Origin of the sequence: Rhizobium sp. Root1334, from assembly GCF_001426665.1 — a bacterium.
Classification (GTDB): Bacteria; Pseudomonadota; Alphaproteobacteria; order Rhizobiales; family Rhizobiaceae; genus Pararhizobium.
In genome coordinates, this window is record NZ_LMEY01000001.1 from 227,400 (window position 1) to 284,377 (window position 56,978).

Below are 56,978 nucleotides of genomic sequence, written 5' to 3' on the forward strand. Positions count from 1 at the left end.
CTCGTCAACGACGGAAGCACCGACGGCACGCTTGTCAGCGCCCGCAAGGAGCTCGAAAGCGGCCTACGCTTGAGAATCGTCGAATTGCAGCGCAATTTCGGCCAGACCGCCGCCATGCAAGCGGGTATCGATCTCGCATCCGGCAGATTGATCGCTACGCTCGACGGCGACCTGCAAAACGATCCGCGCGATATTCCGCCGATGGTCAAGGCGATCGAGGAGCGCGAACTCGATCTTCTGGTCGGCTGGCGCAAGAACCGCCAGGACGGCCTTTTCCTGCGCAAGATCCCGTCCTGGTGCGCCAACTACCTGATCGGCAAGATCACCGGCGTGAAACTGCACGACTACGGTTGCAGCCTGAAAATCTATCAGGCGTCTATCATCAAGCAGGTCCGGCTGATGGGCGAGATGCACCGGTTCATTCCGGCCTGGGTTGCCGGCGTCGTGCCGAGCAGCCGCATCGGTGAGATGCCAGTCACCCACCACGCCCGCCAGCATGGCACGTCGAAATACGGAATTTCCCGAACCTTCAGGGTGATCCTCGACCTGCTGTCAGTGTTGTTCTTCATGCGCTACAAGGCGCGGCCGGGGCATTTCTTCGGGTCAATCGGACTTGCTGCCGGCGGCCTCAGCGCCCTGATCCTGTTCTACCTGTTCATCGACAAGTTCCTGCTCGGCAACGATATCGGCACGAGACCGATGCTGATCGTTGGCGTCATGCTGTTCCTGTCCTCGGTTCAGCTGATCACCACCGGCATCCTCGCCGAAATGATGGCGCGGCTCTATTCCGGCGAGAACGACACGCCGCCCTATATCGTGCGCAAAGTTTTCGAGCAGGATAAAGCTGATGCCTCACGCTGATTCCCGCCGCGCCGATGCAATGATTTTTGCCGTCGCCGCGTATTTTGTGCTGTGTGTGGCCCTGCGCGTGTTCATCTCTCCGGCGCTCGAAATCGACGAAGGCGAACAGGCCTTCGTTTCGCAGTTTCTGGCGCTCGGCTATGGTCCGCAGCCTCCCTTCTACAATTGGCTGCAATATGCCGTGGTGGAGGCATTCGGCGTCTCCCTGACGGCGCTGACCATCCTCAAGCATCTGCTGCTTTTTCTCTGTTGTCTGTTTTATGGTCTCGCCGCCCGGACCGTCATCAAGGATCGAACGCTGGCGGCCATGGCCATGCTGGGCGTGCTGACCCTGCCGCCGGTTTTTCTGCTGGCTCAGCGGGACCTTTCGCACACCGTCTCCGCACTCTTTGCGGTGTCGCTGTTTCTCTACGGATTTTTCAGGACGCTACGCAATCCAAGCCTGTTTTCCTATCTCCTGACAGGGGTCGCCGTCGGTATCGGGCTGATTTCGAAGTACAATTTTGCGCTGGTGCCGGCTGCTGCCGTTCTTGCCGTTCTGCCGGAGCGGGATTTGCGTCAACGCATTTTCGATTGGAGGCTGATTGCCTCCCTCGCCGTCGCCTTTGCGATCGTCCTGCCACACGCTTACTGGATTCTTCACAACCTCACATCGGCCTCGGCCGGCACCATCAACGAGATGAAGGAAGGACTGGAAGGCGGGCGGCTGGCTCAAGCGTTCAAGGGAACCATTTCGCTGATCTCGGCGATCTTCGGGGCGACCATTCTACCGATCGCCTTCTTTCTTGCGGTCTTTCCCTTCGACATCAAACGCATCTGTCTCGCGGAAAGCCAATGGACCCGGATAACGGGGCGGATCATCTGCCTCTGCCTGATTGCCGTCCTGCTGATCGTTCTCGGCCTTGGCGCCACCCATATCCGGGAAAAATGGCTCGCCCTGTTCGTGGTTATTCTACCACTGTATCTCTGCCTCAAGATTGATGCGGCCGGGATCGAAACAACCGGAAAACTCAAGCGTTTTGCCATTCCCCTTTTCATCATGATCTTCGCGGTGCTCATCGGCGTTTCGGCGCGGGTCGTGACCTCGCCAATGCTGGGCTCCTACAACAAACTCAACGTTCCCTATGAGGCATTCATCCGCGAGATTACGCAAAATTACACCATCCAGCCTGCCCTGGTCATTGCCGACGATACCAATCTTGCCGGTAGCGTGCGTTTGCAGTTGCCGCTGTCAACCGCCATCACGACCTACAATCCGCCAGTTCCTCTTGCGGCCGGGTGGCGATCGGCTGGACCGGTTCTGGTGATGTGGCGCGGCAAGGGAGAAGCACAACCGGCTCTTCCCGAGAACCTCCGGCAAAAGCTTATCGAAGGCGGCGTGGCGCCCGGCGATATCGTGCCGCTCTTTAGTGCGCCGCTCTATCATCTCGCCAAAGGAGATGATCGCTACGGCTTCGGCTATCTCTGGCTGGCACAGCAAAAGCCATAGCGCCGCAGCGCGTCCCGGTCACTGGCCGACGAGCAATTTCAATTCGCCCGGATGAATGCGCAGAGCGACATCCCGGCCGATCGGCAGCAACTCACCGTCGATGACGCAATTGATGTTGCGGCGCTCGCGAGGAAAATGCAGGTCGACGGCGGTGGCGCTCATCTCGGTGATCAGCGGGCTGTCACGGAATTTCCCACGCAGGATATCGACAGTCAGCTTTGCGACGCCATGTGGCTTCAATGGAGGCGCTGTATAGAAGCCCAGATGCCCCCCTGTAAGATCGTCCGCATACATCAGCGCATTCGGCCCGAAATGATTGTTGGACACGGAGATGGCGGAAACCTTGCGCGTTTCGCGAACCCCATCGACCTCGAACTCGATCTCGAATTCCGGCGGGTTGAACATCACACCGAGGGCTGCGCGTGTGCTGGCCCGGATTTTTCCGAGCCTTGAGGCAAAACTGTAGGATTCGCGGTAGCGCACCATGCGGGCATGCAGCCCCATGGAAAACTGATGCACGAAGGCACGGCCATCGGCACTGCCGATATCGGCTTCAATGATCCTGCCTTCGGCAAGCACATCCAGCACTTTCCAGATATCCAGCGGCAGTTTCAGCGCCCGGGCAAACAGGTTCATCGTTCCAGCGGGTACCACGCCGAGCGGCATGCCGTTCTTCCACGCAACGCCTGCCGCCGCGGAAATGGTTCCATCACCACCACCGGCCAGCATCGCATCCAGATCATCGCGACGCGCCGTTTTTTCGAGGATATCTGCCATGCCATCGCCGGAAGCCACGGTGATTTCGATGTCATGCCCGGCTGCACGGAAGACTTCCGCAGCCTTTTTGCTATAGGCGTCCATATCGGTTGTGCGGAATGTTCCGCCGTCGCGATTGAAGATGGCCTTGATTTTCATTCGTGCTCCTTGCAGCTCGTTGGGCTACATATGGAGCGGCACTAACCTTTTTTCAGCCGGCGTCGGCAAAATGACGAATCTTTAATATCGCCCGCCCCAAACTTGCCGTGATGCGCCAGCTATTCGGCAGCCTGCAGCAGGATATGTTCGTCGCCCCAGAGCTTCATCGCCATGATGACAGGCTCGAGGCTACGGCCACGCGGGGTCAGACAGTAATCCACCCTCGGCGGGACGACGGCAAAAACGGTGCGCTCGACAAGGCCGTCGGCTTCCAGTTCACGCAGTTGCTTGGTCAGCATGCGCTGGGTGACGCTTGTCAGGCGGCGGCGGATTTCGTTGAAGCGCATCGTGCCATCCAGCAGATGATAAAGGATGACACCCTTCCACTTCCCATCGATCAGATGCAGTACGCCCTCGACCGGGCAGCCGGGAGAGCAAGTCAGGAGCTTGTGGCGAACACGCGGCATTCACGGTATCCTTTTGGGTACTATATACACTTATTGTGCATTCTTGCGCTCCTGCATCATAATGCGCATCTAGCTTCTGTTCAAACATCAAGGAGCCACCCATGCGCGCCATTGCCTACAAGATTCCCCAGCCCATTTCGGCCGAGACCTCGCTGATCGATGTTGACCTGCCTGTGCCGACGCCGGAAGGGCGAGATATTCTGGTCGAGGTGAAGGCGATCTCGGTCAATCCGGTCGATGTCAAAATTCGTGCCAACGCCAAGCCGGAGCCGGATCAGCTGAAGGTGCTTGGCTGGGATGCGGCAGGGATCATCAAGGCGGTTGGCCCGGGTGTGAAACTGTTCCAGCCGGGGGATGCTGTCTTCTATGCCGGTGCCATCGACCGGCCAGGAGCCAATTCCGAATTCCATCTGGTTGACGAGCGCATCGTCGGCAGGAAACCGGAAACACTGGATTTTCCGGCCGCGGCCGCCCTGCCACTGACCTCTCTGACCGCCTGGGAGGCCCTGTTCGACCGGCTGAAGGTCAACGATCCGGTTCCCGGCGCTGCCAACGCGATCCTGATCATCGGCGGTGCCGGTGGCGTCGGCTCGATTGCCATCCAGCTTGCCCGGGCGCTGACCAATCTCACCGTGATCGCCACCGCTTCGCGGCCCGAAACCCAGAAGTGGGCCTATGATCTCGGTGCTCATCATGTGCTCGATCATTCCAAGCCGCTGGCACACCAGATCGACCAGCTGGCGCTCGGCGCGCCGGCCTTTGTCTTTTCAACGACCAATACCACCGATCATCTGGAAGAGATCATCCAGCTGATCGCCCCGCAGGGCCGCTTCGGGCTGATCGATGATCCGAAAGTGCTCGATGTCGTGCCGTTCAAGCGCAAGGCCGTGTCCATCCACTGGGAGCTGATGTTCACCCGGTCGCTATTCAAGACCAAGGACATGGAGGAGCAGAACAGGATACTCACCGAGATCGCCCGGCTGGTCGATACCGGCAAAATCCGTTCGACGCTGACAGAGACGCTGGGGCTGATCAACGCCGAAAACCTGAAAAAGGCGCATGCCCTGATCGAAACCGGCCGGACCAAGGGCAAGCTAGTGCTGGCGGGATTCTGACGCGACCGGCACCCCGAGAAACCGGCTTTTCCGCAGTTCCTGCGGGAACGCTTCATTGGCCGCGCTCGCCATAAACAGGAGGTAGCGCGGTACACCCGATAGTCTCTGAAAGAGAGGATGCCGCGTTACCCGGAATTGTTCTCCGCACCCCAGCGGGCCGGTTCCGGGGTTCGTTTCATAACCTGTTTCTGGAGAGAGAAATGCCTTCCCTTATTGATTTTCTCATCGGTTCCCGTACCTTCGGCTATCTGGCGCGCACTGTCCTGACCTCCATGTTCTGGGCAAGTGGGCTGGCCAAACTCTTCGATTTCAATGCCGGCGTCGCCGAAATGTCGTTCTTCGGCCTAGAGCCTGCGCCGCTCGTCACCATTGCCGTCATTGTCACCCAGCTTGGCGGATCAGCCCTGATCATCGCCAATCCCTGGACCTGGCTTGGTGCCGGGGCGCTGGCAGTCTTCACCGCACTGACCATTCCGATCGCCCATACGTTCTGGACCATGCAGGAGCCGATGAAGACGCTCGAATTCTATGTCGTCATGGAACATATCACGGTCATCGGCGCACTGATGGTCGTTGCCTGGAAGTCTGCGCCGGTGCGCGAAGCCCCTACCCTTCCCGGCTCTGGTTTTGCTGAACTCAACGCATAGAGTTGTCTCGCCACCGTCGCGAAAACGCCTGCGGATCGCATCCAGCAGGCGTTTTCATTGCGGTATCCTCGGGAGCCCGCGCGCTACCCGAACCATCACGTCAACTTACTGCGGTGATAGTAGCGCGAAACGCGGACGCGGTTGCCGCAGCGGGCAGCCGAACACCAGCGGCGGCGGGCATTGCTGCCGACGAACAACATGACGCAATCCTCTGCCGCGCATTTGCGGATCAGCGTCACGTCGCCGGAGGTGAGCAGTGCGGCCGCATCCTCGGCTAGAAACCCGGCAAGCCTAACCGCCGGTGCGCCTGCCCGTTCGCTGGCCAAAACCGGCGGGTCACCCCATGCAAGCTGGCGCATGACGGGCGACGCACGCATGGCGGCGTTCAAGCCATCAATTTCCGCGCGCGGCACCGGCCTACCGTCGCGGGCATGGGCGATTGCCGAAGCGGTGTGATCGCGCACGGCCATCACCGGCGCCAAGTCACCAGCCGTCAAGGCGTCAAACTCCATAACCACGCCCTCTGGCAAACGATCGGATTCCGCCTCCAGCCAAAGCTGCAGACCCGCTGCCGTTTCGAGCAGATCCACTTGGCCATCAGCCGTCAGGGGCCGGGTATTGACGAGATCGAGGGCCAACGGTTCGCCAGTGAAAGGGATCAGATCCATGCTCAGCCTTTCGTCTATCTTTCGTCTATAATGTATATTTTTACGATTGACACATTAGTTACTCGAATGCAAACCTAACGCATAAATTCAAACCATACGGGTGTTAAAATGGCATTGCACAGCATTCCCTCCATCCGTCACCGGTTTATCGAGGCCGGCGGCGTTCACGTTTTCTATCGAGAAAGCCTGCCGGAAACGGGCAAGGACGCACCAACCATCCTGCTGCTGCACGGCTTTCCCGCCTCGTCGCACCAGTTCCGGCGCGTGATGGACGCCCTCGGCAGCCACTACCGGCTGATTGCCCCCGACTATCCGGGCTTTGGCCACAGCGAAGCGCCCACTTCCACCAACGAGAACGGCACATTTACCTATAGCTTCGACAATCTGGCGACTGTGATGGAGGCCTTTGTCGATGCGCTGTCACTCAAGCGTTTCATGCTCTACGCCTTCGATTTCGGCGCACCGGTCGGGTTTCGGCTGGCAACCCGCCGGCCAGAGCTGATCGCCGGGTTGATCGTCCAGAACGGCAATGCCTATCTGGAGGGACTTTCGGACATCGCCCGCGACTTTATCGCCCTTGCCCCATCCAACGACGGCGCTGTGGAGCAGGTTCGCAATCTTCTGACACTGGACATGACCCGCGGGCAATATGAGGGCGGCACGGCGCAGCCGGAACTCGTCCCTCCCGATGGCTGGACGATGGACCAGCACTTCCTCGACCGGCCCGATCGCCGCCAGCCGCAACTCGATCTCGCCTTTGACTACAAGAGCAACCTTGTCCGCTATCCGGAATGGCAGCAGTGGCTGCGCCAAAGCCAGCCGCCGACGCTGATCACCTGGGGCCGCAATGATCCCTTCTTCACCGAGGCAGGCGCCCGTGCCTTTTTGGCCGACGTACCGGAGGCGGAGCTGCACCTGTTCGACACCGGTCACTTCGCCCTTGAAGAAAGGCTGCCCGAGATCGCACCACTGATCGCCGATTTCGTCGAGCGCAAATGGTCCCTTGGATGAGACAGCAAAGGCGCCGGAGCATTGAGCTCACGGCGCCTTTGTCGAGTTGAATATACTTGCGCCCAGTTCTCTGAATTTGGCTTACGCCTGCAGGACGACGACGCGGCCGCCGACGATTGCGCGCTCGTAGAGATCAACAACATCGTGGTTGAGCATGCGCACGCAGCCGCTCGACATCGCCTGGCCAATCGACCAGGGTTGTGTCGTACCGTGGATGCGGAACATCGTGTCGTTGCCATCCTGATACAGATAGATCGCCCGGGCGCCGAGCGGGTTGTTCGGGCCGCCAGGAACACCACCAGCATATTTGCGATTTTTGCCCGGATCGCGGCGGATCATGTTGTCGGTCGGCGTCCACGATGGCCATTCGGCCTTGCGGCCGATATAGGCAGACCCTGCCAGCGCATAACCGTTGCGGCCGACGCCGATGCCGTAGCGCATCGCCTGCCCGTCGCCGAGAATATAGTAGAGCCGCCTCGCCGGCGTATCGACGACAATGGTGCCGGCATCATGTTTCGTCGAATAGGCGACCTGCTGGCGGCGCAGTTCCGGCTTGACCTTTTCCAGCGGCATGGCCGGCATTGGAAACTTTTCGTCCGGTTTTGCAGCATAGTTGGCTGCATGGTTCGGTCCGTTGGTGGCGCAACCGGCAAGGAGAGCAGAAAAGCCGAGCAGCAGGCCACGGCGGGAGATCGACATCGTGTGTTTCCTTAAGATCCGGTTGATGCAACCGAAAATAGGGAAAACATGGTTAATGGCTGGTTAAGCGCGTTGAAATTGTGCGCAATAGAAAAGGGCGGCAGGTTTTCGCCTGCCGCCCTTTTCATGCCATCGAGGCACCCACCTCACATATTCGGATAGACCGGTCCCTCGCCGCCCTGCGGCGGCACCCAGTTGATGTTCTGGTTGGGGTCCTTGATGTCGCAGGTCTTGCAGTGGACGCAGTTCTGGGCGTTGATGACGAAGACGTCTTGCCCATCCTTTTCCACCCATTCATAGACCCCGGCCGGACAGTAGCGAGTCGATGGGCCGGCATAGATGTCGTGCTCGGACGACTTCTGCAGGGCCATGTCCTTGACCTTCAGGTGCACCGGCTCGTTTTCCTCGTGATTGGTGTTCGACAGGAACACCGAGGACAGACGGTCGAAGGTCAAGACGCCATCCGGGCGCGGATAGGCGATTGGCTTGTGCATCGACGCCGGTTCGAGCGCCTGCGCATCGGTCTTGCCGTGTTTCAGCGTGCCGAAGAAGGAAAAGCCGAACAGCGTGTTGGTCCACATATCGAGACCGCCGAGCGCCACGCCGGCTACCGTGCCGAGCTTCGACCACAGCGGCTTGACGTTGCGGACTTTCTTGAGGTCGGAGCCGATGGCGCTGTCGCGCCAGCCGTTCTCGATCTCGATCACCTCGTCATTGGCGCGGCCTGCGGCGATCGCATCCGACAGTTTTTCGGCCGCGAGCATGCCCGACAGCACGGCATTGTGGCTGCCCTTGATGCGCGGCACGTTGACGAAACCGGCCGAACAGCCGATCAGCGCGCCACCGGGGAATGTCAGCTTCGGCACCGACTGGTAGCCGCCTTCAGTGATGGCGCGTGCGCCATAGGTCAGCCGCTTGCCACCCTCAAAGGTGCCACGGATGGCCGGATGCGTCTTGAAGCGCTGGAATTCCTCGAATGGATAGAGGTAAGGGTTCTTGTAGTTGAGGTGCACGACAAAGCCGACGGCGACCAGATTGTCTTCGAGATGATAGAGGAACGAACCGCCGCCGGTCTTCATGCCGAGCGGCCAGCCGAACGAGTGCTGCACCAGGCCCTGCTTGTGGTTCTCCGGCTTGACCTGCCAGAGCTCCTTGATGCCGAGGCCGAATTTTTGCGGCTCGCGATCCTTCGACAGGTCGAATTTCGAAATCAGTTGCTTGGCGAGCGAACCGCGCACGCCCTCGCCGATCAGCGTGTATTTGCCGATCAGCTCCATGCCGCGGGCAAAGTTCGGACCCGGCTCGCCATTCTTCTCGACGCCCATGTCGCCGGTGGCCACACCGATGACAGCACCCTGATCATTGTAGAGCACTTCGGTTGCGGCAAAGCCCGGATAGATCTCGACGCCCAGTGCCTCGGCCTTCTCGGCCAGCCACCGACAGACCAGACCGAGCGAGACGATGTAATTGCCGTGATTGTTCATCAAGGGCGGCATCAAAAAATTCGGCAGGCGGATCGAGCCGGCAGGACCAAGCAGCAGGAACTGGTCGTCTTTCACTTCGGTCTTGAAGGGATGCCCCTCCTCGTCGCGCCAGCCCGGCAACAGACGGTCGATGCCGATCGGATCGACCACGGCACCCGACAGGATATGCGCGCCGACTTCGGCGCCCTTTTCCAGAACGACGACCGACAGATCCGGATTGACCTGCTTCAGACGGATAGCCGCCGCCAAACCGGCAGGCCCAGCGCCGACGATAACAACGTCGAATTCCATGCTTTCGCGCTCGGGCAGCTCATGTTTGTCGGTCATCTCTTCGTCTCCAGTCGCACCCGGCTATTTTGCACGGTTTTGTTCCCAATTCTTGACCTCCGTCATGGCAAATACGGCCGGACTTGTCGAGCCGGTCTGCGACGGCAGCCCAGCGCATTTGCGCATGAGGTCATGCCGCAGGATACAAACATATGACGTGAACGTAAACGTCAAAATACAAAAAGACTTCTTCCACTACCGGCCTTTCATCTTGCCTTGCTTTGGCCTTCGACCCATGCGAATACGCGCCCTCCAAATAACCAAGCCCTCCGCCACAAACCGCATACCGGCTGCCGTAAGGCATTCCGAGGCCGTGCGTGTAGGCGAGACGACTTCTGCCGCCAGCTGGCGGACACCCAAGACGGAGACTTTCATGGCCAAGGCACTCGGCTTCGATTTCGGCACGACCAATTCGGTGCTTGCCGCCTCAAAGGGCGACTCGACGCAGTCGCTCAGCTTTTCAAGCAAAGCCGGCACCACAGATTCGATGCGCACCGCGCTATCGTTCATGAAGCATGCACAGATGGGGGCCGCCGCAGTGAGCATCGAAGCGGGACAGGCGGCGATCCAGCAGTTCATCGACAATCCCGGCGAGGCGCGCTTCCTGCAGTCGATCAAGACCTTTGCCGCCAGCCCGCTGTTTCAAGGCACGCTGATCTTTGCCCGTCGCAACAGCTTTGAAGACCTGATGCGCGCCTTCCTTTCCCGTATCGCCGACTATGCCGGCGATGGCTGGCAGCAGGAGTACAAGCGCATCGTCGTCGGCCGGCCGGTTCGTTTTGCCGGAACCAGCCCGGACGAAAACCTGGCGCTCGAACGCTATGACCGCGCGCTATCTTCGTTCGATTTTCCCGAAGTCCACTATGTCTACGAGCCGGTGGCGGCGGCGTTTTACTTCGCCCAGAACCTGAAGAAGGATGCGACCGTGCTGGTGGCCGATTTCGGCGGCGGCACCACCGACTATTCGATCATCCGTTTCGAAAGCCATGCCGGCAAAATGACGGCGGTTCCGGTTGGCCATTCCGGCGTCGGCGTCGCCGGTGATCATTTCGACTTCCGCATCATCGACACGGTGGTTTCGCCGTTGATCGGCAAGGGCAGCCAGTTTAAGAGCTTCGACAAGCTGCTCGACGTGCCTTCCAGCTACTATGCCAATTTCGGCCGCTGGAACCAATTGTCGATCTTCAAGACGCTGAAGGATTTTACCGACCTGAAGCAGCTGGTACGCTCGGCCGTCGAGCCGGAAAAGCTTGAGGCCTTCGTTGATCTCGTCGATCACGACGAAGGTTATCCGCTCTACCAAGCGATTTCGGCCACCAAAATGAGGCTGTCACATGAGGAAGAGACCGAATTCTTCTTCAAGCCGCTCGGCGAAAAGAGCCGCCAGACCGTACGCCGCAGCGATTTCGAAAGCTGGATCGCACCGGACCTTGCCCGCATCGAGGAAGCACTGGACGAGGTGCTGGTCACCACCAACACGCCGGCTGATGGCATCGACAAGGTGTTTTTGACCGGGGGTACTTCGTTCGTACCGGCCATCCGGCGCATCTTTGAAGACCGCTTTGCCAGTGACCGGATCGAAAGCGGTGGCGAGCTTCTCTCCATTGCCCACGGGCTAGCGCTGATCGGCGAGCGCGACGATATCGAACGCTGGACGGCGATGGCGGCGTGATTGGTACCTCATCGTCTCCCCAGCGGGGAGAAGGTGGCCCGCAGGGCCGGATGAGGGGGAGCCAAACACGCGAGAACCGGCCGAACCGCCCCCTCATCGTCTCGCTTTGCTCGACACTTCTCCCCGCTGGGGAGAAGTGGGAGACTGCCGCTCTTTCGCCGGCATAAATCCATATTGCGTCCGCGATGGCCTTCCCTGCCCGCCCCCCCTTCTGTACAAGCAGACCATGATCTCCTGCGACACCATGAGTCCGGCCGAACTTGCCGCCCTTCTGCATTTTCATGCAGAATCCGGGGTCGAATGGATGCTGGAAGACGATCCGGTCGACCGGTTCGCCGAATTTGCTGAAGCGAAGGCGGCGCGCGGCAATGGCGCCTCGCAAGCCATGCAGCGAACGCAGACCTTGGAGCGCAGCGATGCGCCCGCCACACCGGTTGCCCGTGAGAACGGCAATCGCGCGACCGGCAAGGCTCCGGCCGCTCCTACCGCCACGCCACAAATGGCCATTCCCGACGAGCAGGCCATCGCCGAAGCCCGGTTTGCGGCTGAATCTGCCCGCTCCCTTGATGAACTCAAGAGCGCCATGGAAGCCTTTTCCGGCTGCAATCTGCGCAACAGCGCTCGCAACATGGTGTTTGCCGACGGCAACCCCGCGTCCGGCATTCTGGTGATCGGCCCGGTGCCAAACGGCGACGACGACCGCGAGGGCGTTCCATTTTCGGGCAAGCAGGGCCAGATGCTCGAACGCATGCTGGCCGCCATCGGGCTCGATCGGACATCCGTGCTTTTGACCAATGTCATTCCGTGGCGGCCGCCGGGAAACCGCCCGCCCTCGCCGCGCGAAACCGATATCTGCCGCCCCTTCATCGAACGGCAGATCGCGCTCAGCGAACCGCGCCACCTGTTGATCCTCGGCAATTTTGCCGCCCGTTTCTTCTTCGGCGGCAACGAGATGATCCATCACATGCGGGGCGAATGGCGCGACATTCAAATTGGCAATGCCACGGTCCCGGCCCTGGCCACCCTGCATCCGCAGGACCTGACCTCGGCCCCGGCCAGCAAGCGGCTCGCCTGGCAGGATCTGCTGGCCTTTCGCGCCCGGATTCGTGGTTAAGAGCGCCTGAACCCGACGCCTGCCCGAAACATGAACAAACGATGAAAAAAGCCATGCGGATTGCGCATACCAGCAACGCGAACGCGTCCGTTGCGGAATTGATGTTGCAGTGCAATATAGAACGACGGGAGGACTGGAATAAGGAATTGAACCATGACGACCCGTTTTCGCCCTTTGCATTCGAGCTTTGAAACGCTCCGCCATGCCGGCTCGGCGCTGCGCACGCCGTTCAACAGCTTCGGCTCGGCAGCCAACGAACAGATGACCGCTGCAGGCTACGGCCACAAGACACGCCCGGCCCAGATCTTCGCGGAATTCATCCAGCGTTGATTTTTAACGGTCTGCGCAGCCGCGCTCGCCTCTGCCTGGATTAACAGACCAAAGATGAAAGGAATCCGATCATGACAGCATCCATCCGCTCGCTCCGGGTTCTGATCGCCGATATCGGCACCGCCGTGCGCGCCTCCGGCGAATATAGCCGTTTGAGCCGTGAAGCCCCGGCTGCCAATGCCGACCGTCATGCGGTCAGCGCCTTCCTGCCGAAGTAAATCGCTGGCTTCCGGCCGCCCTGCGGCCACATCTCCTCTTCTGCGCCAAGCCTTGTCGCAATCGACAGCGTCAGCAAAACTGGATAGAGCGACACTCGTTCTTTGATTCCAACAGCGGCGTGTCGGGCACCGGTTTTCAAGCGCGCAATCCGCTCCAACATTTTCAGCGTTTCTCCTGAGGCTTGTGCGTCACAGGCACCCCGGCAGATCCGTACCCGGAGCCTTCATGCTGGCAAGCCTCAGATCCGTGTTCAGCCTGATGCTTTCGACGCTGCTGATGATGGTCGGCTTCGGGCTGGCGAGCTATGTCTTGCCAGTACGGTCGGTGACCGAGGGCTGGTCGACGCTGACCATTTCGCTGATCGCAACCGGCTATACGCTGGGCTTTACAATCTCCTGCATCATCACCCCGAAATTCGTTCTGCGCGTCGGCCATGTACGGGTATTTGCAGCGCTGATCACGCTGCTGAGCATCGCCATTCTGATGTGCGGGCTGGTGGTCGACTGGCGGGCCTGGATCCTGTTTCGCGCCATTTCCGGCTTTGCGATTTCAGGCAGCTACCTGGTGATCGAAAGCTGGCTGAACGAACGGGTGACCAATGAAAACCGCGGCATGCTGTTTTCGCTGTACCTGATCACCACCATGGTCGGCACCATCGGCGGGCAATATCTGGTGCCGCTTGGCGATCCGACGAATTCGTCGCTGTTCATTCTGTGTGGCGTGCTGTTCTCGCTGGCGCTGTTGCCAACGGCGCTGTCCTCGTCCGCGATGCCTGCCCCGCCGTCACAGGCCAAGTTCGATGTGCCGGGACTCTATCGCCGCTCGCCGGTTGCCGTCGTCGGCGCATTTCTTGCCGGTGCCATGTCCGGCGCCTGGCTCAATCTCGGCGGCGTCTTTACCCAGAAGATCGGCCTTTCCACCGCCGAAGGCGCAACGCTGCTGGCTGCCCTTCTTGCTGGCAGCGCCGTCTCGCAAATCCCGATCGGGCGAACGTCCGACCGGATCGACCGGCGCATTGTCATGGTCGGCTGCGGTATCGTCGGCGTTATCTCCTGCCTTGCGATGGTCGCCTTCGTCGGTTCCAGCCCGCTGGTACTCTATGTCATCGCGGCTTTTGTCGGTTCAGTTCTGTTTCCGATCTATGCGCTGAATGTCGCCCATGCCAACGACCTTGCCCGGCCGAACGAATATGTCGAGGTCTCCTCCGGCATGATGATCACCTATGGCATCGGTACCATTTCCGGCCCGCTGATGGTGGGGCCGGTGATGGACCGTTTCGGCCCGCCATCGCTGTTCATGGTTCTGGCCGTCTATTTCGCACTCTACGCCGCCTATGCCGCTTGGCGCATTGCCCAGCGCGGCCATACGGACGGGCTCGTTTCCAAGACGGACTTCCAGGCCAATACCGTGCCGACGCCGGGGACTGAGGCCGTCAACGCAATGAACCAGGCTGTGCGGCCGGCCGACCTGATCGAGGACGACACCGCCCCGACGGCCGCGCCCTGATCATTCGGGCAATGTGTCACCCCTGCGGGGTGATATGCTTGCGCGCGCCCCGGCGCTCGAGACCGAGCTGGTGTTCACGGAAAATGATGAAGATGCCGGCACCGACGACGATCGCCGTGCCGACCAGCATGACGCCTGTCGGCACCTCGTCGAACAGGAAATAGCCGATCAGCAGCCCGAGCAGGATCGAGGTATATTCGAACGGCGCAATCGTCGACATGTCGGCATAACGATAGCTCTGCGTCAGAAGAATTTGCGCAACGCCACCACAGAAACCCGCTCCCATCAAAAGCAGAAACGAACTCAGCGGCAACGGCTCCCAGCCGAACGGAAGCGTCAGCAGCGAGAAACAGGAGGCCGAGAGGGAGAAATACAACACGATCGTGTGGGTCTTTTCCTTGGCGATCAGCTTGCGCACCAGCACCATGGCGATTGCGCCGAGCGCGGCCGAGAGAAGCACGGCCAGCGCACCGAGCGCCTCCTGCGAGCCAAACCCGCCATCGCGCAGCAGCGTTACCCTCGGCCATGTGATGATCATCACCCCCACCAGCCCGATCAGGACGGCAGACCAGCGATAGACCCGTACGGTTTCCTTGAGAAACACCGCTGCGAAGACGACGGCCAGCAGCGGCATGGCATAGCCGATCGCAATCGCTTCGGGCAGTGGCAGGTGCACCAGACCGTAAAACCCAAAGCTCATCGCCAGGATGCCGATGAAGCCGCGTGCCAGATGGCCGAAAATATCCTTGGTGTGGAAAGCCGTGCGCAGATGTCCCTTGACGGCGAGATAGCCGAGGATCGGCACCATCGCGAAAGCCGAGCGGTAGAAGGTAATCTGGCCGGTGGCGATCTCCGTTCCCGCCGCCTTGATCAGCGTCGACATGCAGACGAAGACCAGCACGGACAGAACCTTGAGGGTAATGCCCTTCATCGGGTGGGGGAATTCGGAATCCATGCGGGTCGCACTCATCGGACTGAGGGCAGCGGGCCGGAAATCAAGGGAAACGACAGGCTGCGGGAAAAATATGCGACCGGAGAATCCGTCGCTTGGGCCCCGTCACCTTAACCCGCGATATTCGAAAGAGGCATCAATTTTCGTGATGGGTAGCGGAAATATTTGATGCGTCGATGGCGATACCCTAGTCTCGAGCGGAATGGGCAAGCAGAAACGCCGCCAAGCAATCCGACAGCCGAAACTGCACTCCTGCACCAAGAAGACTGGTAGCGGGCTGTAAAAATCCGAAACCTGTGCCAAAAATACACGACTGGTTTAAATATTGTTAGGGCGAATTTCGTAAGTCTCTGAACAAGCAAGGAATGGGACAGATCACACTTGCCGGAAAACGGCATATGTCAGCGAAAAGAACCGCCTTGCGATCACACCGGAAGCTTCGCATCTTCTGCGCAGCCTCTTCATCGAGACAAGCCTCATCGCCAGCGTCTGGACGCAGCGGATGATGCAAGCGGGACAAACAATGCGGACAGATACGGGCGCGATCATTCATCTGGAAGACTACCGGCCGACGGATTTTGTCCTCGAGAGGGTGGACCTCACCTTCGAACTCGATCCTACCGAAACCAAGGTCGAAGCCCGGCTGATCTTCCACCGTCGTGAGGGGGTAAGCGCCGATGCGCCGCTGATCCTCGACGGCGACGAACTGAAGATGACGGGCCTGTTGCTTGACCAGGTGGAGATTCCGGCTGCGAACTACGATGCGGCGGACGATACGCTGACGATCCGCGGCCTTCCGGCAACGGTACCCTTCGAGGTAACGATCACCACCGAGATCAATCCGGAGGCCAACACCACGCTGATGGGTCTCTACCGCACAAGCAATGTCTATTGCACACAGTGCGAAGCCGAAGGCTTCCGGCGCATCACCTATTTCCCGGACCGCCCGGATGTGCTTGCCGTCTACACGGTCAACATCATCGCCGACAAGGCGACCGCGCCGCTGCTGCTCTCCAACGGCAACTATCTCGGTGGCGCCGGTATGGGCGACGGCCGCCATTTCGCTGCCTGGTTCGATCCGCACCCGAAGCCAAGCTATCTGTTCGCGTTGGTCGCCGGCGATCTGGGAGTGGTGGAAGACACTTTCACAACCATGTCCGGCCGCGAAGTCACGCTGAAAATCTATGTCGAACACGGAAAAGAGCCGCGTGCATCTTACGCAATGGATGCGCTGAAGCGCTCAATGAAGTGGGACGAGGAACGGTTCGGACGCGAATACGATCTCGATATCTTCATGATTGTCGCCGTGTCTGATTTCAACATGGGCGCCATGGAAAACAAGGGACTAAACGTCTTCAACGACAAGTATGTCCTTGCCGATCCGGAAACAGCGACCGATGCCGACTACGCCAATATCGAGGCGATTATCGCGCACGAATATTTCCACAACTGGACCGGCAACCGCATTACCTGCCGCGACTGGTTCCAGCTCTGCCTGAAGGAAGGTCTGACGGTCTATCGCGACCACGAATTCTCGGCCGACCAGCGTTCGCGCACCGTCAAACGCATCGCCGAAGTCCGGCATCTGAAAGCCGAGCAGTTTCCGGAAGATGCCGGTCCGCTTGCGCACCCGGTTCGCCCGACAAAATTCAGGGAAATCAACAACTTCTATACGACGACCGTCTACGAAAAGGGTTCCGAAGTCACCCGGATGATCGCCACCCTGCTCGGTGCTGATCTCTTCAAGCAGGGCATGGATCTCTATTTCGACCGCCACGACGGACAGGCCGTGACCATCGAGGATTTCGTTGCCTGCTTTGCGGAGGTGAGTAAGCGCGACCTCACCCAGTTTTCACTCTGGTACCATCAGGCGGGCACGCCGCTGGTCAGCGCCTCGACGGCCTATGACGCCGCCAAGCAGACATTGACGCTGTCGCTGGAACAGATGGTGCCGCCGACCCCCGGCCAAAGCGCCAAGGAGCCGATGTATATCCCCTTGCGTATCGGGCTCCTGCTGGAGGATGGCTCAGAAGCCAACGTCACCTCCGTCACCGGCGCCGAGATGACCGGTGACGTGCTGCATCTCATCGAGCGCAATCAGACGGTCGTGTTCGGTGGCATCACGTCACGCCCAGTCCTGTCGTTGAACCGTGGGTTTTCGACGCCGATCAACCTGCATTTCGAGCAGACGGCCTCTGATCGCGCCCACATCGCCAAACATGAGAGCGATCTGTTTGCCCGCTGGCAGGCCCTGAACGATCTTGCCTTGCCCAATCTCGTCGCTGCCACAGCCAGCGCCAAGGCAGATGAACCGGTTCAATGCGACGCCGCCCTGATCGATGCCCTGCTTGCGGCCGCCGCCGACGGTGATCTTGAACCTGCCTTCAGAGCGCAGGCGCTGGCACTGCCGAGCGAAGCCGATATCGCCCGCGAAATCGGCGGAAACAACGACCCGGACGCGATCCACGTCGGACGCCAGCAGATCATGGTGGCGATCGCCACGGCCGGTCAGGCCATTTTCGAAAAGCTCGCAGACGAGATGATCGTCTCCGGCCCGTTCAGCCCGGATGCGGCAAGCGCCGGACGCCGGGCACTGCGCAACACCGCCCTCTCCTACCTCGTTTATGCCGAAAACGAACCCACTCGGGCAGTCGCCGCGTTCAAGTCCGCCAACAACATGACGGATTTGAGCCAGGCCTTGACAATCCTTGCACACCGGTTCCCGGACGCTGCCGAAACGGCGGATGCCTTGGCTGCGTTCAAGGCCCGGTTCGCCGGAAATGCGCTGGTGATCGACAAGTGGTTCACCATCCAGGCAACCATTCCGGGCGAAGCCGCGCTTGCCCGCGTCAAGGTCTTGATGGCCGACCCGCTGTTCAACGGCTCCAACCCGAACCGGGTGCGTGCACTCGTCGGCACATTTGCCTTTTCGAACCCGACCGGCTTCAACCGCGCTGATGGCGAAGGTTACCGGTTCCTGGCGCGCCAGATTCTCGACATCGATCCGCGCAATCCGCAACTGGCAGCCCGCATCCTAACCTCGATGCGGTCGTGGCGCTCGCTGGAATCCGGCCGCGCCGATCACGCCCGCAACGCGCTGCGTGAAATCGCGGCTGCAGCGAAACTGTCAGCCGATGTCAGCGACATCGTCGAGCGCATGCTCAAGGGATAGGAAATAGCAACCGGAAATGATTGGAAAACCCCGTAAGCGCGGGGTTTTTTCGTTTCTGCCGTGGCGCCAAAGCCAATAGTGCAATTTTCCCATGACGATAAATGGTTAACAAACTTTTACGTTTTCCTCTGGACAAGGCGAATCACAATTGATTCATTGGGTCAGGTTCAAGCGAGCGGCGCTTCGAATCACATGAGGGTTTACAGAATTGACGAAGATGGCGGAAGCGCAGCGGGGACGCGCAGCCGGTGAGCGGTTGCGTCCCAGATTTCCGGGTTTTTCACGCCTGGAACGGGACGTTATCCAGCACGCACGGATTTTTACCGAGCCGGCAGTGCGCCGTCTTGCGGGCGCCGAGCCATTGCTCAAGCGTTCGATCCCGATCCTGATCACCGCGTTTCTTCTCGTCGTTGCCATTTCCCGCATCAACGGCATCATGGTCGAATATGCCCGCATGGAGGCAAGCGCGCGCCAGGTCACCGTCCTTGCTGCGGCCACCGCCAGTGCCGCTCTTCAGGAAAACGGCGTTGCCCTGTTCGACAAGGCGCAAAAGTGGGATGTCGAGCAGCGGTTGAATGCGGTCCTTTCGCCCGACATGCTCGAAAATGGTGCCTTTGTTCTCACCGTGCGCAATGACGGCCGAATTTTCGCCAGCTCTCCGGAGGGCGCGGCCTACACGGGACGCACGCTGAACGCTGTGGCGCCGGAAGTCGCCGCTTTCCAGTATTTTGGTGAACGTTCGACAGTGATGAAAACCTTCATCGGCGGTACGGAGCATACCGTCGCGATGATGCAGGTGCCCGGCGGCGCGGGAACGCTGTTGGTCGCCACACCGCTGGCAGGCATCCAAAAGCTATGGCGGGATGAAGTCTCGCTCAACGTCACCCTTTTTGCCGGAATCTCGGCAATCCTGCTGATCGTTCTCTATGCCTATTATATCCAGGCCAAACGCGCCCGTGATGCCGACCAGATTTTCGCGGAATCCAACCTGCGCGTCGAAACCGCCTTGTCGCGGGGGCGCTGCGGCCTTTGGGATTTCGACATGCCCAACCGCCGGCTTTTCTGGTCGCGCTCGATGTATGAAATGCTCGGCATGCCGCCGCAGAGCAATGTCCTGTCGTTCGGCGACGCGGCGCGGCTGATGCACCCGGATGACGGCAGCATCTACAAGGTCGCCCGCACCATCGCCAGGGGCGATGCCCGCCAGATCGACCAAATCTTCCGGATGCGCCATGCCGATGGCCATTATGTCTGGATGCGCGCCCGCGCCCAGGTCATCCGCACCGCCTCCGGCCGCGTGCACCTGATCGGCATCGCCATGGATGTTACCGAGCAGCATCGCCTGGCTCAACGCTATGCGGAAGCTGACCAGCGGCTCGCCGATGCGATCGAATGCACGTCCGAGGCCTTTGTGCTCTGGGACAAGAACGACCGGCTGGTGATGTGCAACACCCATTATCAGCAGGCCTACAAGCTGCCCGACCGGGTTCTGGTTGCCGGCACGGAGCGTTCCGTCGTCAACGCCGCATCCGCCCGTCCGATCATCGAGCGGCGCATTGCCGATCCCGACCGGTCCAATCAATCACAGACTTCGGAAGTGCAACTCGCCGACCAGCGCTGGCTGCAGATCAACGACCGGCGAACCCGTGACGGTGGCCTGGTATCGGTCGGCACCGACATTACCCTGCTGAAACGCCACCAGGTGCGCCTGCGCGAATCCGAGCGGCGCCTGATGGCGACCATCGGCGACCTGTCGACGTCTCGCATCACCCTGGAACGCCAGAAGGCCGAACTCTCCGTCGCCAACTCCAATTATCAGGCAGAGAAAGAACGCGCGGAAGCAGCCAACCGGGCCAAGTCCGAATTCCTCGCCAACATGTCGCACGAGCTGCGAACCCCGCTGAACGCCATTCTGGGCTTTTCGGAAATCCTGCAGAACCAGATGTTCGGCCCGCTCGGTTCGGAAAAATACGACGAATACTCCCACGATATCCATGACAGCGGCAAACATCTGCTCAACGTCATCAACGACATCCTCGACATGTCGAAGATCGAGGCCGGCCAGATGAAGATCAACCGCGAGACGATAGATCTCGCCCCGCTGATCGAGGAAACCCTGCGTTTCACCACCATCCCGGCACAGCAGAAGAACATCTGCGTCGATCAGCAGATTTCCTCCGGTCTGACGATCACCGCCGACCGCCGCGCCATGAAGCAGGTCCTGCTCAACCTGTTGTCCAACGCCGTCAAATTCACCAACGAGGGCGGAAAGATCTCGCTGCGCGCCCGCAAGGTCGCCGGTGCTGTGACGCTGACCATCGCAGATACCGGCATCGGCATACCGCGCCTGGCATTGGAGAAAATCGGCCAGCCCTTCGAACAGGTGCAGAGCCAGTACGCCAAGAGCAAGGGGGGCTCCGGCCTTGGTCTGGCCATCTCGCGTTCATTGACCCACCTGCATGGCGGCGCGATGAAGATCCACTCCCAGGAAAATGTCGGCACGATCATTTCGCTGCGCATCCCCGACACGGCCCCACGCGCCGTGTCGGAGGCCAAGGCCACACTGGCCGTGGCGTAGCCTTTCAGGGCTTGACGGTTGTTTGAAATATCCGGCGCACCGCCTTCGAAAGGCGCCGGATATCAGCTTCCAGCACCTTGATATCCGGCGCATCCCCTGCCCGGCATAAAAGCTCGATCAGCCCGGCCGGCGCATCCTTCAGTTCCAGATCACCTTCGATGCACAGGCGCACGATCTGGGAAAGATCCGTGAACAGCGCCAGCGCCTCCTGCACGGTATCGAGATCGGCAGGTGCAATCAAAGCCGGGCCAAGCAGCGCCAGGACATCGGCCGTTGATGTGCCGCTCGACGGCGGTGCGACGCCACGCGCCGGAGCGATCAGCGCAAGATATTGGGCGATGAACTCGATATCGACCAGTCCGCCGGGAATGAGCTTGAAATCCCAGACATCGCTTGGCGGCTTTTCCTTGTCGATCAACCCCCGCATCTCGGCGACATCGGCAGTCACCTTTGCCAGATCCCGGCTTTGACCGAGCACTTCCTTGAAAATCCCGCCGACGTCGGCGATCAGGCTTTCCTCGCCACACAGCGCCCGCGCCCGTGTCAGCGCCATGTGCTCCCACGTCCAGGCTTCCTCGCGCTGGTACTTTGCAAAAGCGTTGATGCGGGTGGCGACAGGCCCCTTGTTGCCGGAAGGGCGCAGCCGCATGTCGACCTCGTAGAGCACGCCTTCGGCGGTGGGAGCGGACAGCGCCGAGATCAGTCGCTGCGTGATGCGGGTGAAATAGCGGACAGAATCGAGCGGCTTGGCGCCATCGGATTCACCCGCAGCGTCATCGTAATCGTAAAGCAGGATGATATCGACATCCGACCCGGCCGTCAGCTCATGGCTGCCGAGCTTGCCCATGCCGATAACAGCGACGCGGCCGCCGGGGAATTTGCCATGCGCCGCTTCCACCTCACGTAAGACGGCGTCCAGTGCGGCGGTCAGGATCAGGTCGGCCAGATCGGTAAACGCATGCCCCGCCTGGACACCGGTGATGACGCCGGTCAGCAGCCGGATACCGATCAGGAACCGTTGCTCGGAGGCAATGATCCGCAAACGGTCGAGGATCTCCTCATAGTGCCGAGCGGTTGCCAGAAAGCCCTTGATCCGCTCGGCCAGATAATCCCGCGTCGGCAGTTCGGCGAGAAGCCGGGGATCGAGCATGCCATCGAACACATGCGGCTTGCTGGCGATGATATCGGCCAGCCGTGGCGCTGAGGACATGATATTGACAATCAGCGACAGAAGCCCGGGATTGTTGCCAAGCAGCGAAAACAGCTGGATACCGGCCGGCAGCCCGGCAATAAACTGGTCGAAGCGCAACAGGGCGTCATCGGCACGCTTGTTCTGCCCGAACACACGCAAAAGCTCCGGCGTCAGCTCGGTTAGCCGCTCGCGCGCCTCCACCGATTGCGTCGCCCGATAGCGCCCGTAATGCCAGGTCCGGATGGTGCGGGAAATGTCCTGCGGCCGGTCGAAACCAAGCTTTTTCAGTGTCTCCAGCGTATCCGGGTCATCTCTCTGCCCGGTAAAGACCAGATTTCCGGTTTCGGTTGAGAGCTTGGCTTCCTGCTCGAACAGTTGCGCATAACGACGCTCCACCGTCTTGAGTGTTCGCGACAGTTCGGCCGAAAACGCCGGGACATCGGCAAAGCCCATCATGTAGGCGATGCGTTTCAGTTCGGCATCGGTGGTTGGCAAAACATGCGTCTGCTCATCGCGCACCATCTGCACCCGGTGCTCGACATCGCGCAGGAACCAGTAGGCGGAAATCAGCTCCTCGGCGGTTTCCCCATCGATCCAGTTGGCCCGTGCCAAGCCGTGCAGCATCGGCTCGGTGGCGCGCAGCCGCAGTTCCTGCATGCGGCCGCCGGCGATCAATTGCTGCGTCTGGACGAAGAATTCAATTTCCCGGATGCCGCCGCGGCCAAGCTTGATATTATGGCCTTTGACGGCGATCTCGCCATGCCCCTTATGGGCATGAATCTGCCGCTTGATCGAATGGATGTCGGCAATCGCCGCATAGTCGAGATATTTGCGGAACATGAACGGCGTCAGTTCCCGCAGGAAGGCATCCCCTGCCTTGAGGTCGCCGGCCACCGGCCGCGCCTTAATGAAGGCCGCCCTCTCCCAGTTTTGGCCCCGGCTTTCATAATAGAGCATCGCCGCCTCGACCGGGATAGCAAGCGGCGTCGCACCGGGATCAGGACGCAGGCGCAGGTCGGTGCGGAATACATAGCCGTCGCCAGTGCGTTCCTGCAGGATGCGGATCAGGCGGCGCAGCAAACGGGCGAATGTCTCCGGCGCGTCGTCGCGGGACGTGATCAGCGGCGCCTGCGGCTCATAAAAGACCACGAGGTCGATATCTGACGAATAATTCAGCTCGAAAGCGCCGAGCTTTCCCATGCCAAGCACGACCACACCCGACCGGTCACTCGGATGCGCGGTATCGACGACATTCAGCTTGCCTGCGTCATGGGCGCTCAAAAGCAGATGATCGATGGTGGCCGATACCGAAGCACCGGCAAAATCGCTCAGCCAGCGCGTGGTCTCACGGGCATCGAAAAGGCGCGAAAGGTCGGCAAGGGCAATCGCAAAGGCAATATCCCGCTTGGCCTGCCGCAAACGCGTCATGATCTCGGCATCCGGCACGGATTTTCCGGCGTCGGCACCTTTCCAGGCATCCCGCGCCGTCTGGATGCACGTTTCCAGATAGGGGATCAAAGGCCCGGCAAGCGCCTGCACAAGCACCTGCGGATGCGAAACAGCCGTGTCCCGCAGATAAGGCGAGAGCGACAGCGCCGCGACGATGAAATCCTTGAGTGGTGTTTCCGCAGCCAGAAGATCGGCAATCTGCGGATGGCTCTTTGCAATATCCTTGAGGCTTGAAAGCACGGACTTCGCATCCGTCTGGCTCATCGGCCGCAGCGCACATGTGCCGATATCCGATAGCCGCCGCATATCCGTCTGCATATTGGTCTCTCCCAGCCGCTCCCGATTTCGGCTGCCCTATGCGTATCAGGCGGAGCGCAATGGGAAAACCATGCTGGCAGTCAAACCACGATTGTTTTCAACGTCCGGAACCGTATCACTCAGTTCGAGAGACCCCTGATGCATCTCCATCACCGCCTCGACCAGCGACAAGCCGAGGCCCGTTCCCGGTTTGCTGCGGCTTTCGTCGAGCCGCACGAAACGCTCCACGACGTCGTCCCGTTTATTGGCGGGTACTCCGGGGCCGTGATCCGCCACCGATAGGACGATCGAACCATCCCGTCTGAAGAGGCTGACCTTGATCAGCGGATTTGCAGCGCCGTCGGAATATTTGATGGCATTGTCGATCAGGTTGCCGAGCGCTTGGCCGATCAGTTCGCGATTGCCGGAAATGTGAATATCGTCAGGCACGTCGGCTTCAAGCTTCAGCGCCTGTTCGTCCGCCACCGGTTCATAAAGCTCGACACAGTCGGCGACGCTTTGTGAAAGATTGACATCACTCATCTCCGCAGCCGCGGCCCCGGCCTCGACCCGGGAGATCATCAGCAACGCATTGAACGTCCGGATCAGCTGATCGGATTCGCCGATGATCTCTTCCAGGGATGCCCGATAGCCGGAATTGGTTGCTTTGTGCGCCAATGCTGCCTCGGCCTTGTTGCGCAGGCGCGTCAGCGGCGTTTTCAAGTCATGGGCGATGTTGTCAGAGACCTGCCGCAGACCCTCGTTCAGCTTTTCGATCCGCCCGAGCATGGCATTGAGCGATTCCGACAGCCGGTCGAACTCGTCGCCGGATCCGCTCATCGGCAATCGTTGCGAGAGGTCACCCGCCATGATCCGCGTGCTTGCGTCCGACATCCGGTCGATCCGCTTCAGCGCGTTGCGGCCGATCGCAAACCAGATGATCAACGCGCCGATGCCCATGATGCCAAGCGCCACCACAAGAGCCTGCCGCACTAGCACCCGAAACTTTTCGGGTTCCTGCAAATCGCGGCCAACGAGAATGCGCAGGCCATTATCGAGCACAAGCACATGCGCCAGTGCCACATGGTCTTCCTTGCGGCTTTCGTCGGTATAGCGCTGATAGCGGAATGCTTCGCCCGTCCATCCTTCCTTGTCCAGAAGGCCGGGTTGCAGCGAGGCGACATTACCCGCGAGGATTTCGCCAGTCGGCCCGGCGATGACATAGAGATTGGCACCAGGTTGACGCGCCCGCCGCTCCAGGGTCCGCAGCAATCCGTTGACGCCGCCGCGGCTATAAATCTGCTCGATCTGCGAAACTTCCGCCGTCACCGCATCCCTTGTCTGCTGTTCCAACAGCCGTTGCGACATGGCGGTGACGTAGAAGACCAGAAAAGCGGCGCAGAGCGAAAAGAGCAGAAGATAAAGCGCTGACAGGCGAACGGCGGTGCTGCGGAAGAGGACGTTCAGCCTGTTCATGCGTCCGTGCGTCCGTCTTCCTTGATCATGTAGCCTGCCCCGCGCACGGTGCGCAGCAATGGCTGATCGAAATCCTTTTCGATCTTGGCGCGCAGCCGCGACACATGCACGTCGATAACATTGGTCTGCGGATCAAAATGATAGTCCCAGACATTTTCCAGAAGCATGGTGCGCGTCACCACCTGCCCCGCATTCTTCATCAGATATTCCAGCAGCCGGAATTCGCGTGGTTGCAATAGAAGCTCCCGGCCCTGCCGGCGCACCGTATGCGACAGCCGGTCCAGCTCCAGATCGCCGACCCGATAGACCATATCCTGTTCGGGAGCGCCTTTACGGCGGCCGAGCACCTCGACCCGTGCCAGAAGCTCGTTGAAGGCGTAAGGCTTGGGCAGATAATCGTCGCCGCCGGCACGCAACCCCGTCACCCGGTCATCGACCTGGCCAAGCGCCGACAGGATGAGGACCGGAGTGTGGACGCCCTTGCGGCGCAATTCCGAGATCACCGACAGCCCATCGCGGCGCGGCAGCATCCGGTCGATGACCAGCACATCGTAGCTGTTCTCGCTCGCCATGAACAAGCCGCTCTCGCCGTCGCTGGCATGGTCAGACACGATGCCAGCCTCGCGGAAGGCCTTGGCCAGATAGGCGGCCGCTTCGAGGTCATCTTCGATAATCAGAATCTTCATACGCGTGACCATAGTACCTGACCCGTCTCTTCCACAACCGGTTTGCCATGGGGAAACCACACCCGCCTGCCCGGTTGCGCAGGTCAGCCATGTCCCGAAACGCCAGACGCCGCGAAACCTGGGTAAAGGTCCGCGGCGCCCGGCAGCTGGAGCTGCGTCAGCCCTCGTCAGCCCTGGCTGATGGGAAGCGCCACGAAGCGGCTTGCGTTGTCGGCCTCGATCTGGAACAGCGCCTTTGTGCGTCCGTCCTTCTTGGCGGCCTCGATCACCTTGAGGATGTCGTCAGCAGACTTGACCTCCTGGTTGTTGACCGAAACGATCTTCTGGSCTTCCTTCAGGCCGCGATCACTGGCGTCGGAGTCAGGATCAACCGAAGAGATCGTTACGCCCTTGCCGTCCTCGGAAGGCGTCACGGTCACACCGAGATCCGCCAATGCCTTTTCGCTTGAGGGCTGCTGGTCTTCCTGCTGCTGCTCGGTGCTGGTAGCAGCATCCTTGGTATCTGCAGGCAGGGTTCCGACTTCGAGCTTGACGCTCTCGGCCTTGCCATCACGCCACAGGGCAACATCGACGCTTGTACCGGGACGCATCAGGGCGATCTTGCGGGCCAGTTCGCGCGGCCCCTTGATGGTGTCGCCGTTGACCGCAGTGATCACATCACCCTTCTTGATACCGGCCTTTTCGCCCGGAGAACCAGCCTGCGGCTCGACAACGAGCGCACCGCTTGCCTCGGCAAGGCCGAGCGATTCAGCCACGTCCTTGTCGACTGGCTGGATCTGTACACCGAGCCAACCGCGCGATACTTCGCCATCCTTCATCAGATCATTGACGACATCCTTGGCAACGGAGGCCGGAATGGCGAAAGCGATACCGACATTGCCGCCCGATGGCGAGAAGATTGCGGTGTTAATCCCGACGACTTCGCCGTTGAGATTGAAGGTCGGACCACCGGAGTTACCGCGGTTCACTGCCGCATCGACCTGAAGGTAGTCGTCATAGGGGCCGGATCCGATATCACGGCCACGTGCAGAAATGATGCCGGCGGTCACGGTACCACCAAGTCCGAACGGGTTGCCGACAGCAACGACCCAGTCACCAACCCGAACCTTGCTGTCGTCGGCAAAGCCGACATAGGCAAACTTGCGCTTGTCATCGACCTTCAGCACGGCGAGGTCGGTGCGGCTGTCCTTGCCGATCAGCTTGGCATCCAGTTCCGTGCCGTCGTTCAGGATGACTGTAAAGGCCGAGCCGTCGGAAACGACGTGATTGTTGGTGACGAGATAACCGTCCTCGGAAATAAAGAAGCCCGAACCTTGCGATGTCGGGCGCAAGCGGCCCGGCTTACCGTCGCGCGGTCCATGGTCGCGATCAGCACGCTTGTCGCCGTTCGGGCCGCCGAACTCCTTGAAGAAGCGCTTCAGCGGGTGGTCGTCCGGGAGTTCGTCCAGCCCACGGCCGCCGAAATCGAAGCTGAAGCCGTTGCCGCTACCAGCGTCATCGGAAACAGGATTGGCACGCGACTGGACGCGCACCGACACCACTGCCGGAGAAACCGCATCAACGACGTCAGCAAAACTTGGAACCTGCGGCGCCTCGATCTTGACGGCGGCGGCAAAGGACGAGGTGATGGTAGCGGGGATGCCGGTCGACAGCATGACGGCTGCCAAACCGGCAACGGTCGAGGTCTTCAAGATGGTCTTGAGGGAGGGACGCAGTGCATTTGTCTGAAACATCCGGTTTGCCTTTTCTTTTCATTGACATTTGGCTGCCTGGAGGAACAGCCGATGAAAAAGGAATAGCCGAGCGCACCTTACTGACTTGTGTCCGGAAAATGAACTTTTGGTAATGTTGGGGAATGGGCCTAAAAGGAAATCAATCCTTCAGGACAGCATCCAGACGCGCCTGCTCATCGGCAGAGAGTGCCGTTCCCGTCACCTTGCCGGTCCTGCGCCGCGCGGCGAGAAGCATTGCCGCCACACCGGCCAGCAACAGGATGACCGGCGCGCCCCAGAGAATCAGCGTCTTTGTCTCGAAGCGCGGATTGAGCAGCACGAATTCGCCGTAACGCGAAACGACATAGGCAATGACCGCGTCGTCACTGTCGCCATTGGTGATCCGCTCGCGCACCAAAAGGCGCAGATCCTTGGCAAGCTCGGCATTGGAATCGTCGATGGACTGGTTCTGACAGACCATGCAGCGCAATTGCGCCGACAGCGTACGCGCCCGCGCTTCCAGCGCCGGATCCGACAGCACCTCGTCGGGATTGACGGCAAAGGCCGGCCACGACGAGACCATGAGGAAAGCGATGACGAGCAACCGGCTGATCATCGCGCAGGCTCCAGAACAGGTTTCTTCTGCTTCTTGGCGCGAGCCGGGGCGCCCACCCGCAGCCGCCTGTCGCTGAGCGAAACCGCACCGCCAGCCATCATGAACACCGTGCCCAGCCAGATGCAGAGGATCATCGGCTTCCACCAGATCCTGATCACGACGCCGCCGTCCTTGATGTCATCTCCGAGCGAAACGTAGAGCTGGCTCAACCCGAACGTCCGGATACCGGCCTCTGTGGTTGGCATTTGCCTTGCTGTATAAAACCGCTTTGACGACCAGACCTCGGCCACCTCGATCCCGCCTTGGCTGATGGTGAAATGCCCGGATTCTTCGCTATAATTTGGACCGTTGCCATTGCGCAAACCATCAAAGCGCAGCGTATAGCCGCCCGCATCCGTGGTCATGCCCGGCTTCATCTCGACAATGTGCTCCGTCTCGAATGCCGTGACCGCGACAATGCCGATCAATGTCACGCCAAGCCCGATATGGGCCAGCGCCGTACCGAAAACCGAACGCGGCAGACCGGACAGACGGCGCAGCGCCACAGATCCCGTCACCTTGCCAAGACCGGAACGCAGATAAAGCTCCGTCAGTGAACCGGCAATCATGTAGGCCCCAAGCGCGAGACCGAACAACGCCATGATCGGGCCGCCATTTTGCATGTAGTAGATGATACTTCCGACAACCAGGCCGAATGCCACCGCGGCAAACAGGCGCTGCCCGGCGCCGAGCAGATCGCCGCGTTTCCAGGCCAACAGCGGGCCGAACGGTACCGCCAGCATCAGCGGCAGCATGAGCAGTCCGAAGGTCATGTTGAAGAAGGGAGGTCCAACGGAAATCTTCGCCCCGGTCACTGCTTCCAGCGCCAGCGGATAAAGCGTGCCGATCAATACGGTCGCCGCCGCCGTCGTCAGGATCAGATTGTTGAGAACCAGCGCGCCCTCACGCGAAATCGGCGCAAACAGCCCGCCCGCTTTGAGGTGTGCGGCGCGGAAGGCAAACAGCGACAGGGCGCCGCCGATGAACAGGATGAGGATGATCAGGATGAAGACGCCGCGCGTCGGGTCGGTGGCAAAGGCGTGAACCGATGTCAGTACACCGGAGCGGACGAGGAAGGTGCCGAGCAGCGACATCGAGAAGGTCATGATCGCCAGAAGCACCGTCCAGATCTTCAGCGCTTCGCGCTTTTCCATCACAAGTGCCGAATGCAACAGCGCCGTCCCGGCTAGCCACGGAATGAAGGACGCATTCTCGACCGGATCCCAGAACCACCAGCCGCCCCAGCCGAGTTCGTAATAGGCCCAGTAAGACCCCATCGAGATACCAGCCGTCAGACAGGTCCAGGCGGCCAGCGTCCACGGCCGCACCCAGCGGGCCCAGGCCGCATCGATACGACCTTCGATCAGTGCGGCGATCGCAAAGGAGAAGCAGACGGAAAAGCCGACATAACCGAGATAAAGCAGCGGCGGATGGATGGCCAGGCCGACATCCTGCAGCACCGGATTGAGGTCCTGCCCTTCACCCGGCGCATTCAGCAACCGGTTGAAAGGATTGGACGTCAAGAGGATGAAAAGCGAGAACGATACCGCGATCCAGGCCTGGACGGCCAGCACATTGGCTTTCAGGGTCTCCGGCAGATTGTTGCCGAACACAGCGACCAGCGCCGAGAAAAAGGTGAGGATCAGCACCCACAACAGCATCGAGCCTTCGTGATTGCCCCAGACACCGGAAAATTTGTAGATCAGCGGGATCTGCGAATGCGAATTCTCCCAGACGTTCTGGACGGAGAAATCGGATGTCACATGAGCGTAGGTGAGAATACCGAATGACAGCGCCATCAGCAGGAATGTCGCCTTGGCCGCCACCGTCCCGATTTCCATCAGCGCGTGATCGTTGCGCAGCGCGCCGATGATCGGCAATACCGCCTGCAGGAGCGATGTGGCAAGCGCCAGAACCAGCGCATAGTGACCAAGCTCGATGATCATTGGATATTTTCCTTGCCGCCAAGATTGACGCCCTGCGCCTTCAACCGGTCCGCCACGTCCTTGGGCATGTAGGTTTCATCATGCTTGGCAAGCACGGTATCTGCAACGAAAACCGGACTCCCCTCCTTGAAACTACCCTCGGCGACGACGCCTTGGCCTTCGCGAAACAGATCGGGCAGAATTCCCGTATAGGTCACCGGCACCTTGTCGAGCGTATCGGTGACGCTGAACGTGATGGTCATGCCTTCACCGCGCTTGAGCGAGCCATTTTCCACCAGGCCACCGAGCCGGATACGCGTACCTGGGGCCAGTTCGGCCTTGGCGAGATCGCCAGGAACATAGAAATAGGCGATTGCCTGGCTGAACGCGACCATCACCAGCAGAACGGCGGCGGCGATGAACGTCACACCGCCGCCAATGATCACAAGGCGCTTCTGTTTGCGGGTCATTCCACGCCTCCGTCTGCCTTCAGCCCAAGCTCGCCTGCCAGCACCAGCAATTGCTTGCCCTCGTCGCCGTCGGCCGGAAAAACCGCTAGGCTCTGTTTCAGGGCGTCGCCTGCCTTGTCCTTCTGGCCAAGCACGGCATAGGATCGGATGATCCGCATCCAGCCCTCGAAATTCTTCGGGTCTGTCTTCAGCTTTTCCGCAAGGCTACCGACCATACCTTCGATCATCGCCGTGCGATCACCGGTACTCATATCGTTGGCCGCAGTGATATCCTCGCTTGTGGGATTGCCCAGCGGGGTGCCGGCCTGCTGTCCTGCAGCCGGGACCTTGAGATCGGCGATATGCTCGTTGATCAGCGGCAACCATGGAGCGCCGGCCGGTGAGGTACGGACGATCTGCTCGAACGCCGCCAGCGCCTCCGTCCCTTTGCCTTCCTGCTTCAAGGCAAGAGCCAGATAGAACTGCGCTCGCGGGTCCGTGGGCTCGATCGCCAGCAATTTCTGCAGCGCATCGCGGGCCTCGTTGGTCACCAGCCCGCCGGAAAGCGCGATCAAGCTTTCGGCGTAACCGCCCAGGCGCGCCGGTGTCGCCCCGAGGATTCGCAGCGCATTGCGAAACGCCGTTGCTGCCTGCTCCAGCCGGCCACTGCGATAATAGATCGGCGCCAGAACATCCCATCCGGCACCATCTTCAGGATTGCTGACCAGTTGCTGTTCGGCCCGCGCGATCAGGATGTTCATATCGTCGCCGGGATTTGCCAAACGCGCGGCCAGCGGCGCATCCGGCACATCCGGATTGCCGGTCCGCAAGTAAAGACAGAGCCCGATGGCAGGCAGGATCACGATAACGGCAAGCTGCGCCAGCCGGTTGCTGCGCCTTACCGGTTGAGCCGGCGCAGCGGCTTTCACGGCATCGGTTGCAGCCAACAAACGGCGGGCGACCTCGGCGCGAGCGAAATTCGCTTCGTCGCCGGAAATCAAACCGTTTTTCTCGTCGCGTTTCAGCTCGTCCAGCTGATCGCGATAGACCTCGACATCATGGGATTGGGGGGCCTCGGCGCTGGCGGCGGCGCGCAGCAGCGGAAGCAGCAGAACAGCGGCAACGGCCGCCGTCAAAGTGGCAACTAGGATCCAGAACAGCATGTTCGCTCAATTACTATGCGAAGCCTGCCATTCCAATCGGAAAACCGGAGATGACGGAAATTTGAGGCGTTTCGCCGCAACTATGGAAACTATCGAATGGGCTGGATCAGCCCAACGGCGTCCACGTGCCGTCGGCATTGCGGCAGGCGGCACCACGCGCGACACTGTCCTGCCCTTTGACCGTTACCGTATGGCTGTATTGGCGGCAGTTCTGCGAGCCGACCTGATACGGTGCGGCGGCAACGACCGAGCCGCTGATACCCGATCCCTGCCAGACCACCGGCTGTCCGCCACGGGATGCTTCCAGGGCGCGGTATTCGGCCTCCAGCGCCCGCTGACGGTCTGCCTTGCTGATCGAAAGTCCGGCTTGATGCCCGATCACACCGCCACCAAGCGCCGCGATATAGGAAGCCGATGTGTTCGAGGTAATGCCACCCAGCTTACCGCCCTCGCGCGAGGCCGTACCGCAGCCGGCGATCAGCAACGACGAGGCGATCAGGCACGCAGCCGGCGAAGCGGAGAGGATGGTCGGGAAACGGGCCTGGTTCTTCATCGTATCGGACAGCTCTTACGGTTTCCGGTGCATCGGCAAATCATGGCTCGGCTTAAGGCCGATTCATGGCTCATTATCTTTTTTACATTCCCCGCATGAGCAGGCAACATCACAGCGATCAAAGCTGCTGCATTGCGGAATTTTGCCTGCAACTCTGTCAAAAAAGTCACGCAACGGCTCAAGACACGTTCCATCATGACACAGCCGGCAGCACGATCAGTGCCTTCAGCCCGCCACGTTCACCGCGTGATAATCCAAGCGTACCCTGATATTCGCCGGCGATTTCGCTGACGATCGACAGACCCAGCCCGGTCCCGGGCTTGCTTTCATCCAGCCGCCTGCCGCGTTTGATGGCAACGGTGATCTGCTCCGGCTCCAGGCCGGGACCGTCATCATCAACCTCTATGGCGATCCAGGTGCGCCGCCCCGGGTCCTTGCCCTGCACGCCCTCGGGCGCGATCTGTGCCACGACGCGAACCTGATCGGCTGCATAGCGCGCAGCGTTGTCGAGAAGGTTCCCCACCGTTTCCTCGACATCCTGCTGTTCCATCGCCAGAATCAGGCCGGGGGGCGAGACAGTCAGCAGAAAGGTCTTTTCCGGATGCAGGCGGCGCATGACGCGAACCAGCCGCTCGAGAACCGGCTCCACCTCGGTGCGGGCCAGAACCGATTCCCGTTGCGCCGCGATCCGCGCCCGGTTGAGATAGGACTGCACCTGCATCTGCATCGCATCCGCCTGCGCCTTGACGAGATCGCCGTGCGGCGGCTCCAGCACCCGCGCCTCATTGATCAAGACGGCAAGCGGCGTCTTCAACGAATGCGCGAGGTTGCCGACCTGCATCCTGGCGCGCTCGATGATGCGCCGGTTGCTGTCGATCAGGGCATTAACTTCGCTCGCCAAAGGTTGGATTTCGCGTGGAAATTCGCCGTCCAGCCGCTCGCTTTCCCCGCCTCGGATCTTTTCCAGCGACCGCCGCGCCTGGTCGAGCGGCCGGAGCCCGAAAAGAATGGCCAGCGCGTTCATGCCAAGACCACCAAAGCCGAAGATCGCCAGCGCCAGATAGAGATTACGATTGAAATCGTCGATGTCGGCTTCAAGGACATCGCGGTTGCCCGCAACCCGGAACCGGGCGGTGTGCCCCTGAATATCCAGAACGACTTCGGTCTCCGCCACTTCGACTTCATTGTTGAAGGAATCAACAGTGGTGTAAAAACGCTCGTAGCGAATATCGAAGGGAACCTCATCGACACTGGCAATCGGCAGCTTGCCTGATCCGAGCGAGGTCGAAATCAGCGGCGGGGTGTTGAATTCCCCAATCGGTTCTACGATCCAGTACCAGCCCGTCTGTGGCTGGGAAAAGCGCAGGTCGCCCAGTTGCGGACTGCCGGCCAGCACCGACTTGTCGTTGACGACGATCGAATTGATGACGTTGTAGAGCTGCGCACGCAAGAGATCTTGAAAGCCGCGCTCAGACCCTTGCCGATAGAGTGTCGAGATCACCACGCCGATCACCACCAGCGCCGCCACCGCCCAGATCGTGGAAACCAGAAGAACGCGTGCGGTCAGCGATTGCGGGCGCAGCATCATGGGTGCCGCCGGATGGTTTGGCGGGACAATGGCGTTAGGCCCTTGCCTTGGTGCGCAACCGCCCTGTCCTTCCAGTTGATCATAGTGATCCCGCTCAGGACTTCACTTCCTTGCTGGCCATGCCGGGAGCCTGCATGCGATAACCAAGGCCACGCACGGTTTCGATCAAGTCGTTGCCGATCTTCTTGCGCAGGCGGCCGACGAAAACCTCGATCGTGTTGGAATCGCGGTCAAAGTCCTGGTCGTACATGTGCTCGACCAGTTCCGTGCGCGACACCACCTGCCCCATGTGGTGCATCAGATAAGACAACAGCCGGAATTCATGCGAGGTCAATTTCAGCGCCACGCCGTTGACCATCGCTTTGGAACCCTTGGTGTCAAGCCGCACCGGGCCGCAAACGATCTCCGAGCTTGCATGTCCGGCCGCACGCCGGATCAGCGCGCGGATACGGGCCAACACTTCTTCAACATGGAATGGCTTGGTGACATAATCGTCGGCGCCGGCATCGATGCCCGCGACCTTGTCGCTCCAGCGGTCACGCGCGGTGAGAATCAGCACCGGCATCGCTTTTCCGGCACCGCGCCATTTTTCCAGCACGGTGATGCCGTCCATTTCCGGCAAACCGATATCAAGGATGACGGCGTCATAGGGCTCGCCCTCGCCGAGGTAGTGGCCTTCTTCGCCGTCGAAAGCCTGATCGACGACATATCCGGCTTCCTTCAACATGTCCGTCAATTGACGGTTGAGGTTGACGTCGTCTTCGACCACCAGAATGCGCATGAACAGACTTTCTTCCCTTGCGCGCCAGCATCTCCTGGAGATTTGCCGTCGCGTCGCAACACCAGACTTACTGCTTACCTTATTTCATCCGTTTCGAGAATGTCTTGAAGGCAGGCATTCTGCGGCTACATCGGCACCCGCATCGTCACCTTTTTCGGGCGGCCGCCATTGCCGGGGATTAGCACGGTGACGACACATTTGCCGTCGCCCGTCGGCTGCGCCGACAGCAGTTCGCCACCGGTCTTGGCAACCACCTCGGCCGCCGCCTGACCACAATCGCCGTCCACAGCGACAACCATCGATGGCACATCAATCGCAGGCGGCGCGAATCCGGACAGGCCCGCTGCAAGCGTTGCTATGATCAAGGGTGAGGACATGAACGCACTTTCGCATTGAAAACAAGATTGGTGGCTTGGGATGCATTGTTGCAGATTTAATAAACGATACAGTCTGAATGGCAAATGAATGTGCCGCCACCACCCGGTTTGCGCAATGTCTAGCGCAAACGCGAGCGCGCTGAAATCCGGCCCCAGATGGCAATCAGTCCGCCCACTGCGGCCGCCAGCGCAGTCAGTCCATCCACAACTCCCCTTTCATCGTCAGGCGCGACCTCCAATCCCAGCAGGTTGGCGCAGGATGCCAGGATTGCCACCACGCCACCCCAGACGGTCTTCGACATGTACCAGGTCTTCAAATCGTTCATTTGACGCTCCTCGTCCGGTTTGCTGAATTTGAGTTTGACTTGAATGGGAAAGCCGGGGTGTTACAGGCTGAGCAGCGCCTGTGCCGGCACGCCGAAGGCAACCTTCTGGCCGCGCTGCCGGACGCGAACCGACAAGTCTGCCTGTGGCGCGCCGAAATCCTCGATCTCGAGACCCGCGGCATAGTGCAACACCGGTTCGGACACGTCGAAGGACCGCTTGACGCTCGTCCCGGCGAGAATGTCGATACGATATCGTTCCTGGGGCTCATCCAGCGCGATATCACCGTCGAGCCAGTGGTCGGCCTCCCGGCGGGCGCAGCGGGTCCAGGTGATTCGGATACCACCGCCCTCAAGACGCCGCCCCCGCAGATGCACCGGCGCAACCGGCCTCTCGGCCCTCAAGCCACCGGCAAAGGCAAAGGGACCGCTTGGCTGAGCGGCCTGCCCGCTCGCCTCGGCGATCCAGTTGATCACACGCCCCGCCTCGTCGGGGCTCAGGGCCAACGGCCTGACCGCCGCATTGAGCACCACCACCGGAGCACCGGAAGCACTCCCCGCCAGCATCGCATCCGTGGTCCCGTGCAGACCCCGCAAAAGCTTTGTCAGCCGCCAGCGCCCGGCAGAAATTTCCTCAGCGCTCTGATAACCGATGATTTCCCAGACACCATTCGAAGCAAGGATCGCCACGCGGTTGCGCCCGTTGAGAACGGAAAGGCGGCCTGCCGAAGACAATCCACCGAAATGTAAATCAAGCGTCAGCGTATGCATGGCATCAAACCTGCCGGTAACACCTGCACCAAGCGACGCCGCCAAGACACCCGTCTGCGCTGGTTGCCCCAGCCGCACCCGCGCCTGATAACCTTCCGCCGTTGCCGATGAAGAAAGCGTCACCACGCGCCATGGCCTGGCAAAGACAGCGGCCCGGGCAAAACTGCTGGCATTGCCTGCCACGTATTGTGGCAGGTCCATCAGGTGCACAACGGGAGAGAACCCGTCGGATGGCCTGCGCGGCGGAACGATCGGTTTTGACGGCTGAACCGGGCGGCCGCCGCTCGACGGCACAAACGCCCGCGCCTCGATCGAACGTGCCGCGCCATCCTCGATCCGGCTGACAATAAAACTGCCCTCCGGTCCATCGTCGAAGGCGACCACATCACCCGGCTCGAACGCCAGTGCCGCCGGCGATAGCGAAAAGCGTACGCTGCGCCTCGACACCTGATGATCGCGCAGCGCGTCCTCGACAGCACTTGCCGACGCCCCTTCATGCATCACCCCCGGCAGTGAAAGCCGCAACACCCGGTCATTGGCCGGCGATACCCGGCGGGAACGGGCGGTGGTTCGCTCAAACGCATTTCCCGGATCGAACCGGTCGAGGATCGCCTCGCTGGCAAAATCGCTGTCGTGGCTGCGCGTCTCCTCAAACAGCGGCTGTCCGTCGAGATCCGCCAGCACTGCAATGGCCCTGGGCTGCGAGGCCTGTTTCATCCGCGACCGGAACCGCAACTTCGCCCCGTCTTCAGCAGCATCGATCTGCAGCGCTGCCATCAGCGGCTCCAGCACATCACGCGCCGACACCTGCTCCGACTGCACATAACCGCTGAGATCACCGCTGACGCAGCTTACATCGCCGCCCTGAAATCCGTGATCGGCAAGTACCGCCGCGATCACGTCGGCCGCCGTCGCCCCACCCAACCGGCCGTTCACCCAATGCCCGGTCTGCCAATTGGCGCCGTCGGACCAGAGCGCCGTATTCTCCGGAAAGGCCGGCATCGGTCGCGCGTCCCAGGTCCAGACGAACATATGATCCGGATCAACACATGCGGGTGCGCCCGAGCCTTGCCAGAACCGGTGCTGCGCCTGTAGAAACCGGCGTTGCATGGCATCGCCGCGCGCGCCGTTCGAAAAATACGGAACCGCCGTTTCCGACGATTTCGGATCAGTAAAGACGTTCGGCTGGTTCGCCCCCTTGTCGATCGCCGGGCAACCGAGTTCGGTGAACCAGACGGGTTTGGAGGCCGCTACCCAGGCCGTCGGCACAGCCTGCTCGACGCCGCCTATCCGGTTGCGATGCATCTGCCCCCACCAATTGGCAATATCCTTGTAGCGGTAGACCCATGGCTTTCCCGCCAGCCCGTCGGTAATCGGCGTGCGGATACGGCCGCGGCGATCGTCCATGCTGGCGTAATACCAGTCATACCCCTCGCCGGCAGTGATCATCCTGCGCATCGCGTCGGCATCTTCCGCCAGCCGGAAACCATCCGCATTTCCCTGAAACAGGTCTCCGTCACGCCAGTCGGACAGCGGCATGTAATTGTCGATCCCGACGGCATCGATATTGGCCGATGCCCAGAGCGGATCGAGATTGTAAAGCACGTCGCCAGACCCATCCGCCGGGTGATAGCCGAAATACTCGCTCCAGTCCGCCCCGTAGGTCAGCTTGGTGGCCGCACCGAGAACGGCCCGGACATCGGCCGCAAGATCCACCAGCTTCTCGACGAAAGGAAACGCGCCCGTCCCATCGCGCAATTGGGTCAGCCCGCGCAATTCGGAGCCGATGATGAATCCGGAAATCCCGCCCGCCGCCTTGCTCAGCAACGCGTAGTGAAGCACCAGCCGGCGATACCCGTCGTCCGCAGCAACCGATCTCACCGACGTGCCCGAAACGGCAAAATCCGCCACCGTGGCCGTTCCGCAAAACGCCGCCACCTGCGTGCGCGCCGCCATCGTCCTGTCGGCAGCGCCCGCAAGCCCCGGCGCCGGATCCGCGGTAATCCGCCCCCGCCAGGGATAGGCAGGTTGCCCCGTACCGCCATAAGGGTTGGGCAACGTGTTCCCGGCCGCAATGTCCATCATCACGAAAGGATAGAGATAGACTTCCAACCCACGTGCCTTCAGGTCAGCAATCGCCGCCACCACGCTCGCATCGCCCGGCGTGCCGCCATAGGCCGGGGCGCCATCATTGCGGCTGATCAGCCTCCCACCACCACGCGAAATTCCCGACACCGACCAGGCCAGGCTTTCCCCCCGCCGCACCGGCGTCTCGACGCCGGGCTCGATCCGGCAATGACCAGCCCGCAAATCCGTTCCGAACCAGGACACCACCAGCGCCACCCGCTCAAGGTTCGGGCAGAGCGCCTGCAATTCATCGATAGACGCACGCCAGTCGGAACTCGCATGAAAAACGTTGCGGTTGATCAACCGGCTCGCACCGGCTCCGGTCTCTTCCCTGACGACGCCAGGGTGATAGCCGTATTCGCTCGAACCCGGAATGATCGTGATGGCGCGGATCTGCTTTTCGAGCGTACCGGTCGGCCGCAAGACCTCGAACTGGATCACCGGAATCCGGTTGCCATAACTATCCAATGGCAAACGCTCGAACACGGCATAGGCGAGCCCCCGGTAGGCCGGTGCTTTCCCCACGCCCTGCTTGGCCTCGATCAACGGATCGGGCAATTGACCGGCTGTCCCGCGATAAATGCGCATCTCGATCCCGGTCAGGTCCAGCTCCCGCCCGTCCGCCCAGACCCGGCGAACGCAGGCAATCTCGCCCTCGCAGATCCCAAGGGCAAAATTGGCATAGTAGCGAAACGTCTCGACCCGCGGCCCGCTCGCCTTGCCGCCCTGCCGTTCGACCCGCACTTCTTCTTCAAACCGTGTCGCCCAGATCAGTGTGCCGCCGATGCGCACCGTGCCATAGGCCCGCGTGATCGCCGTGCCGTCCTCGGCACCGGGTATGCGCGCATCGCCCAGCCGGGCGCCGGAAACCGTCGTCATGCCGTTGATGATCGAGCGGTCGATCACCGAGCCCGCAAGCGCACCAACCGCGCGGCCAAGCACCGCGCCAACCGGACCGAACACGCTGCCAAGCGCTGCACCGGCAGCCTGCAGAAGAATGGTTGCCATGATCGTCAAACCTTTCCGGGAAAACGGAATACACCGGCAATCCGCCGCCGCCAGGACGGAACGAGCGCCGACTCGATCACCGCCGCCTGTTCATAGGCATGGATGAACCTGTCTTCGGTACTGAGAATTCCCGCATGCTTGGCCGGAAAGTCCGGCCGCCAGCAAAACAACAGCAAATCGCCCGGCTGCATTTCCGCGGCCGGAAGCTCCGCCCCGAAATACCGCCGCGCCGCCCCGCGCAACCGATCCTCGCCGCTGCGCTCCGCCCAATCCGGCTGATAGGCCGGCGGCAATTCCGGCTCGGAACCATAGATTTCCCGCCACACACCCCGCACCAGGCCCAGACAATCGCAACCAACGCCCTTCAGGCTCGCCTGATGCCGGTACGGCGTCCCGATCCAGCTCCGTGCAACCGAAACGATTTCGCGCGCAAAGCCAACGGCTGGATCTCCCTCTTCTCCCCATCGGGGAGAAGATGGCCCGCAGGGCCGGATGAGGGGGACCGCAGCCTCCGAACCAACCAAATGATCCTCCGCGCGGTCGTCACTCATAAAGCGCCCGCCCATCATGCACCGCATCGCCATCCGCATAACCGAAGGCAAAATCCGTCCCCGGCATATGCGGAAACCCTTGGAAGTTCAGGCGATTTGCAAACGTCCCGCCACAAGTGGCAAAACTCTTGTCGCATCCCGCCGTCACGGTGAAATTATCTCCCGCCACCAGCGGCAAAGGCGGCGGCAGCCAGAGCGAAAGCGTGACCCCGTCAGCATCCTTGCGGTGATCCTCGATATCGCAGGCATGCCCGGCATTGGCACCGCCAACGAACCGGAACATGCCATACCGGTAAAACCCTGCCATCGCTGCATCGAGCCCCGTCACCCGGATCCGCGTCTCGCCCAGAACAGCCATGATCGCGCCGCTGCCCCGGTAGGCCGGATTGCTCAAGTTTACCCTGCACCGCCCATCGCCAAGCACGGCATCACAGCGCCGCCCGTAAATCCGCCCCTGCACCTGATCCAGCTTGTGCGTCAGCCGCCGCAACTCAGCACGAAAAGCGCCGCCCGCGCGCACGACATCGCCGATCTCCTGCACGCGCAGCAGAATGCGCTGATCCGGCGCCTGCCAGTTCACCTGGAACACGTCGACCCTGGCGCCGTCATAACGTCCGGCGATCACATCCGCCTCGCTGATCGCGGCGCTGGAAAACCCACCCGCAACCTCGCCTGCCTCGACGGAAAGTCCGCTTGCCGCCTCGCTGTCGGCGGCCTGAAACCCGCTGGCGGCCAGAAAATCGGTGCCATCAAAACGGAGGTCGTGATCATGCTCGGTAAAGCCGAGCACCACCCCGTCGCGCCGCGTCACCCTCCAACAATGGCACATCGTTGTCGCATCGCCGTCCAGGTGTTCGGCAAGGGCTGCGGTGAGCGTTCTCATGGCTTGATCTCCACCAAAGGAATCGACGGAATGCGCCCGGCCTGAAACTGCCCCAGATCGACATCGATCCGGTCGGTATCGAAGCGCACCGGCACATCGAATTCGAACCCTGCCTTGATCGCAACGCCGCTTGCCGGAATTTTCGATGGCAGAAACGTCACCCGCCCGCTTGCCGCATCGAGCGTAAAATCGGCAGGCACCACCAGAATCCCACCAACCGACATGACCACACTGCCCAGAACCGGCTTGGCGATCTCGCGCACGCTCGCACCACCCGCATCGCCATAGGTCTTCGCCAACTGGAACACGGCGGTCACGCCATCACCCGTTCCAACAAGCTGATCATTGGCGCTCACCGTTCCACCCGGCGCACAGGACTTGAAATCGACGGGATCGCGAAACCGGAACCCGAAAAGCTGCCCCGCCCGCGCCTCGAAAAACTCCAGCACCGCATAAAGGTCGCCAACAGACTTGATCCCCGATCCCGCATCATAGTGCCTGCGCGCATCACGCCAGCGCCGGTTGCGGTTTTCCCGCCCGTTCGAAAGGCTGACAATATCCGTCCGCCTGACCGGCCCGCCGCTCGTTCCCAAAGCCAGGCGCAAGGGAAACCGGACTTCATGAAATCCTGTTGTCATGGTGTTTTCCGCTGTGTGTTGAATCGGTTGACAGGGAGTCTTCAGGGATTGCTGCACGGCGGCAGCGTTTTTCTGCCGCTGGCGCGTTGGCAACTGCGATTCCCTGCTCCCTCTCTGCGGGTACGGGGAAGTCGCGAGTTGCTTGGTACGGCACTGCCGAGTACGGTCGACGAATGGAGGAGCTTGAATGAAGGCTACGGCGCTGCTGCAGGCAATTTACACGATGGGTCTCGTTAACTATCCTAATGAGGCGCGCAAATGGGTGAACGTGATGAACACGCTGGGCGTCGTGGCTGGTCGTGCCCACAGTCTTTCGGTCTCGGAGGTCAGCAAGCTTGACCTCATGCTGAGGCAGCTTGAACAGGAGCATCTGGAAGAGATCATAGGCCCCGAAAAACAATTCAGCTTTGCAACAGACCTTATCTGCACCCTCTCCGATAGCTGGCTTCTCGCAAGCTACGAGCCGATCCGTGCCGCGTGCGAACAGACGAGGACCCGCAAGGAGCCGTACGAGAGGCTGGACTCGTTCCACCGTCGTCTTGCGTTGGTACGTATACCTATCGCCAAGGCGGAGATTAAGGACGCGCAACGGCTCAAGCCAACGCTGATGCTTTATCCAATTGGCGACGGAGACGATAACAGCGGAAAGCTGTATGCTCATGACGGCTCCTACATTGTACCGAAGGGAGTTTGCGCGGAAACCGGAGCTACCGTGTGGTACCCAATTGACTTGAAGACACAGAAGACCGTAGCGATCTGCCGGCGTGATCTTTCCGACGAATTTTTGGGATTGTTCGACTAGTAGCTAGCTTGCCTCCCTCATGCCACTTTGCCGCCGATGCAACGTCACATCGATGCAATCCGGAAGGTCCCGACGGGATAACCAGTCTGGAAAAAGCTCCTCGATCTGGGCGATGATCTGGTCGGTCGGCCCGAACACATGATCTGAGGGTGATGGCCACCGCGACGGAGAAGCCTCTCCTCAAATCCCCCGCCGTCCCCGCCCCACCGTGCGCGTCAGCATCGCCGCGATCTGCCCCTCCGACTTTCGAAAACTCTGCACATCAGACGCCGTCACATTGAAGACGACATTCATCGGCCCACCGCCACCTGAGGACGCCACGCCCAGCGATCCATCCGAACCGCGCTTCAACGGCAATATCGCCTCCGATCCGGCCTCGCCCATCAGCCCCATCTGTCCATCCATTGGAAAATAGGTCGGCGTTGAGACGACACCTCCAGCAGCAAACGGCGTCACCCTGCCCGGCACGCCACCATTGGCAAAAGCCGTCGCGCCCCCAAAACTCCCGGCAAGCCCCGAGATCGCCGATCCGAGCAGTCCCTCGAGCGGCTTCAACCCTGCTGAAAGCGCGATCTCCGTCAGCCGCAATCCGGCGCCACGCAGCACATCCTCCAGCCCCTTGCCGCCCCGCGTCGCCGAGGCCAAAGCCCCGGTCAGCGCCGAACCGAACGAGCGCGAACGCCGCTCCAGATCGTCGAGCACATCCTTCCAGGCATCCGCATCATCGGCCGCTGCCGAAAACCCGATCTCGTCCTGTTCCATCACGATCTCCTCGAAAAAGGCTCACCATCTCAGTCTGGAAACGCCGCCATCAGCGCCTCCATGCCAGAGCGATCCGCAACGGCAGCGGCAGGCTGCAGCCCACCGAATGCGGCCTGCATCTCGCGCGGCGTCATCGACCAGAAGACGGGGGCTGGAAGCCGCAGCAGGCAAAGCCCGGCATGGATCACCGGCCCCCACGGAAACGGAGGCGGCAAGCCATTGCCCGCTGCGGCACTCAAGGGTTTGCGCCGTCCTCCGCGCCACCAAAAGTCGCCGCCAGAAGTTCGCTGGTCAGCCGCGCCAGCCCGGCAATGCCGCCGTCGAGGCTCATGACAGCAACATCCTCGTCCGACACCAGATTGCCGCCACCGCGCAGACCGGCGCTCAAGATCCGGATCATGTCCTCTGCCTTCAGCCGCCCGGCGGAAAACCGTGCCGCCAGATCCATCAGATTGTCAGCCGCAAACGCCATCTCCAACTCGGCCAGACTGCCGAGCGTCAGGCAGAGGATGCGCCGCTCACCGCCGATGACCGCCTCCACCTCGCCGCGATGCCGGTTCGCCCGGCCTGCCGTTCCCGTACTCCGCCCGCTCATCACAGCGCCGCAAAGGTCAGAGCACCGGCCGATTCCAGCGCCGTTTCAAAAAGGATTTCGCCATTGTACTGGCCGGAATATTCGAGCGCCGTCACCTGGAACGGCCCGGTCAGCGTGCCGAAATCCGGAATGACGATCTGCCAGTTGAGGATGGCGCCGTTAAAGAAAGCTGCCCGCACCAGCGCATCCGAACTCTGATCCTTGAAGATACCGGCGCCCGATATGGAGGCGCGCTGCACGCCCGCGCCACCCAGAAGCTCCCGCCATCGGCCCGCGGATTCCGCATCCGTCGCGTCCACCGTCTCGGCATTGAACGCCAGCCGTTTCGACCGCAGCCCCGCCACCGTCAGGTAAGAACCGCCATTGTCGATCTTCAAGAGAAGATCCTTCCCCTTCTGCGCCACCATGTTTCATCCTTCCAGAAACAAAAAAGGCGCCCGCTGGGGACGCCGATGAAATCCTATTTCGCCAAGCGAAACGTCATTCCGTTACTGCCCGAAACACCATTTCCGCCACATGCCCCTTGGCCTTGGCATCACGCTTTGTCTTCGTGCGTTGATGCAGGATGCTGACCAACGCAAACCCGGTAGGAACGAGAGGCGTATCGTGCAGCAGCGTCCGCACCCGTGCGGCAATCTCCTGCACCACCCGGTTTCCACCTTCGCCCGTGCGCGCCTCCAGCGTGACCAGATGCTCTTCCCCCGCTTCACTGGCCGTCGAAGCATCCCGGCTCTCGATTGCGGCGATAACAATGCAGGGCCTATGCGATCGTGGCTGCAGATGATCGTGAACCCCGTCCGGCCCGATCAACGCCGTCAGCGCCAGGTCTCCGGCAAGCTTTGCAAAGACTGCCTTCTGCAAGGCTCCCGCCGCACTCATCGCCCCTCCTCCGCACAACGGCAGACGAGATAGCGCCGTGTCTCGTCCGGATCGTGAAAGGCCCGGATCGTAAAAATCCGCGCCCCCTTGCAAAACCGCATATCCGCCGCGATATCCTCGCGAAACCGGATCCAGATACGGTGCGTCACGGTGAACATCTCCGCATCCGCCCGCTCCTCCTCGCTGACGCAAACGTGTTCGATCCGCGCCCAGAGCGACGTCACCGGCACAAAACCCGCCACAATACCACCCTGGCCATCACCGGCATCATTGCGCATCTCCAGGTCCAGCCGCGCCGATAATTGCCCGGGATCGAGCATGACGGTTCCCATGCTCAAAGCCCCCGCCGGCAAAAGGGCGCGATCAGCCGGTCGTAGCTGGCAGGCACCGCCGCCGGTTGGCTGCCCGGCGAAACCGCGCCGCGAAACTCGTAGAGCAGCGCCAGGTGTAGAAGCATCGCCCGTTTCAACATGTCCGGCACATCCGCACCGGTCGCGCCGAAACCGGCCGAAAAATCGATCTCGATACCGTTGATCGCCCGTCCCGGCTCCGGTTGCCGCGGCAAGATCAGCCGCGCCGGACGCGCTTGGCCGTCCAGCACGAAACCGGTGGCATCGATGGTAACAGGCAGGCCGGCCGCATCATAAACCGTAACCGCTTCAATCGTTTGCACCGGCCCCCTGCCAATCTGAATCACCCGCCCCGGCGGCCAGTCGTCGAGATAGAGCCGGAAGGTCCGGGTCAAAAGCGATAGTCCTGTCTGCCGCTCCAGATGTTCGCGCACGGTGCGGATCAGCCCGGCGATCAGCGTATCGTCGGCGCTGGTTTCGACACGCAGATGTGCCTTGGTCTCGGCAAGCGTCAGCGGCTCGCCGAGCGGCGGCGCCAGTTCGGTGATGGTCATGGATATCTCCGTCGCGATGAGGCAATGGGGCAAGAAAATGGGTGGACGCAGCGGGAGGGGAGCTGCGTCCACCCTCGCGCACTGCGGCAGGGAAGACCGCGGCGCGAATGGTTGCACCCTTTGAGAAAGGGCGGCCTTACGCTTATTCAAGATGCCGCGAATTTAATCAGCTTGATAGCCTCGAAATTTTGCACTCCCCCGCCGACGCGCTTGGTGGTGTAGAACAGCACCTAAGTGTTGGCTGTGAATTAAACTACTTCGCCAGCGCATTGAGCCGCGCATGCATGTCGCTGGTTACAGCCCGTCGCCTTTGCGTCGAAACGCCCATCCTCCTTAAACGGCGGCAACATTGTTAACGAAACTTTACCGACTCAAATGCTTTAATCCCGCCCGTGCGTTCAGCTGTGAGCGCCGTGTCCAACAGCGCGATAGATCGGTCGGCTGTATTCATTGTGCCGATGATATCGATATTCGTGGGGAGACCGAAGCGCCTCGCCGGGATCATGCTGGAACAGCATGCGCACACCAGATGCCCCGCGCCGGATGAGTGATTGCTGGAAAGCGCCCGGCGCTATCGCATCCTTGCCAAGATCCACCTCGCCAAAAACGCTGGCATAGCCGGAAAACCGGCCCTCCCCGGTCACCCCGGACAACGTCAGGTTGGCAAACTTCTGCGTTCGCCAGACAGGCATCCTGTCGGTCGTCATGTGTCTTTCTCCGATGATTGGAAATGCAGAGGACGGCAAGGCCAGCCGAAGGCGTCAACGCCTTGCTACCAAAATTATTCAAAACCCGGGGTTGATCGCTCGCGACCCCGGCCTATCTCGACCCGGGTCGTCTTCGAGGGACGGCCGTGGACTGACGCAGGATGCGATGCGGCAGGAACACACCCGGGCGGAAACATTTGCTCCGCCCGGGGCGATAGCCGGCAGCGCCACTTGTGCCTGCCTAATCCGGCCGCCTGCCGAACCGCTCTGCCACGCGCACGGCCGCTCCCATTACCCACCAGGCCATAAGGCTCGCCGCCGCCGAACCCGTCAGCATCACCTCGGCACCTGAAAGGCTGCCGGCAATATCGAGCTTGCCGACAATCCACAGCCCCGCCGGCCCGCCGAAAATCAGCCCACAGGAAAGGCCGGTGAAAAAGCGGGAAGCAGCCTCACGCCGGCCCTTCGGCAGCATGTATATCAGCGACACCGCAGCCCCGGCCGCAGCGCCGATCCCCTTGGCAGCCCAAAGGCCCGGGTCATTGCCAAAATCAGCCATTTGTTAAGCCCTTGATGCTATTATCGGAATTGCATCATCTTCACCCAACCGCAGCCAACTGCCGCGAGGTGATGCACAGCATGACGTCGCGTGAGCTGAAGCATTCTCTGAATCTTTTGAATCGGTTGCAGGGCGAGATTGAGAAACTGAATCCGCAGCCTCACGCGTCACTTCAATAGCCCACCGCCTGCCGCTTCTCCTCGTCGGTCAGAAAATCCGCATCCTTCATCCGTGCCCAGATCTCGCTGCGCTCGCCAGTCAATCCGGTTACCTGATCAAGATCCGGCACCAGTTTCAGCGCCTCGCCCAATCGCCCGGAAAACCAGCCGGACAAAGCTGCTGCGGTGCGAAAAACCATCGGCAGGATAGTCAGCCGGTAAAGCGCGCGGTTGGCCTCCTGATAGTTGGCATAGGTGTTGTCGCCGGGAATGCCGAGCAGCATCGGCGGCACGCCGAAGGCAAGCGCGATGTCGCGCGCAGCACCATTCTTGGCCTCAACGAAATCCATGTCCTTCGGCGAAAGCCCCATCGCCTTCCAGTCCAGCCCGCCTTCTAGAAGCAGCGGCCGCCCGGCGCGGATCGGGCCGGAATAGCCGTCCTCCAGCTCGCTCTTCAGCCGGTCGTACTGATCGGCCGAGAGATTGCCGCCCTCCTTCGGCTGGTAGACCAGCGCGCCGGAAGGCCGGGCGGAATTGTCGAGCAGCGCCTTGTTCCAGGTCGCCGCCGCATTGGAGAGATCGAGCGCCATCTGCGCTGCCGCCAGCGGCGGAAAGCCGAGATGATCGTCAAGCGGATGAAACAGCCTCAGATGCAGCAATCCATCGTCACCAGCCGAAATCCGCCGCGCCAGATTGCCCACCCGGTACTCATACCCCTCCGGCCAGCCATCCCGCCCTTCAAGGACGCGAACCCGGTCCGGCCTCAGCAGATGCAGTTCACGCACCGTGCCACCGATCTCGGCCGCATCAATATAGGCATTGCCGGACAACAGCAGATGGCCGTAGAGCGCTTCCAGAAAATCATGCCCGCCCATCCGCCCATTCGGCCGTGCCAGCAATGCCAGCACCGGATGCTCGCTCCGCTCCTGCGTTCCCTCGTAGACCAGCAGCGGCACGTTTGCCGCCCCCTCCGAAATCAGCCGCACGGCCCGGTGCGCCACCGGATTGCGCATGAACCCCTCGCGGGCAAGTGCCGCATAGGACCGCCCGGTCCAGTGCGCTCGCCCCTCCTGTGCAAGGGTAACAAAGCCCGATGCGGCCTTGGTTTCGTGCGCGTTCTCCACCGGGCGGCGCCACGGCAGACGGAATGGATTTTTCATCGGTCGTGATCCTTGATGGCCGCTTGAGCGCGGATCGAAAGGGAAAAAGAAACCGGAAGCGCCTAAGCTGCCCGGGCGTCGCGGAGCGCCGCCAGGTATCGCCTGCCATAGCCTGCCACCAGCGCCGCCCTGTCGCGGCTGTTGATGATCCGCCGGGCGCCGGTCCAATCCTCTTTGTCTTGTGAGAAATACTGCCCGAGCCTCTTGCCGGTAAACGCGCCGGTCTGCATGCCGATGAACAGGATGTCGACGGCAACACCCATCTCCATCGCCCGCTCCGGTTGGGCGATAAGGTCGACCCCGGTTGCAAGCGTCATCTTTTCGTAATTGGCCCTGTGCGTCAGCTGCACCAGCCCGCGCCCAAGCCAGGTCTTTCCCTCCACGTCCCGCCGCCAATAGGGCGTCGAGACGGAAGGTAGACGGCCCTGTTCAAACGCGCGGTCGAGAAGGACGATCGCCCGTGCGTCACTTGCGGCAAACGTCTCGCGCACCGGCTGCATCGTCCGCCCGGTTTCGTGATGCGCCGTCGCCAGCATATAGGCGAGCCAACGGTCATCAAGCGCTACGGCGCTTTCGCCGCGATCAAGAATCGCCGTCAGCCCCGCCACCTGATGCCGTTTCAACACGGCGTCGAACAGGGAAACACGCACCGCATCAAAGAAGGCTTTTCGCACAAACGGCATTCTTTCTCCGTTTCCGGTCGCACGACCCTAAAAAATCTCGTGACTCTAAATCGATTTAACCAATTTAAATCGTTTAAACTGTTTAATGCCCTGATTTACTTTGCGTTTAAGATATGAAATCTGAATTGAGCAACATGATGTTGTCCCTGATCGAGGAGGATCGAATGAACGCGCAAAGCAAGATACAGGCCGACACCACCCGCGCAACGGTCCCGCAGCATATCCTCGACCGGTTCGAAAACGCCTGGCAGCAGATGCGCGCCAATGCGTCCTCCGCGCCGAAGTCTCCCGCGGACGAAGACGGCAAGCGCTGATCGCTCCTGCGTATTTTTCAACTGCCAGCACACAACCGCTGCGGAACCTTCCAGTCCCGCCTGCGTTATCGGCCGTTGCAGAAATCAACGAAAGGATCGCCCATGCCGGCTCAGCAAATTTCCCAGGCCCTGTTCGACCGCCTCGAAAACGAATGGCGCGAGATTCGCGAAACCGCCTCTGCGGCACCAAGGCCCGTTGCCACGGCAGGCAAATAACCCGCCAATAGTCTCACCTTGAAGCCATGTTCCTTCCCTTGAGGGTAGACAATCGCATATGGCGTTCGGCGTAATCCCTCTTCTCCCCAGCGGGGAGAAGGTGGCCCGAAGGGCCGGATGAGGGGGCGGCATGCTCTGAACTCACCGAAAGCCCCCCTCATCGCCTCGTATCCGCTCGGCACTTCTCCCCGCCGGGAGAAGAGGGAGATCGTGGCATCACTCCTCAAATCCCCCTGACCCGTGGCTCGCCGCCGCCGTCCAGCATAAGTGCCGTCAGCGCCCAGACCAGCGCATCCAGCCGGTCCGGTGAACGGCCTGACGACAATCCATCCGGCCCGAAATCACACATCTGGTCCTCCAATGCCGCAAACGACCCGGCATGCACCACCCGGCCCTGTTCGTAGAGCGCTGCCACCGGTTCCGCCCGCAGCCATTTTCCACGCGATGCCCGCACTGATGTCACCGGCAGCTGCGCATCGATGCCGCGCAGCACGGCAGAGACCATGTCGCCGCCCTGATTGACCTCGGCAACGATCCGGTCGGCATCGAAACGCCTGAAAGCGCGCACCACCGCATTCGCCCATCCGGCCGGGCTTGCGCCCTCGACAGAACAGTCGGCCAGCACGACACCACGCCCGGTGCGATCAAGCCCCGCCACGATGATACCGCAGCAAGAGCCCTGCCCCATGCCCGCCGGCGGATCGACCGCAACGACGATCCGGCCAAGCGGCCCGGTATCGCGCAGTTTCAGCGCCTCAATCCCGGCGCGTGACCAGAGCGCATCCTCGCGATCCTCGATCAGTTCGCCGTCCAGTTCCTGCCGTCCCAGACGCGTGCCGCCATACCGCCCGCTCATGGCTGCAAGAAACCCGGGTGCCAGATTGACGGCGTTGTCGCTAGTGCGGATGCGGCACACCGCCGTGCCGGGATCGGCGATCAGCGCCTTCAGCACCGGCACCGGTCGTGGTGTCGTCGTCACCAAAGCGCGTGGACGATCGCCAAGCCGCAGCGCAAACTGCAGCATATCCCAAGTCTCCTGCCCGTGTTTCCATTTACCCAGTTCGTCGCACCAGGCGTAATCGAATTGCGGCCCGCGCAGGCTTTCGGGGTCTTCCGATGAAAAGATCTGCGCCACCGTGCCGTTCGGCCAAATGAGCCTGCGCCGCGACGCCTCGAAATCCGGTCTGTTTCTTCGGGCAATCCGGCAGATGCCGGACACACCGTCGATCATCACCTCGCGGGCATCACCCAACGTCTCGGCCACCAGCGCGATCCGCAATCCCGGCCGTGCCGTCTTTCCGGCCGCCAATTCCTGTATCCATTCGGCGCCCGCCCGCGTCTTTCCCGACCCGCGCCCACCCATCAGAAGCCAGACCCGCCAATCGCCTTCCGGCGGCCTTTGTTCTGAACGGCTGGTATTGCTCCAGGTCGCGAGCAGACGATGGATTCTGGCCGCGTCGGCGATCATAAAAACCTTGGCCGCTCCCGCATGTCCTGCAGGAGAACCTACAGCTTGGGGAGGATTTCCGCTGGTTAACAACGTGTCGCCGGTGCCGAGGGCCAGACCTTGCAGGTTCCCAACGGGATTGGCCATTGTGCCACTCAACGGTTCTTCGATTACGTTAGCGGGCGCCGCATAGTGCCCCTTCTCGCCACTAGCAGCCTGCTCCCGATTATCTCGCAACAGGTTACCCTTCAGCCGTTCCAGCAACCGTTCGGTATTGACGTGCAGATCGAGCGTCCGGCCCACTCCGGTACTGTGAAATGCGGCGATCCCATCCTTCTTTCCAGTCAAGGTCTTCGTCCGGCACCGCTCACGACGGTCCACTGGACCGGGCGTCGCCGATGGCTCGCTCGGCAAGCGAACGCTCTGCCTCAACGCATCCAGTTGCCGTCTCTCTCGCTCGTTGTTGTTCGCGTTCACGGGCAATATCCTGTGCTCGGCTTTCAATCCGGGCTTCGAACTCAAACTGAAGCTTTTGAAAACCCGCCTCATCGAAGTCCCGCTCAGCCATCATCTGCCGGTCATGCGCAATCGTCCTTTGCAGGCTGTCGATCTTTTCCAATGTCCGCACGATCACCGACATCGCCTCGATGCTCGCCTTGGCGTCGGCCTGGATCAGTTTGCGGTCGATCTCCTCGCCCACCGCCTCCGCCCTGCCGTCAGCCAAAAGCCGCAACCGCTGGAACTGCTGCATCTGCTCGCGCAATTCCCTCGTCATGCCGTTCAGCATGTCCTGCAGCTCATCGAGCGGCGAGACGGTCTCCGCCTTGGTCTCGAGGATCACCCGCCGGGCAATATCCTCAAGCTCCGCATCCACATCCTGCGCCACCACCCCGCCATAGACCGGCGCCTTCGGCCACAGGCCAAACAGCTCCGGATCGAAATCCAGATCAGACGTCATGACAATGTCCTTTGAAACTCACCCTCGCCTTGAGGGCGCAGCTCCGGGGTGGGGTGACCACTTTGAAAACCAAATCACGCCGCGGAACCCGCCGCTCTCTCCCTCTTCTCCCCAACGGGGAGAAGGTGGCCCGCAGGGCCGGATGAGGGGGCCGCAATCTCAAATCATCCGGAAAACCCGGCCAACATCGCTACTGCAAGAGTGCCGAAGCATCCCGCCTCACCCACTTTTCCGACTGTGCCATAACCCTATCAAACAACCGTCACGCCGTCAAGGATTATTTTCCTATTAGGATTATTTTCTTGAGTTTTGCGCATCTTCCCGGGCGTGTTACACTTTTCCGATGAGAACCGAGGACCTGGAAAAGCGGGCTTTGGGCCTGCCGGGAGCCGTCGAGAGCGCCCATTTCGGCAAGCGCGATTTTCGCGTCGGCAACCGCATCTTCATGTCCCTGCCGGAAGCCGGCCGTGCGGTCGTCAAGTTCACCCCTGACCAGCAGAAACTGTTCCTCGAAACCGAGCCCGGCGTTTGCGCTGCCGTCCCCGGCGGCTGGGGTCTGAAAGGCTGGACATCCGTCTATTTCATGGACGCCGATGACGACATCATCGGCCATGTAATGGATACCGCCTGGCGCAACGTCGCGCCGAAAAGCCTTTTGAAACCGGCGGTTCCGGCGCAATAGCCCTTAGCGTGCGCTGTGTTCGCCCACCGTCAGCGGCCATTCCACCAGATAATCCTCGAGGTCCTCGACGTCGATATCGTCTTCGCTGACCGTGCGGCCGCGCACCGAAATGCCCGCCTGATGCACGGTTTCCGGATCCCCGGATACCAGCGGATGCCACCAGTAGAGATCGATCCCGTCGCGCACCAGCCGGTAGCCGCAGGTCGGCGGCAGCCAGCTCAAGGTTTCCACTTCTTCCGGCGTCAGCTGGATACAGTCCGGCACCGTCGCCTGCCGGTTGGGATAATCCTTGCATCGGCAGCTCTCGCCATCGAGCAGCGTGCAGCCGACATTGGTCCAGGCGATCTCGCCCGTATCCCAGTCTTCCAGCTTGTTGAGACAACAGAGCCCGCAGCCATCGCACAGGCTTTCCCATTCAGCGCCCGTCATCTCGGCCAGCGTTTTTGTCTTCCAGAAGGGCTGTTCGCCCATGACGCTCATTCTTCCATCTGTTGGATTTCGGCGACCATTTTTCAAAACATTGCCGGTTTTTTAAGGCTCATTATCGATATCGGCGTAGAATAGAAACCCGGCCCATGCAAATATCGCATGGGATTTGAAGCCACCAGGATGCGATCGCGTTGCAGGATCCAAGCCAAGACGACAGCCCGAACCCGGAAAACGGCGCCGCACAGGATGACCGTCCGAGGAAGCGCCATATCCTGCTGCGCATCGATTCCTGGATCGATTCGACCGTCTGGAATGCCGGTTTCCGGCTTGGCGTCTGGTGGGAGGACATCACCATCTTCTTCCGCCGTTTTCGCGTTCGCGGCTGGAAGAAGGCTGTGTTCGAGGTGCTTGGCGAAGGCATGACCTGGGGCACGGTTGGCTCGGTGCTGATGCTGGCACTCGCCCTTCCGGCCTTTGAAGACACCAAGGGCAACTGGCGGGCGCAGGGCGATTTCGCCGTTACGTTCCTCGACCGCTACGGCAACGAGATCGGCCATCGCGGCATCATCCACGAGGATTCCGTGCCGATCGATGAACTGCCGGACACGCTGGTCAAGGCGGTGCTTGCCACCGAAGACCGCCGCTTCTTCGATCATTACGGCATCGACTTCCTCGGCCTTGCCCGCGCCATGACCATCAATGCGCGCGCCGGCGGCGTTGTCCAGGGCGGCTCGACGCTCACCCAGCAGCTGGCGAAAAACCTGTTCCTGTCGAACGAGCGCACCATCGAGCGCAAGATCAAGGAAGCCTTCCTGGCCGTCTGGCTCGAATGCAACCTCTCGAAAAAGGAAATCCTGCGCCTCTATCTCGACCGCGCTTATATGGGCGGCGGCACGTTCGGGGCGGCGGCGGCGTCGCAGTTCTATTTCGGCAAGAACATCACCGATATCAATCTGGCCGAAAGCGCCATGCTGGCCGGCCTGTTCAAGGCGCCAGCCCGCTATGCGCCGCATGTCAACCTGCCTGCCGCCCGCGCCCGCGCCAACGAGGTCCTGACCAATCTCGTCCAGGGCGGACTGATGACCGAAGGCCAGGTGATTGCCGCGCGCCTCAACCCGGCAACGGTCATCGACCGCGCCGAAGTCAGCGCGCCGGATTTCTTCCTCGACTGGGCTTTCGACGAAACCAAGCGCATCGCCACCCCCTTCGCCCAGCATTCGCTGGTCGTGCGCACCACCATCGACATGGGCCTGCAGCAGGCGGCGGAAGAATCCGTCGAATCGAGCCTTCGGCAATATGGCGAGACCTACAAGGTCAAGCAGGGCGCCATGGTGATGATCGAGAATGGCGGCCCGGTCCGCGCCATGGTCGGCGGAAGGGACTATGGCGAAAGCCAGTTCAACCGCGCCACCAAGGCGCTGCGTCAGCCGGGCTCGTCCTTCAAGGTCTACACCTATACGGCCGCCATGGAGACGGGCCTGAAGCCGGAATCAACGATCAGCGATGCGCCGATCACCTGGCGCGGCTGGTCGCCGCAGAACTATTCGAAGGGCAGCTATTCCGGCAAGGTGACGTTGCTCACCGCCATCGCCAAATCGATCAACACCGTGCCGGTGCGGCTTGCCAAGGATACGCTCGGCACCGAGATCATCGCCGAAACCGCCAAGAAGATGGGCGTCGAAACGCCGATCCGCACCGATAAGACCATGCCGCTCGGCACGTCCGAAGTCACAGTGCTCGATCAGGCGACGGCCTACGCGGTCTTTCCGGCGGGCGGCCTGCAATCGCGCCGCCACGGTATCAGCCAGATCCTCAATTATGACGGCGATATTCTCTATGATTTCAATCGCGACGAACCGCCCGCCCAGCGCGTTGTCAGCGAGCAGGCCAACGCCTCGATGAACTACATGCTGACCCAGATCCCGGTCATCGGCACGGCCCGCAAGGCAGCCCTCGACAACGGCATCGTCACGGGCGGCAAGACCGGCACGACGCAAGCCTATCGCGACGCCTGGTTCGTCGGCTTCACCGGCGATTACACCACCGCCGTCTGGTTCGGAAACGACGACTATACCTCGACCAACAACATGACCGGCGGCTCGCTCCCCGCCATGACCTTCAAGCGGCTGATGGACTATGCCGAGCAGGGTATCGAGCACCGGGCCATTCCCGGCATCAAAAACCCGCTGCCAGGACCGGATGCGAAGAAGAAGCAAGCGGAAACCGCAGCCGCGAAACCCGCCGACGAAAATGCCCTGCCACCGCTGGTGCGCCCCCGTTCGCTCTCGTCGGAGGTGACCCGGATGCTGAAGTCGCTGGGCGAAAAATTCGATACGGCCCCTGACCTGAAGGTCCCGGCCGAAACTCCCGGCAAGGTCGCTGAACTCGATCCGCAACCGACTGGCACCATCGTCAAAGGAGGCCGGGATGGGAGCCAGTGATGTTTCCATCACGGCGGCGATGGCTGCCCTCCGGCCCAGTCGCCCCCCTCTGTCCCTCCGGGACATCTCCCCCACAAGGGGGGAGATTACCATAGATTTCGCAGGCCACCTGACGGGTGCAGCACTGAACTCGCGACCAATCTCCCCCCTTGTGGGGGAGATGTCACGGAGTGACAGAGGGGGGTATCTTGCCGAACTCCCGAAACCATTCTTTTCCCTCGACACCCCATCAAATCACCGGTAGTCCACGTTGTTCCGCATCCCCCTCCTCGTCGCCCTTGCCCTGTCCGTCGCCTTTGGCGCCGGCATCGTTTCGAGTGTATCGGCGCTGAAGGCGACGGTCGGGTTCGGGGCGATTGCGCTCGGTCCATGGGTGGCTTTTCCGGACGCGCAGACCGAAAACACCGATCCGTATGCGAAGGCGCACCGGGCGCGGGCCGGCAAGCTGCTGTATGGCGGAGCCGAAGGCCTGCAGTTTACCGCTGCCATGGACAGCACCGGCGAGAAGCTGTCCTCCGGCTGCACCTATGATATCGCCGGCATCACCCCGCCTGCCCGTTTCTGGACGCTCTACGCCACCAATGCCAACGACCAGTCGATGAAGACTGACCCGGAACTGCCGTCGGCGATCAACGCCTGGACGGTGCTGCGCCAGCCCGACAGTTCGTTCGTCATCCATGTCTCGCCGGTCGCCCAGCCCGACAACTGGCTGGCAATACGCCGCACCGGCGCCTTCAAACTGGTGCTGACTCTGCTCGACACCCCGACGGCCGGTTCCTCCGGCGTCATCGATCTCGCCATGCCGAAGATCATCAAGACGGGGTGCCCGAATGCGTAGCGCATTTTTCGCCATCCTTGTCGGCCTGGTCGGCGCGGCCCTGCTGCACATCGTCATCATTCTCGCCTTGCCGCAATTTACCGGCAAGGACGCCTATAGCCGGGTGCTCGGCCTCTACGAGATGGATAGCTTCTTCCCGCTGACCAGCGAGCCAGGCCCGACGGGGCTTGCCAATGACGATCCGTTCCTGCGGGTCGCCGTCTGCGGATTTTCGGTGGATGCCGGGCCAGCCCGGTTCGTCGCCAAGGGGGCCGTCCCCTTCTGGTCATTGGCGATCTATGACGCCAATTCCAACGAGATTTTCAGCATGAACGATCATACGGCCGTCAACGGCAACCTTGATCTGGTCATGGCAACACCGATCCAGCTTGTCGATCTCAGAAAGACGCCGCCACCCGCTCTCGCCCAGTCGATCATGGTGGCCATGCCGGACGAGGAGGGATATGCCGTCCTGCGCGCCTTGGCGCCCACGGGCAGCTATGAGGAAACCGTGCGCAACTTCCTGGCCGAATCAAGCTGCGAGCCCTTCCGGCGGTAATATTTGGAGAATGCCCCCGCGCGGCGCGGCCGTACGGTCTTCACCAACGAAATTTCAAAAAATAATTCCAACAGGC

General features: G+C 61.0%; 54 protein-coding genes and 2 pseudogenes (1 of these 56 only partly in view). 18 read left to right on the top strand and 38 right to left on the bottom strand.

Translation table 11 applies throughout. The features are described from left to right. Together ASD36_RS01080 and ASD36_RS01085 are read left to right on the top strand one after the other, a co-directional pair. Positions 1-861, top strand: partial view of a glycosyltransferase family 2 protein gene (locus ASD36_RS01080; protein ID WP_200954861.1) — the 3' portion only. Its footprint begins 150 nt before the window's first position; only the last 861 of its 1,011 coding nucleotides appear in the window; its start codon lies beyond the left edge, outside the window; it ends in the stop codon at positions 859-861. Beyond that, a complete protein-coding gene (locus ASD36_RS01085; RefSeq protein ID WP_060503626.1) occupies positions 848-2,350 on the top strand; it encodes a glycosyltransferase family 39 protein in 1,503 nt (500 codons plus the stop codon). Before ASD36_RS01080 ends, ASD36_RS01085 begins: the two co-directional genes overlap by 14 nt. Positions 2,351-2,368: 18 nt before the next feature. Here ASD36_RS01085 and ASD36_RS01090 read toward each other — a convergent pair whose 3' ends face one another. Both ASD36_RS01090 and ASD36_RS01095 read right to left on the bottom strand, forming a co-directional pair. Continuing rightward, entirely contained in the window at positions 2,369-3,265 is an 897-nt protein-coding gene (locus ASD36_RS01090) for a diacylglycerol kinase family protein (protein ID WP_060503627.1), read from the bottom strand. A gap of 119 nt (positions 3,266-3,384) precedes the next feature. Continuing rightward, entirely contained in the window at positions 3,385-3,732 is a 348-nt protein-coding gene (locus ASD36_RS01095) for a helix-turn-helix domain-containing protein (RefSeq protein ID WP_060503628.1), read from the bottom strand. Positions 3,733-3,833: 101 nt separating this feature from the next. On the opposite strand from ASD36_RS01095, the gene ASD36_RS01100 reads away from it, so the two are divergent. Together ASD36_RS01100 and ASD36_RS01105 are read left to right on the top strand one after the other, a co-directional pair. Beyond that, on the top strand, positions 3,834-4,847 hold the full coding sequence (locus ASD36_RS01100) for a zinc-binding alcohol dehydrogenase family protein (protein WP_060503629.1): 1,014 nt from the start codon (positions 3,834-3,836) through the stop codon (positions 4,845-4,847). 200 nt (positions 4,848-5,047) lie between these two features. Next, a complete protein-coding gene (locus tag ASD36_RS01105) occupies positions 5,048-5,494 on the top strand; it encodes a DoxX family protein (RefSeq protein WP_060508678.1) in 447 nt (148 codons plus the stop codon). A gap of 95 nt (positions 5,495-5,589) precedes the next feature. Here the strand turns inward: ASD36_RS01105 and ASD36_RS01110 are convergent, their stop codons facing one another. After that, positions 5,590-6,162, bottom strand: a complete 573-nt coding sequence (locus ASD36_RS01110) for an ABATE domain-containing protein (RefSeq protein ID WP_060503631.1) — start codon at positions 6,160-6,162, stop codon at positions 5,590-5,592. A 108-nt stretch (positions 6,163-6,270) separates the two neighbouring features. Here ASD36_RS01110 and ASD36_RS01115 point away from each other — a divergent pair, with 108 nt between their 5' ends. Beyond that, positions 6,271-7,173 carry an alpha/beta hydrolase gene (locus tag ASD36_RS01115; RefSeq protein WP_060503632.1) on the top strand — a complete coding sequence of 301 codons (903 nt, stop codon included), beginning with the start codon at positions 6,271-6,273 and terminating at the stop codon, positions 7,171-7,173. 81 nt (positions 7,174-7,254) lie between these two features. Here the strand turns inward: ASD36_RS01115 and ASD36_RS01120 are convergent, their stop codons facing one another. After that, a complete protein-coding gene (locus tag ASD36_RS01120; RefSeq protein WP_060503633.1) occupies positions 7,255-7,872 on the bottom strand; it encodes a L,D-transpeptidase in 618 nt (205 codons plus the stop codon). 146 nt (positions 7,873-8,018) lie between these two features. Continuing rightward, the gene (locus tag ASD36_RS01125; RefSeq protein ID WP_060508680.1) at positions 8,019-9,683 is read right to left on the bottom strand and encodes an electron transfer flavoprotein-ubiquinone oxidoreductase; all 1,665 of its coding nucleotides are present in this window, start codon (positions 9,681-9,683) and stop codon (positions 8,019-8,021) included. A 373-nt stretch (positions 9,684-10,056) separates the two neighbouring features. On the opposite strand from ASD36_RS01125, the gene ASD36_RS01130 reads away from it, so the two are divergent. The 5 genes from ASD36_RS01130 (at position 10,057) to ASD36_RS01145 (ending at position 14,524) form a co-directional block, all read left to right on the top strand. Continuing rightward, positions 10,057-11,355 (top strand): Hsp70 family protein, encoded by a 1,299-nt coding sequence (locus tag ASD36_RS01130; protein WP_060503635.1) that lies wholly within the window; start codon positions 10,057-10,059, stop codon positions 11,353-11,355. Positions 11,356-11,581: 226 nt separating this feature from the next. Then, a complete protein-coding gene (locus ASD36_RS01135; RefSeq protein ID WP_060503636.1) occupies positions 11,582-12,469 on the top strand; it encodes a uracil-DNA glycosylase in 888 nt (295 codons plus the stop codon). Positions 12,470-12,622: 153 nt separating this feature from the next. Beyond that, complete coding sequence (locus tag ASD36_RS30965) at positions 12,623-12,799, top strand: hypothetical protein (RefSeq protein ID WP_112834538.1); 177 nt, start codon at positions 12,623-12,625, stop codon at positions 12,797-12,799. Positions 12,800-12,870: 71 nt separating this feature from the next. Then, positions 12,871-13,017, top strand: coding sequence for a hypothetical protein (locus ASD36_RS30970; RefSeq protein ID WP_164491952.1), 147 nt, complete (start codon positions 12,871-12,873; stop codon positions 13,015-13,017). 226 nt (positions 13,018-13,243) lie between these two features. Next, positions 13,244-14,524, top strand: coding sequence for an MFS transporter (locus tag ASD36_RS01145; protein ID WP_060503638.1), 1,281 nt, complete (start codon positions 13,244-13,246; stop codon positions 14,522-14,524). Positions 14,525-14,540: 16 nt separating this feature from the next. Here the strand turns inward: ASD36_RS01145 and ASD36_RS01150 are convergent, their stop codons facing one another. After that, the gene (locus ASD36_RS01150) at positions 14,541-15,479 is read right to left on the bottom strand and encodes a DMT family transporter (RefSeq protein ID WP_060503639.1); all 939 of its coding nucleotides are present in this window, start codon (positions 15,477-15,479) and stop codon (positions 14,541-14,543) included. A gap of 520 nt (positions 15,480-15,999) precedes the next feature. Here ASD36_RS01150 and pepN point away from each other — a divergent pair. Continuing rightward, positions 16,000-18,648: an aminopeptidase N gene (gene pepN, locus ASD36_RS01155; RefSeq protein ID WP_060503640.1), complete on the top strand. Its 2,649-nt coding sequence runs from the start codon at positions 16,000-16,002 to the stop codon at positions 18,646-18,648. Between the two features lie 208 nt (positions 18,649-18,856). Then, complete coding sequence (locus ASD36_RS01160) at positions 18,857-21,226, top strand: ATP-binding protein (RefSeq protein WP_060503641.1); 2,370 nt, start codon at positions 18,857-18,859, stop codon at positions 21,224-21,226. A 4-nt stretch (positions 21,227-21,230) separates the two neighbouring features. Here ASD36_RS01160 and ASD36_RS01165 read toward each other — a convergent pair whose 3' ends face one another. The 17 genes from ASD36_RS01165 to ASD36_RS01245 all read right to left on the bottom strand — a co-directional run bounded on the left by ASD36_RS01165 (position 21,231) and on the right by ASD36_RS01245 (position 41,830). Continuing rightward, on the bottom strand, positions 21,231-24,185 hold the full coding sequence (locus ASD36_RS01165; RefSeq protein WP_060503642.1) for a bifunctional [glutamine synthetase] adenylyltransferase/[glutamine synthetase]-adenylyl-L-tyrosine phosphorylase: 2,955 nt from the start codon (positions 24,183-24,185) through the stop codon (positions 21,231-21,233). Between the two features lie 45 nt (positions 24,186-24,230). Next, positions 24,231-25,640, bottom strand: a complete 1,410-nt coding sequence (locus ASD36_RS01170) for an ATP-binding protein (RefSeq protein ID WP_060503643.1) — start codon at positions 25,638-25,640, stop codon at positions 24,231-24,233. Continuing rightward, positions 25,637-26,338 carry a response regulator transcription factor gene (locus ASD36_RS01175; protein ID WP_060503644.1) on the bottom strand — a complete coding sequence of 234 codons (702 nt, stop codon included), beginning with the start codon at positions 26,336-26,338 and terminating at the stop codon, positions 25,637-25,639. Before ASD36_RS01175 ends, ASD36_RS01170 begins: the two co-directional genes overlap by 4 nt. Before the next feature lie 155 nt (positions 26,339-26,493). Continuing rightward, positions 26,494-28,059 (bottom strand): Do family serine endopeptidase, encoded by a 1,566-nt coding sequence (locus ASD36_RS01180; RefSeq protein WP_060641705.1) that lies wholly within the window; start codon positions 28,057-28,059, stop codon positions 26,494-26,496. A gap of 139 nt (positions 28,060-28,198) precedes the next feature. Then, entirely contained in the window at positions 28,199-28,654 is a 456-nt protein-coding gene (locus ASD36_RS01185) for a cytochrome c-type biogenesis protein (protein WP_060503646.1), read from the bottom strand. Continuing rightward, positions 28,651-30,639, bottom strand: a complete 1,989-nt coding sequence (locus ASD36_RS01190) for a heme lyase CcmF/NrfE family subunit (protein ID WP_060503647.1) — start codon at positions 30,637-30,639, stop codon at positions 28,651-28,653. The genes ASD36_RS01185 and ASD36_RS01190 overlap by 4 nt, the downstream gene beginning before the upstream one ends. Continuing rightward, the gene (gene ccmE, locus ASD36_RS01195; protein ID WP_060503648.1) at positions 30,636-31,088 is read right to left on the bottom strand and encodes a cytochrome c maturation protein CcmE; all 453 of its coding nucleotides are present in this window, start codon (positions 31,086-31,088) and stop codon (positions 30,636-30,638) included. Before ccmE ends, ASD36_RS01190 begins: the two co-directional genes overlap by 4 nt. Beyond that, positions 31,085-32,230: a c-type cytochrome biogenesis protein CcmI gene (gene ccmI / locus ASD36_RS01200; protein WP_060503649.1), complete on the bottom strand. Its 1,146-nt coding sequence runs from the start codon at positions 32,228-32,230 to the stop codon at positions 31,085-31,087. The genes ccmE and ccmI overlap by 4 nt, the downstream gene beginning before the upstream one ends. A 106-nt stretch (positions 32,231-32,336) precedes the next feature. Next, positions 32,337-32,783, bottom strand: a complete 447-nt coding sequence (locus ASD36_RS01205; protein WP_060503650.1) for a hypothetical protein — start codon at positions 32,781-32,783, stop codon at positions 32,337-32,339. 193 nt (positions 32,784-32,976) lie between these two features. After that, complete coding sequence (locus tag ASD36_RS01210; RefSeq protein ID WP_060503820.1) at positions 32,977-34,365, bottom strand: ATP-binding protein; 1,389 nt, start codon at positions 34,363-34,365, stop codon at positions 32,977-32,979. Positions 34,366-34,465: 100 nt separating this feature from the next. Next, positions 34,466-35,152 (bottom strand): response regulator transcription factor, encoded by a 687-nt coding sequence (locus tag ASD36_RS01215; RefSeq protein WP_060503651.1) that lies wholly within the window; start codon positions 35,150-35,152, stop codon positions 34,466-34,468. A gap of 125 nt (positions 35,153-35,277) precedes the next feature. Further along, complete coding sequence (locus ASD36_RS01220) at positions 35,278-35,529, bottom strand: hypothetical protein (protein WP_060503652.1); 252 nt, start codon at positions 35,527-35,529, stop codon at positions 35,278-35,280. Between the two features lie 119 nt (positions 35,530-35,648). Continuing rightward, positions 35,649-35,855, bottom strand: a complete 207-nt coding sequence (locus ASD36_RS01225) for a hypothetical protein (protein ID WP_060503653.1) — start codon at positions 35,853-35,855, stop codon at positions 35,649-35,651. Between the two features lie 60 nt (positions 35,856-35,915). After that, entirely contained in the window at positions 35,916-39,758 is a 3,843-nt protein-coding gene (locus tag ASD36_RS01230; RefSeq protein WP_060503821.1) for a glycoside hydrolase/phage tail family protein, read from the bottom strand. Positions 39,759-39,763: 5 nt separating this feature from the next. Then, positions 39,764-40,309: an NlpC/P60 family protein gene (locus tag ASD36_RS01235; RefSeq protein ID WP_082512065.1), complete on the bottom strand. Its 546-nt coding sequence runs from the start codon at positions 40,307-40,309 to the stop codon at positions 39,764-39,766. Continuing rightward, entirely contained in the window at positions 40,302-41,192 is an 891-nt protein-coding gene (locus ASD36_RS01240; protein ID WP_060503654.1) for a DUF2163 domain-containing protein, read from the bottom strand. Before ASD36_RS01240 ends, ASD36_RS01235 begins: the two co-directional genes overlap by 8 nt. After that, complete coding sequence (locus ASD36_RS01245) at positions 41,189-41,830, bottom strand: DUF2460 domain-containing protein (protein ID WP_060503655.1); 642 nt, start codon at positions 41,828-41,830, stop codon at positions 41,189-41,191. Before ASD36_RS01245 ends, ASD36_RS01240 begins: the two co-directional genes overlap by 4 nt. A gap of 187 nt (positions 41,831-42,017) precedes the next feature. Between ASD36_RS01245 and ASD36_RS01250 the strand changes: the two genes are divergently transcribed. Continuing rightward, positions 42,018-42,632, top strand: coding sequence for a hypothetical protein (locus ASD36_RS01250; protein ID WP_060503656.1), 615 nt, complete (start codon positions 42,018-42,020; stop codon positions 42,630-42,632). A 180-nt stretch (positions 42,633-42,812) separates the two neighbouring features. Here ASD36_RS01250 and ASD36_RS01255 read toward each other — a convergent pair whose 3' ends face one another. The 12 genes and pseudogenes from ASD36_RS01255 to ASD36_RS01305 all read right to left on the bottom strand — a co-directional run bounded on the left by ASD36_RS01255 (position 42,813) and on the right by ASD36_RS01305 (position 49,039). Then, positions 42,813-43,394: a phage tail tape measure protein gene (locus tag ASD36_RS01255; RefSeq protein WP_060503657.1), complete on the bottom strand. Its 582-nt coding sequence runs from the start codon at positions 43,392-43,394 to the stop codon at positions 42,813-42,815. Between the two features lie 29 nt (positions 43,395-43,423). Further along, the gene (locus ASD36_RS01260) at positions 43,424-43,633 is read right to left on the bottom strand and encodes a rcc01693 family protein (protein ID WP_060503658.1); all 210 of its coding nucleotides are present in this window, start codon (positions 43,631-43,633) and stop codon (positions 43,424-43,426) included. Then, entirely contained in the window at positions 43,630-43,989 is a 360-nt protein-coding gene (locus ASD36_RS01265) for a gene transfer agent family protein (protein WP_060503659.1), read from the bottom strand. Before ASD36_RS01265 ends, ASD36_RS01260 begins: the two co-directional genes overlap by 4 nt. Beyond that, entirely contained in the window at positions 43,989-44,396 is a 408-nt protein-coding gene (locus ASD36_RS01270; RefSeq protein ID WP_060503660.1) for a phage major tail protein, TP901-1 family, read from the bottom strand. The genes ASD36_RS01265 and ASD36_RS01270 overlap by 1 nt, the downstream gene beginning before the upstream one ends. A 73-nt stretch (positions 44,397-44,469) precedes the next feature. Next, positions 44,470-44,868, bottom strand: coding sequence for a DUF3168 domain-containing protein (locus ASD36_RS01275; RefSeq protein ID WP_060503661.1), 399 nt, complete (start codon positions 44,866-44,868; stop codon positions 44,470-44,472). Further along, positions 44,865-45,200: a phage head closure protein gene (locus tag ASD36_RS01280; protein ID WP_060503662.1), complete on the bottom strand. Its 336-nt coding sequence runs from the start codon at positions 45,198-45,200 to the stop codon at positions 44,865-44,867. Before ASD36_RS01280 ends, ASD36_RS01275 begins: the two co-directional genes overlap by 4 nt. A 2-nt stretch (positions 45,201-45,202) precedes the next feature. Further along, positions 45,203-45,772: a phage head-tail connector protein gene (locus tag ASD36_RS01285; protein ID WP_060503663.1), complete on the bottom strand. Its 570-nt coding sequence runs from the start codon at positions 45,770-45,772 to the stop codon at positions 45,203-45,205. Between the two features lie 146 nt (positions 45,773-45,918). Then, a pseudogene (locus ASD36_RS31210) lies at positions 45,919-46,020 on the bottom strand (phage major capsid protein); the annotation flags it as partial. Positions 46,021-46,257: 237 nt separating this feature from the next. Beyond that, a pseudogene (locus ASD36_RS01290) lies at positions 46,258-46,479 on the bottom strand (HK97 family phage prohead protease); the annotation flags it as partial. Between the two features lie 241 nt (positions 46,480-46,720). Then, positions 46,721-47,038 carry a DUF6107 family protein gene (locus tag ASD36_RS01295; RefSeq protein ID WP_060503664.1) on the bottom strand — a complete coding sequence of 106 codons (318 nt, stop codon included), beginning with the start codon at positions 47,036-47,038 and terminating at the stop codon, positions 46,721-46,723. Positions 47,039-47,210: 172 nt separating this feature from the next. Then, positions 47,211-48,356 (bottom strand): phage portal protein, encoded by a 1,146-nt coding sequence (locus ASD36_RS01300; protein WP_060503665.1) that lies wholly within the window; start codon positions 48,354-48,356, stop codon positions 47,211-47,213. Positions 48,357-48,418: 62 nt separating this feature from the next. Next, the gene (locus tag ASD36_RS01305; protein WP_060503666.1) at positions 48,419-49,039 is read right to left on the bottom strand and encodes a hypothetical protein; all 621 of its coding nucleotides are present in this window, start codon (positions 49,037-49,039) and stop codon (positions 48,419-48,421) included. 164 nt (positions 49,040-49,203) lie between these two features. On the opposite strand from ASD36_RS01305, the gene ASD36_RS01310 reads away from it, so the two are divergent. Beyond that, entirely contained in the window at positions 49,204-49,353 is a 150-nt protein-coding gene (locus tag ASD36_RS01310; RefSeq protein WP_156393792.1) for a hypothetical protein, read from the top strand. 439 nt (positions 49,354-49,792) lie between these two features. On the opposite strand, the gene ASD36_RS01315 is transcribed toward ASD36_RS01310, so the two are convergent. Then, a complete protein-coding gene (locus ASD36_RS01315; protein WP_244482050.1) occupies positions 49,793-51,037 on the bottom strand; it encodes a terminase family protein in 1,245 nt (414 codons plus the stop codon). A 346-nt stretch (positions 51,038-51,383) separates the two neighbouring features. Then, entirely contained in the window at positions 51,384-51,974 is a 591-nt protein-coding gene (locus ASD36_RS01320) for a hypothetical protein (protein ID WP_060503668.1), read from the bottom strand. A 343-nt stretch (positions 51,975-52,317) separates the two neighbouring features. On the opposite strand from ASD36_RS01320, the gene ASD36_RS01325 reads away from it, so the two are divergent. Then, entirely contained in the window at positions 52,318-52,656 is a 339-nt protein-coding gene (locus tag ASD36_RS01325) for an MmcQ/YjbR family DNA-binding protein (RefSeq protein WP_060503669.1), read from the top strand. A 3-nt stretch (positions 52,657-52,659) separates the two neighbouring features. Here the strand turns inward: ASD36_RS01325 and ASD36_RS01330 are convergent, their stop codons facing one another. After that, on the bottom strand, positions 52,660-53,127 hold the full coding sequence (locus tag ASD36_RS01330; protein WP_060503670.1) for a YcgN family cysteine cluster protein: 468 nt from the start codon (positions 53,125-53,127) through the stop codon (positions 52,660-52,662). A 149-nt stretch (positions 53,128-53,276) separates the two neighbouring features. On the opposite strand from ASD36_RS01330, the gene ASD36_RS01335 reads away from it, so the two are divergent. The 3 genes from ASD36_RS01335 to ASD36_RS01345 all read left to right on the top strand — a co-directional run bounded on the left by ASD36_RS01335 (position 53,277) and on the right by ASD36_RS01345 (position 56,902). Beyond that, a complete protein-coding gene (locus ASD36_RS01335) occupies positions 53,277-55,526 on the top strand; it encodes a transglycosylase domain-containing protein (RefSeq protein WP_060503671.1) in 2,250 nt (749 codons plus the stop codon). A gap of 250 nt (positions 55,527-55,776) precedes the next feature. After that, on the top strand, positions 55,777-56,364 hold the full coding sequence (locus tag ASD36_RS01340; RefSeq protein WP_060503672.1) for a DUF1214 domain-containing protein: 588 nt from the start codon (positions 55,777-55,779) through the stop codon (positions 56,362-56,364). After that, positions 56,357-56,902, top strand: coding sequence for a hypothetical protein (locus ASD36_RS01345; protein WP_060503673.1), 546 nt, complete (start codon positions 56,357-56,359; stop codon positions 56,900-56,902). The genes ASD36_RS01340 and ASD36_RS01345 overlap by 8 nt, the downstream gene beginning before the upstream one ends. The last annotated feature ends 76 nt before the right edge of the window (positions 56,903-56,978 follow it).

Bases quoted from the DNA above. Each gene is read 5' to 3' on its own strand.
- ASD36_RS01085 (WP_060503626.1), top strand. From the start codon at position 848: ATGCCTCACGCTGATTCCCGCCGCGCCGATGCAATGATTTTTGCCGTC.
- ASD36_RS01285 (WP_060503663.1), bottom strand. From the start codon at position 45,772: ATGACCATCACCGAACTGGCGCCGCCGCTCGGCGAGCCGCTGACGCTT.
- ASD36_RS01125 (WP_060508680.1), bottom strand. From the start codon at position 9,683: ATGACCGACAAACATGAGCTGCCCGAGCGCGAAAGCATGGAATTCGAC.
- ASD36_RS30965 (WP_112834538.1), top strand. From the start codon at position 12,623: ATGACGACCCGTTTTCGCCCTTTGCATTCGAGCTTTGAAACGCTCCGC.
- ccmI (WP_060503649.1), bottom strand. From the start codon at position 32,230: ATGCTGTTCTGGATCCTAGTTGCCACTTTGACGGCGGCCGTTGCCGCT.
- ASD36_RS01315 (WP_244482050.1), bottom strand. From the start codon at position 51,037: ATGATCGCCGACGCGGCCAGAATCCATCGTCTGCTCGCGACCTGGAGC.
- ASD36_RS01295 (WP_060503664.1), bottom strand. From the start codon at position 47,038: ATGGCTGATTTTGGCAATGACCCGGGCCTTTGGGCTGCCAAGGGGATC.
- ASD36_RS01130 (WP_060503635.1), top strand. From the start codon at position 10,057: ATGGCCAAGGCACTCGGCTTCGATTTCGGCACGACCAATTCGGTGCTT.
- ccmE (WP_060503648.1), bottom strand. From the start codon at position 31,088: ATGACCCGCAAACAGAAGCGCCTTGTGATCATTGGCGGCGGTGTGACG.
- ASD36_RS01185 (WP_060503646.1), bottom strand. From the start codon at position 28,654: ATGATCAGCCGGTTGCTCGTCATCGCTTTCCTCATGGTCTCGTCGTGG.
- ASD36_RS01320 (WP_060503668.1), bottom strand. From the start codon at position 51,974: ATGACGTCTGATCTGGATTTCGATCCGGAGCTGTTTGGCCTGTGGCCG.
- ASD36_RS01225 (WP_060503653.1), bottom strand. From the start codon at position 35,855: ATGAACGATTTGAAGACCTGGTACATGTCGAAGACCGTCTGGGGTGGC.
- ASD36_RS01170 (WP_060503643.1), bottom strand. From the start codon at position 25,640: ATGAACAGGCTGAACGTCCTCTTCCGCAGCACCGCCGTTCGCCTGTCA.
- ASD36_RS01305 (WP_060503666.1), bottom strand. From the start codon at position 49,039: ATGCCGTTTGTGCGAAAAGCCTTCTTTGATGCGGTGCGTGTTTCCCTG.
- ASD36_RS01330 (WP_060503670.1), bottom strand. From the start codon at position 53,127: ATGGGCGAACAGCCCTTCTGGAAGACAAAAACGCTGGCCGAGATGACG.
- ASD36_RS01325 (WP_060503669.1), top strand. From the start codon at position 52,318: ATGAGAACCGAGGACCTGGAAAAGCGGGCTTTGGGCCTGCCGGGAGCC.
- ASD36_RS01230 (WP_060503821.1), bottom strand. From the start codon at position 39,758: ATGGCAACCATTCTTCTGCAGGCTGCCGGTGCAGCGCTTGGCAGCGTG.
- ASD36_RS01115 (WP_060503632.1), top strand. From the start codon at position 6,271: ATGGCATTGCACAGCATTCCCTCCATCCGTCACCGGTTTATCGAGGCC.
- ASD36_RS01145 (WP_060503638.1), top strand. From the start codon at position 13,244: ATGCTGGCAAGCCTCAGATCCGTGTTCAGCCTGATGCTTTCGACGCTG.
- ASD36_RS01265 (WP_060503659.1), bottom strand. From the start codon at position 43,989: ATGAGCGGGCGGAGTACGGGAACGGCAGGCCGGGCGAACCGGCATCGC.
- pepN (WP_060503640.1), top strand. From the start codon at position 16,000: ATGCGGACAGATACGGGCGCGATCATTCATCTGGAAGACTACCGGCCG.
- ASD36_RS01245 (WP_060503655.1), bottom strand. From the start codon at position 41,830: ATGACAACAGGATTTCATGAAGTCCGGTTTCCCTTGCGCCTGGCTTTG.
- ASD36_RS01215 (WP_060503651.1), bottom strand. From the start codon at position 35,152: ATGCGCATTCTGGTGGTCGAAGACGACGTCAACCTCAACCGTCAATTG.
- ASD36_RS01165 (WP_060503642.1), bottom strand. From the start codon at position 24,185: ATGCAGACGGATATGCGGCGGCTATCGGATATCGGCACATGTGCGCTG.
- ASD36_RS01255 (WP_060503657.1), bottom strand. From the start codon at position 43,394: ATGGAACAGGACGAGATCGGGTTTTCGGCAGCGGCCGATGATGCGGAT.
- ASD36_RS01120 (WP_060503633.1), bottom strand. From the start codon at position 7,872: ATGTCGATCTCCCGCCGTGGCCTGCTGCTCGGCTTTTCTGCTCTCCTT.
- ASD36_RS01190 (WP_060503647.1), bottom strand. From the start codon at position 30,639: ATGATCATCGAGCTTGGTCACTATGCGCTGGTTCTGGCGCTTGCCACA.
- ASD36_RS01090 (WP_060503627.1), bottom strand. From the start codon at position 3,265: ATGAAAATCAAGGCCATCTTCAATCGCGACGGCGGAACATTCCGCACA.
- ASD36_RS01270 (WP_060503660.1), bottom strand. From the start codon at position 44,396: ATGGTGGCGCAGAAGGGGAAGGATCTTCTCTTGAAGATCGACAATGGC.
- ASD36_RS30970 (WP_164491952.1), top strand. From the start codon at position 12,871: ATGACAGCATCCATCCGCTCGCTCCGGGTTCTGATCGCCGATATCGGC.
- ASD36_RS01220 (WP_060503652.1), bottom strand. From the start codon at position 35,529: ATGTCCTCACCCTTGATCATAGCAACGCTTGCAGCGGGCCTGTCCGGA.
- ASD36_RS01240 (WP_060503654.1), bottom strand. From the start codon at position 41,192: ATGAGAACGCTCACCGCAGCCCTTGCCGAACACCTGGACGGCGATGCG.
- ASD36_RS01345 (WP_060503673.1), top strand. From the start codon at position 56,357: ATGCGTAGCGCATTTTTCGCCATCCTTGTCGGCCTGGTCGGCGCGGCC.
- ASD36_RS01105 (WP_060508678.1), top strand. From the start codon at position 5,048: ATGCCTTCCCTTATTGATTTTCTCATCGGTTCCCGTACCTTCGGCTAT.
- ASD36_RS01095 (WP_060503628.1), bottom strand. From the start codon at position 3,732: ATGCCGCGTGTTCGCCACAAGCTCCTGACTTGCTCTCCCGGCTGCCCG.
- ASD36_RS01135 (WP_060503636.1), top strand. From the start codon at position 11,582: ATGATCTCCTGCGACACCATGAGTCCGGCCGAACTTGCCGCCCTTCTG.
- ASD36_RS01310 (WP_156393792.1), top strand. From the start codon at position 49,204: ATGAACGCGCAAAGCAAGATACAGGCCGACACCACCCGCGCAACGGTC.
- ASD36_RS01275 (WP_060503661.1), bottom strand. From the start codon at position 44,868: ATGAGTGCGGCGGGAGCCTTGCAGAAGGCAGTCTTTGCAAAGCTTGCC.
- ASD36_RS01205 (WP_060503650.1), bottom strand. From the start codon at position 32,783: ATGAAGAACCAGGCCCGTTTCCCGACCATCCTCTCCGCTTCGCCGGCT.
- ASD36_RS01300 (WP_060503665.1), bottom strand. From the start codon at position 48,356: ATGAAAAATCCATTCCGTCTGCCGTGGCGCCGCCCGGTGGAGAACGCG.
- ASD36_RS01250 (WP_060503656.1), top strand. From the start codon at position 42,018: ATGAAGGCTACGGCGCTGCTGCAGGCAATTTACACGATGGGTCTCGTT.
- ASD36_RS01235 (WP_082512065.1), bottom strand. From the start codon at position 40,309: ATGAGTGACGACCGCGCGGAGGATCATTTGGTTGGTTCGGAGGCTGCG.
- ASD36_RS01100 (WP_060503629.1), top strand. From the start codon at position 3,834: ATGCGCGCCATTGCCTACAAGATTCCCCAGCCCATTTCGGCCGAGACC.
- ASD36_RS01150 (WP_060503639.1), bottom strand. From the start codon at position 15,479: ATGGATTCCGAATTCCCCCACCCGATGAAGGGCATTACCCTCAAGGTT.
- ASD36_RS01110 (WP_060503631.1), bottom strand. From the start codon at position 6,162: ATGGATCTGATCCCTTTCACTGGCGAACCGTTGGCCCTCGATCTCGTC.
- ASD36_RS01175 (WP_060503644.1), bottom strand. From the start codon at position 26,338: ATGGTCACGCGTATGAAGATTCTGATTATCGAAGATGACCTCGAAGCG.
- ASD36_RS01280 (WP_060503662.1), bottom strand. From the start codon at position 45,200: ATGGGAACCGTCATGCTCGATCCCGGGCAATTATCGGCGCGGCTGGAC.